Here is a 57,671-nt window from a genome sequence, read left to right on the forward strand (position 1 = left end):
TCTGAGAAATGTTCAGTAAAAATATCAAAGCACATGGTTTTTGCTCTCAAAAAGAGAGTATGAGATCATAACTATTACCGTCGGTCAAATCTGATTTTTTTAACAAAATATTCACGATCTTGCCCTGATGTAACAAGTTATTGTCTAAACGAAATATACAAAAAATTGCTAGGTATGATTGAATGATAAAAGAAAAGATAGTTAAAGATTATCTGAAACAGATAAAACCTGTTGATCATATGGCTAAAAGAAGAATTATGTTAAAAGAAGCAAAGTCTTTAAAGATATCTGGCAGTCTGGGGATTCTCGACACAATTGCTAAACAGGTTTTATCAATTAAGGAAGAAATAAATCCATATAACTTTAGAAAATCTATTGTTGTTATGGCTGGTGATCATGGGGTTGCTAAAGAGTCCATCTCCGTTTTTAAATCAAGTGTCACAGGAAAGTTATTGCAGAAAATCGGTGAGGGAAAGGCTCCTATTAATGCGATTGCTAATACTGTAGGCGCATTCTTAGTACCTGTAGACATGGGTGTTACTGAGATTGTTAAATCATGTCCGACTGTTCTTAATATGAAGTTGGGATATGTCACGAATAACATATCTAAAGGACCTGCTATGTATAGGGAACAAGTAGTTGAGGGGATTTTGAGGGGAATCCAGCTTGTTTCCTCAGAGTTGCTTATTCACAGTGACATTATTGCAGTAGGGGAGATTGGTATAGGGAATACGACATCAGCCAGTGCAATTACAAGTTTGTTGTGTAGGGTGTCTCCTGAGGAAACTGTAGGACAGGGAACAGGAATCGCCTTGGATGTTCAAGATCGCAAAATAAATATTGTAAAAAAGAGTCTGCTCATTAATATGGCAAATCCTGACGATCCAATTGATATCCTTACTAAATTGGGAGGATTTGAAATAGTTGGTGTAGTTGGTGTGATATTGGGTGCTGCGATTAATAAGATACCTGTTGTTGTTGATGGATTTATTAGCAGTGTAGCTGGGCTCCTTGCCTACAGAATGTCACAAATTGTATCAGAATATATGATTATATCGCATTTATCTGCAGAACCAGGCCATAAATATGTAGTACAAGAGTTAAATAAATCACCTTTGTTAAGTTTAGGAATGAGGTTAGGACAAGCATCAGGGGCTGGACTTACCTTACCGCTGATTGAATCTGCTTGTGCTGTGTATCTGAAATCAGCGACTATTCGTGAGTCTGAAATTACGGCTGAAGATAAAAATATATGATTTTACCCAACAACTGAAGATATAGTTCTATAGGAAACGCTGAAAGTTTACGGTACGGTTTACTGAATGAGTGCTAGGGGTTGTTTGTTATAATAATGCAGTAATGGAAATTTTATCATACGTTAAAAGCGAAGCTGATGCAGGGAAAAATGTTTGTCAGTTGGGAATAGACGATAAATACAATATTTGATTTATATCGAGTGTCATATAATTGCAGTTGTAAATATTCTATTTTTGGTTATCTGTTATCAATAGCTTGTGAAAGACCAATGTAATTAGGTGGGGATGATATCAGGCATAGATCACTTAACAGTGTATCTATTAATGGTCGGTAAGATTATACAAGTTATAAGGTGTATTTAATGGATAATAGGAATGACAAGCCGTGTATTGTATTTGATTTGGACGGAACGTTAGTGAATACGTGGAATATTCATTTGAAGACGTGTTATGAGACTGCACTAGAAGTAACAGGAATACAATATAGGAAATTGGATATCATTCGTGCAAATAAAGTGACCGAAAGGGAGACATTAACTGCTTTATTGGGGAAGATGGACAATGATAAGGGGTTAAAATTCTATACTGCAAAGTTTATCGCTAATCTTGACTTATATAGAGTAGAACGATTTGAGGGAATAGACAGAATATTAGAATTTTTAAACTATAGCGGCAGTCCGGTTGGGTTATTTACAGGCAGGAAGAGAGAAACCGCTATGGCCTTGTTGGAAAAGACAAATCTTACTCGTTATTTTCGAAGTGTTATAACTACTGACGATGTGGTTCGCCCTAAACCATTTGAAGAAGGCCTGATAAAAACCATTGAAGAGTTGAAAGGGAGTAATGAAAGAAGTTTGTATATAGGTGACACATCAACTGACATAGAGATTTCTAATAAGCTAAATGTTTCATCTGTTTTAGTTAGTTGGAATCGAGGGCTGTTACCATCACGGGAAAAAATAAAAACGATCATTATTAATGATCCTGATGATCTTTTTGAACATATCAAGAGGTTTATTGATGAGTGAAAAAAGTAAGATGTATGAATATTTTTTGAAAGTTGCTAATGTTAGATCTAATAGAACTGCTATTAATAGCAAAAAAGAGTCTATGACATATGGTCAATTAAACGAATACGTAAATAAATTGGCGAGATACTTAAATCATCATGGAATTGTTCGTGATACATCTGTGGGCATTGTTCTAGTAAATAGCATATTGAACGTAATTAGTGTGCTTGCATTATCAAAGATAAAGGCAAAAATGATGTTTTTTCATCCAAAAATGACTGCTCAAGAATGTCAGAAGATAGGTTTATTTTCACCAGAATATATTATTTTTGATGAAAATGAGTTTTTTAAAACGGATGATATTTTTTCTTTAGCTGATTATGAGGGTCGTTTTGGCATGTATTTAACTGACTTTCGTGAATCTACGATATTTCAAATGGGTTATAAACACGATATAAAAGGAAGTATGATATTTTTTTCTTCGGGTTCAGCTGGTAGCCCAAAGGGAATTGTGAGAACTGAAGAGCAGATATTGGTGGAAGCAGAACAAATAGTTTCTACATTAGAAATCAAAGAATGTGACCGTATTGTTTGTTCTGCCCAATTATGTCATTCGTATGGTTTCATGTTTGGAATGATGATACCGTTGCTGAATGGTTGTGAAATAACTTATACAGATCCAATTATATTAGTCTCAAAGTTAGAGAGTTTGTTGAAAAGCAATACGATTTTTATTGGGTTGCCTATCCACTATCGATTGCTATGTGAGTATAGTAATCAAAAATTTGGCAATATTAGAATTGCGTTGTCAGGTGGTTCAGTCATGTCATTAGAGGAGAAAAGTAAAATTGAATTGCTTGATATTCAAATAAGCAATGTCTATGGTATGTCTGAAACAGGTGCTCTCATGATTGAGAATAATAAATACAATGATAGGAATTTATTTACGTATCCCTATCGTCTTATTACAGGAGTAGAAATGAAACTAGACTATAGTGAATCATATGATTTTCGAGGACAATTTGCTTATGAGCTCCTAGTTAAAACAAGTGCTCTATGTGTTTGTATAATAGATGATGGGAAAGTTAAAGAAAACCATTTTGATCAATGGTTTCCGACTGGAGATTTGGCAGTTACAAATGAAGAAGGGTTCCATATTGTAGGAAGAAAGGATTTAACAATCAATGTTGGAGGAAAAAAAGTCAATCCATTTGAAATTGAGTTTGTACTGAAAGAACATCCTAGTGTGAATGAAGTGATCGTATATGGTATATCGGATGTAAAGAGAGGTCAGGCCCCTATTGCACTTGTAACGGTTAAGCAAGAGGTTGATAAAAAAGAATTATTTGCTTTATGTCGTGAAAAATTATCAGTACATAAGATACCCCAAAATATAGAAGTAAGAAGTTCATTACCAACTTCTTCAATGGGAAAAATTTTAAGAAAAATTAAATGAATATAGGTGATTATTATGATAACAAAAGATTATATTAAATTGAAACTTGCTCAAATGCTTAAAGAAATTCTTGAACTAGAAAGTGTTCCTGAGATAAAAATAGATAATGTAATGGAGCAATTTAATATTGATTCTATTGCAGCATTGGAATTATTGGTTAGAATAGAGCAAGAATTTCATATCCAGATTCCAGATGAGGAGTTAAGTGTTAATTTGATTAACTCTTTTCATGGTCTAGTTGTTTATATTGAAAGAAAATATAATAAAAATTAGAAAAATGCGTATATCAATACATCAGCCACATTATCTCCCTTGGTTGCCATTGATTTATAAGATTATAACTAGTGAGGTATTTGTTTTTTTAGACCATATCAATTACTCCAAGAATGATTGGGTAAATAGAAATAAATTAAAGAATGCTAATGGATCTTTTATTCTGACGATTCCTATAAAGAAAAAAAGTAGTAAGGTAATTAAAGAAATATCTATTTATGGAGATGGGTGGAGAGACAAACATCTAAAGGGGTTTTATTATAACTATAATTCAGCAATGTATTTTGATGATATATTCCCATTTTTAGAGGAAGTATACCGAAGAGAGTGGATACACGTATCTGAAATAAATTATTTTATGCTAAAATGGGTTATTAATTTTTTGAAGTCAGATGTAATGGTCATAAAGTCTTCAGAGCTGGGATTATGTAGCATGAAAAACGATTTGTTAATTGATATTTGTAAGATCATAGGAGCAACAGAGTATATTGCTGGTAAATATGGATATGAAAATTATTTAGATCGTCAACTTTTTAAAAAGAACGATATAAGTATAAGGCCAATAGAATGGAATTGTCCTATTTATACACAATGTTATGAAAATAAAGGTTTTATTCCTAATCTATCGATATTCGATTTACTTATGAATTATGGCTCGGATTCAAAAAGCATCTTGCTCCAAGGTGGTACATTGGAATATGCTACACGGTGCGACACCGATGATTCAGGGTAATTGTCTTACGTAGTATCTGTTACAGTCGCCCAGCGCGGTTACCTCACAGGCGAATATACTGGCTGATAAATCAATTCTAAATCTGCTTAGGGTGATGTATTTCTGTTGTCCATTCAACTGTTAGTTAGCACCGATTTGGGGGAAGAGCAATGTCTACTTCATCTTTATAAAAAACCAGATATTCTGTACTGCGTTGGTACAGGACATCATCATGATGTTTATCCCATGTTTTGTGAGTCGTTTTCTGCATCATTTCCGGTTAGAGATTTGTTTTGATTTGGTAATTAATCAGATCGCTCAATTCAGACTGAGTTCCTTTCATGTGATTTATTATTTTGAATAGCTATTTAGCCCGTTTTGCTAACAGAGGACTCTTGTTTTATCGATATAATCTGCGATAGCTTACAATATTGGGGCTTGTTGGGGTATTATATTCAATAATTAATTGGAGAGGAGTAAAGCTATTGTGTGTTAGCGAATGAATGACGGAATTTAGAGAATGTGAATCAATCAGTGTTACTATTAGTGTAGTGAGGATGGTTAATAAGTTGGGGTGGATAATATGGAGGATCCTGCCCATAACTCTAGATGTACCAGAAAGATTACGCCAGTGTCAGACTCTTTTAATCTGATATCAGGTAAACATTAACGCTTAATAAAGGGTGAATGTAGAAAAGTTTCATGAGCAGCAGTAAATGATGTTAAACATAGGTAAGAACGGGGTTTGCTTCTGATCGGCTTAAAATTCGTCAGACAAATAAAGGTGTGAGTCAGCGGATTTCATCAAGGTTCGTGAAAGGTCGTACCATAGATGATAAAGTTGTAATCTACCCGTCAATGTCAACATTAACTGAAGCTTTGTAAACGGAAGGCATTCATTATAAAAGTCATGCAAATAATAGATGTAAAAAATTTAACTAAAATGTATCAGTATCATAAAAAAGAACCCGGTTTTATGGGTTCAATTAAATCATTAATTAATAGGAAATATGAATATAATAATGCTGTTAATAATATTTCTTTAAAAATTAATAATGGCGAATTCGTAGGGTTAATTGGTCTCAATGGTGCTGGAAAAACAACAACACTTAAAATGTTGAGTGGATTACTTACACCAACGAGTGGAACGGCTACAGTTTGGGGAGAAATACCTTGGGAGCGTTCTTTGAAATACCGGAATAGAATCTCTATGGTGATGGGGAATAAAATTCAATTGATATGGGATTTGCCACCTATGGACTATTTTGGCCTGCTTAAAGATATCTATAATATTTCCACAAATGATTTTAATAACAGAGTAAATAAACTTTCAGAATTGTTGGATGTTACAGATTTGTTGAAAGTGCAAACGAGAAAACTATCATTAGGAGAAAGAATGAAAATGGAATTAATTGGTGCAACATTGCATAATCCGGAAATCTTGTTTATGGACGAGCCAACGATTGGTTTGGATATTTTTGCGCAAAAAAATATTAGATCTTTTTTGCGGGAGTATAATAAGTCCTATCAAGCAACGATCTTGTTAACGAGTCACTATCTTGAAGATATAAAAGAATTGTGTGATCGATTGATCATTCTTCATCAGGGAGTTATTATCTATGATGGGAAAACTATTGATATCATTAATGTATTTAGTCGCTATAAATATATAAAGATGAAGTTAAAGAGTGCGGTTACTAATGGAGAGCTTGAACTATTTGGTGAAATTACGCATCAGGAGGATTTGGACGTTACATTGAGAATTGACCGTGAAAGAATACCGCAAACAGTAGCAAATATTCTAGAAAAGTTCTTAGTCGAAGATCTAAATGTGGAAGAGTTATCAATGGAGGATATCATTTCTAAGGTGTATTCGAAAGAATAATAAAAATAAAAAAACCTCAAGAACTGAGATGGAGGTCTATATGGATAATAAGTTGTCAATAAAAAAATATTTACATGTTTTTTATATCACTTGGCAAAAGGGTATTGAATATCGTTTTAGTGTATTTTATATGATTATTGAAGCATTAATTCCAGCGATCGCAATGATTTTTTTGTGGAAAGCCATTTATGCAAATGGTGATACGTTGGAAGGATATACATTTTCTGAGTTGGTTATGTATTTTATCGGTGCCAGGCTTATTAACTATTTTGTATGGTATGCAATTGATTGGAAGCTGCATGAGCAAGTTCACGAAGGAAACCTTAGTACGCTATTACTAAAGCCTATAGATGTGCAAATCTACTATTTTTGGGAAATGATTGGAGATCGATTGGTCAACATTATTTTAGGTGTTATTCCGCTCGTATTATTGATGGTTATATTTGGAAGTTATTTTGATTTCAAAGTATCTATTTATAATCTATTTTCGGGTTTCTTATCTATTATCTTGTCTTGTATCTTGTGGTTCTTAGTATCTTGGACGATAGGTTGCTATGTCTTTTGGACCCAAAAAGCGGATATGATTTTATTTGTGAAGGAAGTAGTTATTATGAGTCTGGCTGGAATATTTTTTCCAATAGATATTCTTCCCTCACACTTTGTTGAAATCATTGATAAAACTCCTTTCCCATATCTTGCATACTTCCCATTAAGAGTATTACTTACTGATATAGATGAAATCAATGTGATATCTGGATTAATTACACAGGCTATTTGGTGTCTTATATTTCTCTTTTTGGGGAGGATAGTTTGGAGACAAGGATTGAAAAAGTATGTAGAGGTAGGAGGGTAACATGTTTCGATATCTAAAGCTTATGAAAAAGATTCTTATGTTAAGTCTGCAACAAGATATGGAATTTCGTCCTAATTTTATCGCGGCAGTTTTTTCGTCATTATTATGGATTTCGGTTCCTATTATTCTTTTTAAAGCCATTTATGGACATGTTGATAGTATTGCAGGCTGGGCATGGGAAGATATAATTATATTACTGGGTACTTACGTCATTATTGATTCTGTGATGATGGGATTATTGATAAACAATATGGGGGAGCTTCAAGATGATATTATGGAAGGAAGGCTTGATACTTATTTGACCAAACCAATCGATTCCCAATTTTATGCATCTTTTAAGAGAATTGACTTCCCACAATTAACAAATACAATCAGCGGTGTATTTATTGTTATGTATGGATATTATTCTGCTTCATTGAGCTTTCATTTTATCAATTTACTTCTGTATATTTTTCTGTTGTTGACTGGAATGATAACGTACTACAGTATTTGGTTTATTTGGACTGTTACTTCGTTTTGGTGGCCTAGCAATGAACACAGAGATTCTTTGTTTTTAAATAATATTATTATTGCGCGTTTTCCTATTGATATCTTTAATGGAGGATTCGGTTTTATTTTTAAGATGATGGTTCCTCTGGCATTAATTGCTAATCCTGCTGCTATGGCGTTAATTGGAAATATTGGATGGGAATTAGGGATAATGTCGGTTTTCATTTCGATTTTTTTCTTAACTCTATCAAGAATAATTTGGCAATTGGGATTAAAATCATATTCCAGCACTGGTAGTTGAGAGAAGGTTGAAAAAGGAGGGATGTATAATGTATCAGGTATATGCAAGTGTTCTTATCATTACGAGGAATAAGCCAGAACGTCTCGATATTACGTTACAATCCCTTGTAAATCAAGAGGCAACGGAAGCTCCATTTGAGGTAGTTATTATTGATGATGGTTCTGATATTGACTTATGCGTAATAACAGATAAATTTGCAAATCATCTGGCAATTCAATATATAAAAACGGTACATCAAGGAATTGCTGTTGCGAGAAATATTGGTATCCATGCTGCAAAAGGTGAAGTTATTATTCTTACAGATGATGATGTAATAGTAAATTCTACATTTGTTAGAGCTCATATTTCTGAACATCGTAAAGAAGAGAGTTTAGTTGTTGTAGGCGACCGTTATAACGTGTATTGCTCTAATCTTATGAGAGATTCTGTAAAGAGTTCGCTTGTTAGGGCATTACATGGAGATATGGAAGGATTATTGAAACAAATTCGCAGAGATTTCTATGGAAAACAAACGTTACGATTATTTGATAGCGAATATCAAAAGAATGATCAGGCTAGATGGATTTGCTTTGTAGCACGTAATGTTTCAGCACGGAAAAATGATCTGATAGAAGTAGGTGGATTTGATGAAGGCTTCATAGGATGGGGGATAGAAGATATTGAGTTAGGATATCGTTTAGCTTTACATGGTAATCGTTACAAATACAGATCTGACGCAATAGTTTATCACCTAGAGCATACAGTTGGAAATGACAGGGTAAGAGATATTAATAAAAATTTTGAATATTTTATACAAAAGCATCCAACAATCGCTCCTGTCATCTATAAGGAATTTACGTTTGGAGAAATTAGTTTGGAAGGATTTTGTTTATCTTTAGAAAATGGTTTTCGGACAGAAGTGGAAGAGTCTAAGAGAACTTATTATAAGATGATTAGATAAAAAGGTGAATTATAATGGAAGAAGGAAAAAATTTCTTATCTAAGAAACTAAAAGTACTACATTTAATACAACATATGAAGGTTGGAGGGGCTCAACGGGCTCTAATTAATATCATGATCTCCACATCGTTATGTTTTGAACATATAGTGGTGAGTACTTTAAATCAATATGAATCTGAGCTTAAGGAGTTACAGATTATATTCATAGATTATGCACAAAAAAATATTATAAAAATAATCATGGAGGAGGTACCTGATATTATTCACTATCATTGGTGGCCTGGATTTAAAATGATACCTAAGAGCCGAATGCCTCATAATTGTAGTGTCATAGTAACAATGCAAGATCCTGCTCCAGTTGAAGATATTCAAGCAGATGTTTATGTTTCAGGAAGCGATTTTATTGATAGCTTTCAAGAGCATATTGGAATTAATAAAAGAATTGTGATTAAAAGTTATATTGATATACAACAATTTATTTTAAATAGAGAAAAAATGGAGAGAGTTATTATTGGGAGACATAGTACTATTTATGAAAATAAGATACCAAAAAACTATATAGCTAATTTGGTCGATTTCAAACTAGACGCAAAATTTATTATAGTTGGTGATGGAGATCCTATTCTTATCGATAAATTAAATGAAGAAATAACTATATATCAAGCGCAAAATATGATTGAAATTTGGCCTGGAAGTAAAATAAGAGAAATGCTTTCTATATGTGATATATTCCTTTATCTTACACCTGATGATAGCTTGGAAGGATTTGCTAATGTAATTTCTGAAGCGATGGTTGCGGGTATTCCAGTTATTGCAGAAAAAAAAGGGGGGAATCCAGAACAGATTATTCATGGAAAAACCGGTTTTTTGTGTACTGGATATCAACAAGCAAGAGATTTTTGTCAGCTTCTTATTCAAGATGAGATTCTGCGTATGAAAATGGGAGAGAATGCCAAAAAGCGCGGAGTAACGTTTGATCGCCATATAATGGGGAGATTATATGATCAAGTGTATGTTAATTTAGCAGAATTAAATGAATATTCAAGGTGAATAGATGAGTAAACATATTGATTTTATAGGTAATTATTTTGAACATTTAGGCCCATACGATTGTTTCTTTAATGCACTTGTTTATTGGATGGAATATCATAATATATGTACTAATGAGCTTCATACGTTTAACTTGGATATTTCTTATCATTCGCCAACAGGAATTTTTTCTGGAAGTGCTGAACCACATATATTTTTCATGTTTTTACGAGAATTTTTTCATATAGAAACAAATGTATATTATCTACAAGAGTTAAATGAAATTCCATTAAATGAACTTTTCATTTTAGAATCTAATTCATATTTTTTTCCAAATGAATTGGACTATCATCAGAAAGCAGATCATACAAAATATGTTGTTTCTAAACGAGTTGAGCCAAATAAATTGTTAATGTGGGATCCTTATGATAATGAAACTATTTTCTCATTTATTTCGGACTTGCGTAACAGAGATAATTTCAAAATCAACGGTTTTTATTTATCTAGAACGAGATACAAACCAAATACTGCAATGATAATTCCTTATCTGTTGAGTAAGGATTATATGAAAGAATATATTATTGTTTTTAATCATGCGAGGAAGCAGATTTTATATATGAAGGAAAATAACTTTGATAAATTTCTTTTGAAGAATCATTACGTATTTAGAAAATTCTATGGTTGCTTTCGGGGTATTTTTATGGCAAGAGAACGTCATTTCAGGAGCAAAACAACGTCGGAGAATGGAGTCGAAATTTTAACTGGATGGAATCGAGTACAGAAAAATATGACTAAATTTGGGTTGCAGTTTGAAGATAGTGTTAGTGAACTCATGATTTCTTTGGAACATGTTTTTGATAAAGAAATAAAATATTTGGATTCCTATAAATAACTTGTTAATGTGATATAGTTTTATCTAGTAAAATCTTGCTATTTCCTACATCTGTGATCCGAAAAATATACTATTGAGATATTCTTATCTGTATAAGTTGGAATTTAAATCTTGCTTTTATGCAGTTTTTTAATGCTGTTTTTATCATATAGGATCTATTTGAATATAAATATATATACTGTATAGGTCATGATATAAATTGGATTAATACAATATTAATTTCTTCTCAAGACGAGTTAGAACTGATTAATCGGTAATAAAAGAAAACTTATTAATTCTTAAATATTACCATCCAAACTACCCAAGGAATTGTTTCTGTGAAATTAGTAAATAAAAACGCTAGAGTACTTGTTATTGCAGCACACCCTGATGATGAGATTCTAGGATGCGGAGGAACAGTTGCTCTATATCGTAAAATGGGTATTTCAGTAACAAGTGTGATCTTTTGTGAAGGAGTATCTTTGCGTTACACTAATCAGAATATTGATATGTATTCTTTTGCACAAAGCGCAGCTAATAAATTGGGAGTAACAGATATTCGTTATTTGAATTTTCCTGATCAACGGTTAGATCAATTTAATCTTGTTGAAATTATCCGACCATTGGAGGAAATAATCAGAGAAATACGCCCGACAATCATTTATTGTCAATATGGTGGTGATATAAATTATGATCATGAGCTTCTATTTAAAGCCACTTTGGTTGCTGTAAGGCCTATTGAGAAGTATATAAAAGCGGTTTTTGCCTTTGATACTGCAAGTAGTACGGAATGGGCTTATCCCCGAACGTTTATTCCCGATACATGGGTGGATATCACATCCACTTTAGAAATAAAACTTCAAGCAATAGCTTGCTATATTACGGAGATTCGTGACTACCCACATCCGAGATCATTAGAAGCATTACGAAATAGAGCTTATTCCTGGGGAAATCAAGTATGTTCACCTGCCTCAGAGGTTTTTATGACGGTCAGAAGTATTTGCCGTGATGGTATAGTTCCTCTATAGAGTATCAAGGTTTATTGTTTTAATGTTTTTTCCACCTTAAAGTGTGACTTTTTAGGCTTCGATTGACAGCTTTATGCATGTTTAACAGGTGTTAGTTGAGGTTAATATGAACAAGAAAGAAGAACAGGAAGTTAGAAAAAAGTTCAAAATATTGGTTCATGCTCAAGAAGGCAATAGTGTCAGCAAAACTTGTCGTTATTGGGGAATATCTCAGGATATTTTTTCCGCTGGAAAAAAGACTATGCCGTCAAAGGAAAAAAGGGTTAATTAATAGCAAACCGTGCTCGAAAAATCCTACTATTCGTGTTGCTCCTATCATTGAAGAGAAAATTTTATATCTGCGCAAAAATTACCATTTTTGGTGGCGCTAAAATAGGTCTGGTGTTTGGTTCGATATCATGACTTGAAAATCTCCCTGCTAGGAGTCTTAGTGCTTTATGTCGTCATGGCCTTAACTGGCTCTCTCAAAACCTCAGAAAACGCCAAGTCAAATCGATTAAACGTGATCGAGTAGAAAATACTAGGGTATCACGTTCAAGTGGATGCTAAATTCCTAAACTTCAAAGATGAGAATAGAAATAAGGTACGCAGACTCCAATACACAGCCATTGATGATGTAACGTGTATTTAGGGCACTGAAAGTCTATGAAAAACATAACCAAGCATGTGCCATTGATTTTATTAATTATGTCGTTGAAGAATTCCCTTTCAGGATCAAAATGATCCGCACAGATAACGGTCATAAATTTCAATCCAAATTCCATTGGCATTGTGAAGACTTGGGATTTGAATATGTGTATATCAGACCTGCCAGTCCTAATCTGAATGGGAGGAGTTTTACAACTATTACAGACCACGCGGTGGCTTGAAAGGTAAAACTCTTTATGAGATTTTTTTTGGAAAAATGAGAACGTAAAAATGTTCTATCCTCCGTCAGTGAGTATGTACACTATCCTATGCTACTCCCTAACAATAGGATTATTTGCTTTTTTTATTGTCGGCAGCAATACGAGCTTGTATCCCCTTCTGGGATAATTGGGTTGTAGTGGGTGATATTCGTGGTGTAATATCAAAAATATTCATATCATAGAATTCTGGATTATTAATAAATGGAAAATATCCGGCAGGGACAATGATATTGTATTTATTAACCACATCTCTTAATTTTCGGTTCGTTGGTACTCTATCTAAAATAGCCATTAGCCTTGATATTGCTAACTCTAGCTTATCTAGTGGTGAAAGAGTGACTATTGTTACCTCATCTTCTCCACTTAAATGGGCATAATCATCCTTTTTACTTATTGAATAGAAAAATGAGTCATCTGCCATTTTATTATAAATAGTTATTTAATTGAGTATTTAATTCCCTATTCCTTTCTCAATAGTATTCCTTTCTCAATAAATAGCGAGCAAAAATTCTCTGTCGGCATTTAAAAAACCTTGGTTAATGCAAGGCGTTTTTCTTCAACAAAGAATATTCAGAGTTGAGCACTGTTGTATGCCCCATTTTTACGAAAATGTGATCTGTGACAGGCTCAGTACAACAGTAAGTCTTAACAACAATCTAATTTTATATATAAATAATTCTTATTTATTGTCATTTGCTGCTAATTGACAGAATGAAATCCATTGACTTTTTAATGAGCTGTATCATTAGTTTTAATCGATACTTTCGATCTAAATTAATAAATTAGATAGTTTTTATCGATCGATTGTGTGATTTTTGAACGATTTAAACAATTTTATTTTCTAAATGATAACTTATAGTATTAATTTCATAACGAAATATTGAAATTTTATAAATACTTTTATCAATTAAATCATAACGCAAATATTTTATTTCTTTTGTAAGTATATGAGTGATTAGCAAATAACAGTTCTTAAGTACGAGTTGTAACACATCTATATTTCGATTTTGGAGTTATCAGCATGAATAAGAAAGTCAATGTATTGCGTGGCGCCAGGTATCAATTAGGTTTTACGCTGATTGAAGCATTAGTTGTGATGATTGTTGGGATTGTGATATTAGCCGCCGCCGCCGCGGGGATTGGTAAGTTGTTTCGGGCTTCGGAAATTTCAACCGAATCGTCGAATATTACTCAGATGGCCGCAAATTTGAAATCAATTAAAAATGGCGCCAAAGGTTATGACAGTTTGGATAACAAGATTGCCATCCATTATAAGGTTGTTCCGGCCAATATGACTCAGGATGGTAAGTCCGGGATTATTTTTAATAGTTGGAATGGCAAGGTAATCATTTCTCCGGGAGATACCACCGCTCAGACCTTTAAGATTGAGTATCAAAATGTGCCTGATGAGGCTTGCCAGCAACTTTCGTTGAAATTGCGAGTGGCGGGTTGGTCGAAAATGACCGTGGGTGGTGGAGGTGGGAAAGGACAGCAGTCAGCCACGGAAATTAAACCAGATTCGACTTTGGCGCAAATTGAAGCGGCGTGTAATGCCAATGATGCGAATACCGTGACGCTTGTTTCTGCCAGTTAGAGTTTGATTGATGTTTTGATGTGGATGTGTGGCTTGGCAGGCTCGGTGAAGGCTTCTCAAGCTGCATTTTCTTGGTGAGGGAAGTTGCCGGTTTCTCTGGTTCTGTTGTTGTTTCCCTTATCTAATCGTTGTGTGCTGAATCTGCCGGGAGATCATCATGATGATAGGGTGGTTGCAATCTTCTACCGGGTGTTTGGTCCTGGCATCCGGGTTGCTAGGGCTGTGTGTCGGAAGTTTTCTTAATGTGGTGATCTGTCGCCTGCCGATGATGATTTTCTCTGAAATCAATAATGAGTCTGTCAGCTTTAATCTCTGTTTTCCTGGTTCCCATTGTCCACGTTGCAGCCACGTGTTAGCGGCCCGCGATAACATTCCCCTGTTGAGCTATTTGTGCCAGAAAGGACTCTGTCGATACTGTAAGGGTGCGATTTCTATACGTTATCCACTGGTTGAAGGCACGGTAGCGGTGCTCTTTTCCTTACTGGCTTTGGACTTGGGTTGGAGTTACTCGTTGTTGGGGTTTTTAGTGTTCAGCTCGATGTTGGTCGTACTGGCGGTAGTCGATTTCGAATATATGCTGCTGCCCGATCAACTGACACTTTCTTTGTTATGGCTAGGGTTGCTGTTTAATTTGTCATCCGCCGGTTTTGTCGCGTTGCCTTTGGCTGTCATTGGCGCAGTTTGGGGATATCTGTTTTTCCGGCTGGTTGAGTGGATCGCCCGGCGATTGACTCGACGCGATGCATTAGGCATGGGAGATGCCAAGTTTCTGGCGGCGCTCGGTGCCTGGTTAGGGTTGGAAGCGCTGCCAGTAGTGATTTTGCTGGCGGTGGAACTCACGCTGGTAAGTTATCTGGCAATGCGGTGGTTACGCAGAATTAAAACACCGCAGATACCTTTCGGGCCAGGTCTGGCAGTAGCTGGATTGATTGTCGCGCTTTGTCATCGGTAGCTAGCCGTGGTGCAGTTTTATAATAGAAGGGCTGTTTATGCATGATGGTAAGTCTGTATCCATATTGATGATACGTCGTCGTAATGCCGGTTTCACTCTGTTGGAAGTGACGATTGCACTTATGGTACTGGCGTCAATGATGGTGGTTGGTGTGATTTATCTGAATAGGCAGAGTGATATGTTGGTGAATCAGGTGGTAGCCGGGCAAATCCAGCACCTCGGCGATGCCGTAGTGGATTATGTGAATAATAATTACACCGCTTTAAGTCAAGGACCCACGTCAGCACCAATCCATTGGGCGGAGATGCGTCCTTATTTGCCCCCCGGATTGGATCAAAATACAGTCAATCCGCTTGGTCAGAAATATGATGGCGTATTACGTGTCGTTGTGCTGCCTAATGGCAAAAAACGCATCGATCCGCTGATTTACACCGTTCCAGCAATAGAAGGCGGAAAACAGCCGGATGTGGCGGAACATGCAATGAAAATCGTGCAATTGATTGGCGTTGGCGGCCTCTATCTCGATTACCGGGATCGTGACAGTAACAATCCAGTCACTTATTGGAACAGTTACGGTCAGGTCGATTCCCTCGAATCTTTTGCTGGTTTTTTCAATGAACAACCTACTGAAATTGGACGCATTTTTTACGCTCCATTTGTGCGGGATGCATCAACTTATGGTCCCGGTACCTTGGCCGGTGATTTGCTTCATCGGCAAAAAATAGATGGGCATCCAGAGTGGAATAAGATGGAAACCAGCATCAACATGGGGGGCAATCACCTTGATCAGGTCGATACGCTGTCGATGCAAGGGAGCGGTGTGGTTGATGGGGTGAATAAGGTCGCTTTCTCTTCCCGTTTTCAGCAAAAACAATCTTATATCGCGCAAGGTAATGATGGCGCGATGGTTGTTAATCCAACACATGGCACGCTATTTATTTTGGATGGTAATGCTAATCCCGCTAGGAAAGGCACTTTGGCTGCCGGTGATGTTCATGCAGATCAGAACGTGGTTGTTGGTAATAACCTGGTGATAAATACGAAAACGGGCAGTTTTGCCGGTAGGGGATGTCCAGCGTTAGGGAGCGTATCCATGAGTAAACAGGGAGAGTTGTTGATTTGCCAGCATGTGGGTTTTGGTATCCCGATTTTGCAATGGAAAGATGTCGCAGGGAATAAACGATTGTTTGAAAATCAAATGGTTATGGGAAGTGGTGACGGGCCTGCGTCAGGGATGTCGTCTGCTGTGGCGGGGAGGAGAGATACCGATTATCTCAGTCGTGGCGGTAAGGAAAGCAGCCAGCCCTTTTTGAACAATTCAGATTCTCCTGTGTTGGTGACGGCTTCCATACCATCCCTTTCTCATGGTTATCACCGGCGTTGTGTGTTGGCGGTGTATGAAATGAATGTGCATGGTAACGACCAACAATATAACTTTCCGCTGGTTTCTCAGGGAGCGGGGTTGATGGATAATTCCGGCGCTAATGCTCGTGTCACTCTACGAGAGGCAGCGCCTTGTGCCGTGACATTCATCGCCAAGCCGCATAGGAAATATAATATTATCAGTATGTTACACGCTGCGTACAGAGTACGGAAAACGGAGGACAGAAAACAGAGTATAGGGAGCGGATGATTGGCTGTATCCAATGTTGATTTTTCTGGTGGGTGGATTTTTACGTTTTTAATTTGCGGAGAACGAAAATGTGGCCATTAGCGATTGTTAGCGTTGTCGTTGTGTTTTTCATGCAACTGATTTTTGGTCAGTTGTTACATGAAGTGCGTGTGCAGTCAGTGCGTGCCAGGACAGATGTCGCAGCGTTGTTTCGTAGTTATGCTTCAGCCGGTGTGCAATTACTTAATCATCATTCTCAAGGAAAGATCAGGCGCCGGAATATGCAGCAGGCATTAACTGCTTTGCATATGGAGTGGGTAAACACCGGTGCCTGGTGTGACAACTTTTCCAGTCAGTGTCTTTGGGGGGGATTTATTTCAGGGGCCCATGTCTATATTTTCCGCAAAAATATCAGTGCTAGTGACAATGTGTTGTTGCACGGGGCTTTCGCGGAATTGCTGAGATGGGGAGCAGAACCCGATCAGATAGGTTTCAAGCGTGGCTCTTGGCTTATCGATGGCAAGGGAAAACGCATAGAAAGCCAACTTGCCAGACGATTACCGGGTGATGTTCGGGAATTTGTTTCTGACGGAGCGCTGGTGGAAATATTGTAGTTGCTATTCCGCAAGCGGGCTTTCTTCGGGTAACTGACCCATTAATGGGTTGTTTGGCGACTTATTTTCCTTTGGAGAAAGATCGATGAATAAAATAATCGCATCTGTTTTTATGGCGCTTGTCTCTCTGTCAAATGTCGCCGTTTACGCTACACCTGTGCCAACATCGGTTCCTCTGGCGGCAGTGTGGACAGCAACGTCGGGGCAAACGCTGCGTGATGTTATACAAGCGTGGGCCAGTAGGTCCGGTTATGAGGTGGTGTGGGATGCTTCCTATGATTTTCCGATTCGGGCTAATCTGCGTTTCAGTGGCACGTTCATTCAAGCGGTGAGTGCGTTGTTCGACGCCTACACAATGGCGAATCGCCCTTTCAACGTCGATATTTATCAGGAACAGCGGCTTGTCCATGTTCAGGCTCAGGGGTAATAACATGTCTATTCAGTTTTTGACGTTTTACAGAGGGTTATTGTTGCCCTGTGTAGCCGTTGGACTGTCAGGTTGTGCGGCAATCGCTAAGGTCGATCAGCAGGCAGATACCGAGATGGCGCAGGCGACTAAGGTTATTCAAGGATTACGTGATAGTGCCGCCGCAATGTCGGTACATGTGCATGAACATGGTTATTGGGTGTCAACTAAGGAGATCCCTTCGAAGAAGGAGAGTGAAACCGTCTCTTGTCGGTTGACCCTTGAGGAAGCTGAGCCGATTACCTTGGGTGAGTTCGCGGATAAGATCAAACGTATTTGCGGTGTACCGGTGGTGATCAGCGCCGATGCCCGGCTTGCTGTCTATCCCGGTTCGATATCGGGTGAAAAAGGGAGTGAGCAGGGAGTTGTGGTGGTCAATTCAGGCACACAGCCGGTATCTGGAGAGGGGGAGCCGGAAGTGTTGAAAATTCATGTGAATTGGCATGGATCGCTAGTGGGGTTGCTCGATTCGGTTGTTTCGTCGTCCGGTTTGCATTGGAAAGTACATAATGGCGCAGTGCATATTTTCAAGACAGAGACGCGGGTGTTTCAAATATATGCATTGCCGGGTACGGATGCATTGTCTTCCAGCGTGACTGCGACGACGAGTGCGACGTTCGGCAGTGGAGTCAGTGAGGGGGATAGTGGTAATAGCGGTAGTACTCAAACCCTTGCAACTTCTTTGACACGTTCGGTGATGGATGAGATCCAAAAAACGGTATCAGCCATGCTGACGCCGGGGGAAGGTAAGCTAACTCTATCGATGGCGACAGCATCGTTGGCGGTAACCGATTCACCCGAAGTACTCGATAGGATTAAGGATTACATTGATCAACAGAATAAATTGCTGACCACCCAGGTGGTGCTTAATGTCAAGATCCTGAATCTGACTTTCGATCGCACTGATCAGTATGGTGTCGATTGGTCGCTAGCTTATAAAAGTGCTCGTATAGGATTGAGTAATGAGAGCAGGAATAGTGTTAGTGATGACGGCGGAATCAGTACCAATATTCACATCCTCAAAGGGCCATTCAGTGACAGCGCTTTGCTAATTAAGGCGTTATCAGCGCAAGGTAAAGTATCCATAGTGACTCAACCCTCTGTGACTACGTTGAATTTGCAGGCAGTACCAATGCAGGTGGCAACTCAGACCGGTTATGTTGCATCCATTTCCAATACTTCAACGCCACAAGTCGGTACTTCGGTGGGGATTGAGCCTGCAACAGTGACGACGGGTTTTAATATGTTGATGCTGCCTTATGCTATGGCTGACAAGCAAATATTGTTGCAGTACAACATTAGTTTGAGCGATTTAAAGAAGCTGGAGAAATTTGGCAAGGAAGAGACCGGTCAGGTGCAGTTGCCGACGATAGATTTACGCGCATTCAGTCAGAAGGTGCGGCTGCATTCTGGTGAAACGCTGGTGTTATCAGGGTTCGAGCAACAGTCGGATACCAGTGATCGCAGTGGTTTAGGTAGCCCGGATAATCAGCTCTTGGGAGGGAGCCGTCAGGGTAAAAGGAATCATAATGTGATCGTAGTCATGATTACGCCTATAGTGGTAGATTAAAAGATGACCGAGATAGGCGTGGAGCATGTCATGCAAATCAAGTTATGTGGTAAGACTCTGGTGGCTGGCATCATCTGGCGGCCGCCGGTAGCTGTACTGGCGCGGGCTAACATGCGCAGAAATGGGATTGCAGCGGGGTTTACCCTAGCCGTTCGCCATCGTGTTGGACGAGGTGTTCAGGTCGGTTATGCGCCAAAGGAGGCAGGAGAACCCGGTTATTATTCATTGGCTGCTGTCTTGGCTAAAGTGGTGGATAAATCTAACTGGATCGGTGCGTTTCGTTTGTCTGATGCGTGTTATGCGTTAGTGGCAGTACATCAGGGTGCAATCATGGCTGGACGTGATTTGATCGGAACTCGCGAAGAGATCGAGACGAAGTTGCGTGAGACGGTACAGCTAGTCGAGGATGCTAATGGGGTGTGGCATGCCATCTATGCGCCGAAGGAGTTTGAATCGCTGTGGCCGGAGATGCCATTAGAGCAGCTATTATCGAAATCGATATTGAAAAAGTCTGTCGGTCAGCTAGAAAGTTTAACCGGTGAAATGTCGAAGTATCAAATTAAGGTCTTTGTCATGACCGCCGGTTTAACACTTTTGTTGGGGGGCGGTTGGTGGATGTGGCATACCTATAAGCAGAATAGGGTGGTGGAACTACCTGATTTACCCCGTGAGGTAGTGGAAGCCCTACCACCGCATCCGTGGCTTGCACAACCGCAAATGGCATGGCAATTCTCTACATGGAAGAGGGTGTTAGCCAGAGTGCCCTTGTCGCTGGCAGGTTGGCAGGTTGAATCGATTAGCTTGGATACTGATACGGTTTCCGTGAGCTATCAACGTCATGAAGGCATGCCGATCAATATCTTTCAGGTCGCTGCCATCAATATTTTCCGAGCTGGTCCGGTTATCTCCAATGGGGGAGAACAAGCACAGGTATTGATACCGATTGAGCAGCAGAGTGAGGATCAGGCAGGTAATGATGATGTATTGCAGTCATCCGATCAGGCGTTGGTTGAATTGATCTCTTATTTTCAGGCGCTAAATTTGCCCCCTCCGGTTTTGACTGAGAGTGCTTCCGTCTTGCCCCCACCACCGCCTCCCAGAGCAGAGGGAGACACACAGGTGTGGGCCAATCCTGATTGGCAGACTTATAGTTGGACGCTCTCTTCTCAGTTACCTCCAGATGCTTTGTTTTCAGGTAAGCCTTTCCCTGGACTGAGGGTCACTAGTGCCAAAGTGGTGTTAGCTGATGGTTTCCCTCAGTGGGAACTCAATGGAGTTTTCTATGCAAAAAATTAGTCAGTTTATGATCAGTCTGTTGATGGTGTCGGTATTTTCGTTGGCATATGCACAAGTATCATCCACTGAGCGTTCAGCAATTCAGGCGAAACCTGTTGCACAGAAACCGGTATTGTCAGAGGTGACGGCGAACAATAGCGTTGCTGCGCAATTGGAGAAATTACAGACGGATGTGATGTTACTTAAAGCCGAAACTGCAAGGGCAAATGCGCAGGCTGAACTCGATAAAATTTCCAGAATCGTGAATAGAGGCAGTGTTGTTAATAACGATTTGCCTTTAGTCAAGTCAATCTTTGGACGTAACGGTGTGTTGATTGCCACGCTCCGGTTTCGTTTGGGTGGCATTATGGATGTGAAAGCGGGTGATTGGTTACCGAATGGTTATAAGGTGATCCGCATTAATTCCGGGGTGGTGACTTTCGCTAAACAAGGACGATGCTATGACGTGGGCCTTACCGCAACCAATGATGCATCGTTGTTAGATAGTCTTGATTTAATGGTAGCGCCACCGTTGCCGTTAAGTCGTTAATTGCTGAGTAGGCGGTTTCCTATGGAAATAACAAGCTCCGATCTGCTGTGTATGGTCAGGCAGGGCGCAAAAGTTTTATCCGCCCTGAGCGGTGCACTTGAAATCGAGTCAGCGAACCGTAGTTTGATCTGTCTGATTGAGTTGCCTCAGCAAAAGGGGCAGTGTGTGCTGGCGGTATCTGCTTCCCATCGCCTTGATCCCCATGTGCTGGCCTATGAGGAAACCGTTAAAAGACACGGTCTTACCTATCAGATTGTCACCTGTGGAATGGGGAGCATATTGGAGTTGTACCGTCTTAACAAAAGCCATAATCATAGTCATGGGTTAGGCGGAACGGAATCCGATGTTCAGCGTTATATCATTCGCTTAATTGGTGAAGCCACTGAGGAGCGCGCGTCGGATTTACATATCATCGCTCGTCATAATTATTGTGAGGTTCGTTGCCGTATCGATGGTTATTTACGGCCAGTGGGACAGTTGCGCCCAGAGGAAGGATTGCGGCTGTGTGCGACGATTTACCAAAGTATGTGTGATGTGGCGGAGCCGACTTTTAAGCCGATGCAAGCACAGCGTGCGCGAATGAAGGATGAATTTCTTGCCGAGTGCGGGCTTTCTGGGGCACGAATTAATACACGTCCTCTTGATCGTGGCATGTTAATGGTGTTGCGATTGCTGTACGCGGATAGCCCCGGAACCGTGCGCACCTTAAGCGATCTTGGCTATTTGCCGGAACAGTGTCAGATATTGGAAGCGCTGATGGACCATCGGGCCGGTGTGGTGCTGCTATCCGGCGCGACGGGTAGCGGCAAGAGCACCACTTTGAAAGTCGTGATGCAGAAGATGATAACCGAGCAAGCTGGCATTCATCTGCTGACACTTGAAGACCCTCCTGAATATGAGATTGAAGGGGCTAATCAATCGCCCATCACCGGTGATCGTGGTGATAGCGTGGTTATCGAACAAGAATGGGCAATGGCAATCGCTGATGCAATGCGACTCGATCCTGATGTAATTATGGTCGGTGAGATACGCGATGCAGTGACGGCAAAGATGACTTTCCGGGCAGCCATGACCGGCCATCTTATTTGGACCACGATACATGCAAACGATGCGTTAGCGATTTTGCCCCGCTTGCAGGATGAGGCGGTAATGGAATCACTGTTAATGGATTCGCGGTTGGTCATCGGCTTAGTCAGTCAATCGCTGATTCAGGTGTTATGCCCTCATTGCAAAATTCCTTTGCAAGGGCATGAGCAAGAACTCTCCGAGCGTTTGTTGAAACGGCTAAATCTTTATTGTCAGCCGGAATCGGTTTGTCTACAGGGGAAGGGTTGTGACTATTGCAAACAGTGCGGTACCGTGGGCCGAACCGTCGTGGCGGAAGTGGTTCAGACTTCTCCTGGCTTAATGCAAGCTTATCGAACCGGTCATCATCATGAGGCAACCCGATATTGGATTACGGAGATGGGCGGTATCAGTAAGATCGACGCACTTATTCGCAAAATAAATGACGGAATGATTGATCCCCGTGCCGGAGAGCGTGTGATGGGGCCGATTGTCCCGGTGGGCTATCAAATCGAGTAAAACGATATGTCAATGACCGATTTTGTTGCAAGACTGAACTATCGAATGGCGAAGATACAGTTCAGTAAGAAAGTGCGGGCCCGTTTCTATGAGCATCTTATTATGATGCTAGAGAATCGTGTCATGCTGATTGATGCATTACGTGAAATGTACAATGTTGCCAGCAATGAAGGCCATAAGCCTAACGGTGGTTATGCGTTGGTGTTGAGTAGTTGTTATGAATCTGTGAGTCAGGGCAGCACCTTGTCAGAGAGTTTGCAACAATGGATTGGTCCTAATGAAGTGGCGGTGATTGCCGCGGGTGAGCGCTCCGGTGATATACGTAGTGCTTTCACGGATGCGATCGCCATGATCGAAGCGGGTAGTAAAATTCGTCGTGCGGTTATTGGTGCATCTATTTATCCTGCGGTACTCATTGGGATGATATGTGTATTGTTGCACATTGTAGCAGGCAGTCTGGTACCGAAATTGGCTGCGGTTTCCAAGCCAGAAACTTGGGATGGTGCGGCTTATACCCTATATTTGATGGGAACATTTGTTAATGACTATGGGCTGTATTCACTGATATTCCTGGTGATATTGTTCATGTTAGTAGCATTATCGTTACCTTTTCTTGGGGGACGATTGCGAACGGGACTTGACCGGTTTCCACCGTGGTCACTGTACCGAACCATTCATGGCAGTATGTTTATACTGAATGTATCGTTGTTGATCCGTTCAGGGATGATGTTGCAATCGGCACTAGAATTGCTGCTGGAACAGGCGGGTTCACGCTGGCTGTATGTGCGTATCGCTGCCACGCTTGAACACATCTCAATAGGGACCGGTTTTGGTGAGGCGTTGCGCGATACCGGTTACCGTTTTCCTGATAATGAGGCGATCAGTTATCTGCGGTTGTTGTCACGGTTACAGGGATTTGATCAGTCAATGGCAAAGTTCGCACGGCACTGGCTGGATGAAACGATCATTAAAGTCCAGATCGTGACGCGTGGGTTCCTGTTCGTTTCGATCCTCATGATCGGTGGTATGTTGATGCTGGTGGTTACCGCGGTGTCTGGCATTGAGAATGCCATTGAGCAGTCGCTCTCTCTGCCCTCTGTTTAATGTCGAGGCTAACTGATGAAAATTCGCCAAGACATGGAAACTGAAACTCGTGCATGTCGCGAGAAAGTGCTGGATGAGCTGAGAAGAGCTTGCGGACCGATTATCCTCCAAGCGCTTGATGACAAGGATGTGGTGGAAATAATGATTAATCCTGATGGAAAATTGTGGATTGAATCGTATAACCAAGGCATGAGTGAAGCGCAATCTGATTTTCCGGTAGAGGCGTCAGAGCGGATTTTACTGATTTCGGCAGCACTGCAAAAATCGGATATTGGGACTGATATGGGCCTCATTGAAGGGGAATTTCCGTTGGGGAGTGCGCGTATTGCCGGTGTCTTGCCTCCGCTGGCAAATGCGCCGACTATTGCCATTCGTAAACACTCTCCGGTGGTATTATCGCTGTCTGATTACCGCAAAAGCGGCATTATTAAACCGATAGGCATTACCGCCATGCGGTTGGTATCCGGGATAGCGAGCTATAAACGCAGTTTTGAACATCCCATTGAAGCAATTCGCGAAGCCGTGGTTATGCGTAAGAATATTCTAATCGTTGGGGGTACCGGCAGTGGGAAGACGACGCTAGCTAATACTATTTTGTACGAGATTAGTCTGCAATGCCCGCATGACCGTATCGTGGCGATTGAGGATACGATGGAATTACAGCTTAACAATGCTAACCGAGCGCTGTTACGCACTAGTCAAGATGTGGATATGCGTCGTTTGTTGCGGACTACGATGCGTTTGCGTCCAGATCGTATTGTAGTGGGGGAGATTCGCGGCGGTGAAGCTTATACTTTGCTCAAGAGCTGGAATTCCGGCCACCCTGGAGGGGTAACAACAATGCATGCTAATTCATCTGAAGAGGGGCTACAAAAACTGGCGCATTACATTTATGAAGATGAGACTGCACAGGGTTTTACTCCTGATACTATCGGTTGGATGATCGCCAAAAGTGTGAATCTGGTGGTGGTAATAGAAAAGATCGCAATGGAACCGGGAAGAATGGTGACAGAAATTTGTGAAGTTTCCGGGTTTATGAATGGTCGTTACAATATGAATGTTTTGTGCTTACAAAGTAATGGGTATTGTGAATTCAAACCACGTATTTAAAGGTGTGATGTTATGGTATGGTATATTATGTGAATCTACCATTTAAAAATATATAATTTCATAAGTTTTTGTAGCCCGGATAATATAGAATTAAGCCATTGTAAATTTGGCAAAAACCTATCAAGTAATCCGGGCATGGATTTTTTATTATTTTTTTAGACAAAAATCTTACGGTCGATTCGATAGAAAATAATCGTATCTCCCTGATTAAGTCTTTATTTTTCAAAAAGAAGTTCTCACCGGTTTACCAAAACCAGACTCTATTCTTGAGCCGACGCAATATTACCGCAAATTCTTTGCTAATCGTTCATTTAAATTATCTGGAGGTAAAGTGAAAGCCTCTTTATTGCGTACTACTAAAAGAATGTGTAGTACCTAATTTTATTTTTCCCGGGTGTTGCGCAGATTTTGTTATCGGGAATAACACTCGCTTTATTGGCGGTAAAGTTTGTGCAACCCGAAGTACAGTTCGAAACAGTATTCGCTTGATCATTGAGCGATCGGCTGCATTTAGCGCGGTACGTAACGAAATCTCAACGGCCTCATTAGCATATGTCCGCATTTGTTGTTCATAATCTGAAATCGCCTTGATTAAGTCTTCATGACCAGATGCTACGCGAGTTAGCGTCTGTGTGAGTAAAAGTGCGTCTCGAAGCGCTATGTTTGCTCCCATTCCTACCATTGGCGTCATGTTGTGAATAGCGTCGCCAAGTAGAGTGACAGCGCTGGAACGCCAGGGTAAGAGATGCTCCATACTGCGTAACGGAATCACAGAGATGTTTTCCATATCACTCTGCTTAATCAGGGTATGCAGGTTCGGGTCCCATGCAGCAATACGGGTACAGATCAGATCACACAGAGATTCCGCGGGAAAATCGGTAATCGTATTCGGATAGCTATTCGTTGCTGCTGCGTAGGCCCACATGACAAAATCACCAATTTCTGTCGATGTGGCCTTTACCTGGGTATTGATTGGAGCACGCCATAGAGAGACAAACAATCCACCAGAGCTTTTAGGCACGATATTGTTGGGCGACCCATCCAGCAAATATGGAGGCAATGAGGCAGCAAGAGCTTGGGTAAGGCGCACACGTCCAACGGTGAGCGTGACGCCAATATCAAGCCTTTTTATCGCGGGGAGGTACTGCTTGCGTACTTTTGAATTGCTTCCATCTGCACCGATAAGAACATCAACATCTTCGTGACTTCCATCGGTGAAAAAAAGCCTGACTTTACCGTTTTGCATGTGTTCATAACGCTCGAACGTTTTGTTCCATTGAACGGTATCTGAGAGCCCATCGTTTAGTACTTCTATAAGTTCAGATCTGCTGATTGACATCCGATCTTCGGTAATGATCTGTCCATCCTCCTGATGGATATCTCTCTGAGCTGCGAGAAGAAGACGTAGATGTTCATCATAGAATCTTGTCTGTCCACCAACAGGCTTTGAAATCTTTTTAAAGGTTAGCCAGTTGGTTTCTGGGAGGCATTCCTGCATTGCTTGCTGGCCGAATGTATCGACGTAAATTCCATAACCGGGAAGTATGGATGATGTGGCAGAGCCTCGTTCATAGACTTTTACTTTTATTCCGTTTTTGCGCAAGCCATGTGCCAGGCATGCTCCACCAATCCCTGAGCCAATTATTCCAACGTTCATTTCTTTTTTCTCCATAAGTAGTACGATGTGATTCTGAAAGAATCATGGTGACTGTAGCTGGCCAGGACCATTTGATCACAGCCATCGGTTGTGTTACTGCTATAGTCTTAATAATAGTATACCGTACCGTTCGGTACCAATAAAAATTTAGGTTTTTTACATGACAAATACACCTAAAGCCCAAACAGATCACAAAAGAACCCGTTCGTACTCTAGAATTTCAGGAGAACGAGTTAACGAGCTGTTAAAGATTGCTGCTCAGGTATTTGCAGAACGGGGTTTTGATGGTGCCAGTATCAATGAGATGGCGAAACGTGCTAATGCTTCGAAGGGAACCTATTATAGTCGATTTCCTTCTAAAGAAGAGCTGTTAGTCGCTGTTGTTAAGCAGAGAATAGAAGAAGTTGAGGGCGGTCTGGACAAGACCATGAACCCCGAGCCAGATATTGGGAAAGCATTAACCATTTTTGCAGAGGAAATTTTCACGGTAATTCTTTCAGAAACAATGATTGCAAATTACCGGGTGGTCACTCTGGAGGCCCAACGTTTTCCGCAATTAGGTAAAATCTATTATGAAAAGGGTGTCAAAAAGATAGTAGATTTTCTTGTCGAATATCTGGTACGAAAGATGAAGGAGGGAAAATTGAACATAGTAGACCCAAAAATCTCCGCAGAGGTGTTTATCGATGGCATCATTGGAACGCCAAGGCTTAAGGCTACTTTGGGCATTGGTTTACCTACTCCAGAGGAGCAATCTCAGCGAATTGCCATTGCTGTTCAGTCATTTCTCGCTACATATGGTACTTCCTCATGTGATAGCACTTCTTCATCATGATAGTCGCGCTGTAGTAAACCAGATGTAGTAAATCAGAAATTATCGTTCAGAAATTATCATAGGAATAGCGTTGAATTAAGGGCCTGCCTGTTATCAGGTAGGTCTTTCTGTTGAATTAAGGAAGCGGTTTGAATGCCTTGGATATATACCCGTCATCTTTCAAGTTGCCTCTTTGTTGGCTGCACTCGCTCACCCCGGTCACATCGTTATCTATGCTCACTCCCTTGCCGTCGCGATCCATCTTGAAATCCATAGGGTATAGACGAAACGCTTTGGCGTCTTTTTGGCTTGGTTGGTGATGGCTTATTATATTTCCTTTGTAAGTAAATAGTTTACAATGTAAATAACTTGTTGTTTTTCTTTGATTAGAGTTTGAATTTGTCATAATTAAAATTAACTCATGAGAATGTTATGAAGGTGGGGATGTTGATATGGTAAAAAGAGCGATAAAGCCACTGTGTATTTCGGTTATTTGTAGCACATCGGTAATAGCTGGATATGCTTTAGCTAATCATCAGAATAGGCTTATTGAAGGTGATATTCAAAATCTGCCAAAAATGCAGATTGAAAAGATATCTGAGACAACAACACCTGAACAAGTACAAATTCAAACTGCTACAATTTCAGAAACAGAACGCCGTAAGATGCTGCGAAGTTGGATACCAGCACAAATTAAGCCCGTTTTCTTTGACCGATTGGTTAGTTTGTACTCCTCTAACCAGATGCAACCTTTGTGGCAAGATAAACTCGCGGTTCAATGCTTTGAACAGCAACTTTCAGAACTGGCCTTGGCTGGGTTTCAGCCGCAATTTGGTCAATGGCTGATTGAACTCAATGATGCTCAATTGAGTCAGATGGGACGTGATCTCATCTTATCGGATGCTATGCTAGGTTATTTACAATTTGTCTCAGATGTCGGCCATCAGGGCCAACGCTGGCTCTATCGCACTATACCATACAAAATACCATACAAAATTGTATTACCTTCACCAGTCGTTATAGATCAGTGGCAGCAAGCTATTATCAATCACAATGTGGCCGCTTATATCGCAGCATTGGCACCACAACATCCTCAATATGAAAATATGCGCAAGGAGATGATGAAACAACTGGCTGATAGTAAACCGTGGCCACAGCTTTCTGACAAAAATGCGCTAAAACCGGGACAGAATAGCGCTGATGTCGCTGTGTTGAAGGAAATACTTATTCGTCTTGGTATGTTGAGCGAACTGACAACTCAATCAGATAATATCTACGATCCTGAACTGGTGACTGCGGTGAGAAATTTCCAGCATTGGCAAGGGTTGGCACCGGATGGTGTAATCGGTAAACGCACAAGAGATTGGCTAAATACTTCTCCTCAAACCAGAGCAGGATTGATGGCGCTTAATATCCAGCGTTTACGTATTATCCCAGGATATGTGTCCACAGGAATTATGGTCAATATTCCCGATTATTCATTGCATTATTATCTTAATGATCAGGAAGTATTGGACTCGAAAGTGATCGTTGGTCGCCCAAGCCGTAAGACACCCATTATGAGTAGTGTGTTGAATAATGTGGTGATTAATCCTCCCTGGAGTGTGCCAACTAGCCTGGCAAGAAAAGATATCGCACCACGGGCGGTTGATGATCCCGGATATTTTCAACGGCGAGGATACGTTATCTTTTCAAATTGGCGTGCTGATGCCAGTGTAATCGACCCTTACACTATTGATTGGAACGTGATTACGCCTGCTAACTTTCCTTATCGAATATGGCAAGCTCCGGGGCCGACTAACTCATTAGGCCGTTATAAATTTAATATGCCAAATTCTGATGCTATCTATTTGCATGATACGCCGAACCATAACCTGTTTAACAAAGACATTAGAGCGATCAGCTCTGGTTGTGTGCGGGTTAACAAGGCTTCAGAATTAGCAAGTATGTTATTGGAAGATGTAGGTTGGCATCAGAGTAAAGTGAATAATACCCTGAAACAGGGTAATACCGTTTATGTTAACATCCCACAGCGTATTCCAGTTTATTTGCATTATTTAACTGCTTGGGTAGATGAGCAGGGGGTACCTCAGTACCGTACCGATATTTATGACTACGACAATAGTGTGAGACAAGGTACCCAGTTTTTGTCAAAGTTGTTACCTTTACAAAACTAAATGCAACTAATTTTTGTTATTAATTGTCATAGTGACCAGTTGGCCTATTGTTTCTATAATTTGGGTATGATGTTTCTTCATGGATATAATCGATCATAATCGCCGCAAGTGGCTTAGTGCGGGAGCCGCTGCTTTAGGCTTGAGTTTGTTGCCGGGGTATACTTTTGCGACTCTGGCCACTCCACGTCCACGAATTTTACGTTTTGACAACTTACATACGGGTGAAACGATTAAAGCTGAATTTTTTGACGGCTATCGTTACAACAAAGAAGAGCTGGCCCGTTTGGATCATCTGTTTCGAGATTACCGTCAAAATAGAGTTAAGACTATTGATCCTAAATTATTTGATCAGATTTATTTGCTGCAAATGATGATAGGGATTAATAAGCCTGTACAACTCATTTCTGGTTATCGTTCACTGGTAACCAACAATCAGTTGCGCAAGCAAAGTAAAGGCGTGGCTAAACAGAGTTACCATATTCACGGGCGGGCGATGGATTTTCATATTGAAGGTATTGAACTTAGTCGTATCTGCAAGGCTGCTCTGAAAATGAAAGCGGGAGGGGTAGGATACTATCCACAGAGTAATTTCGTTCATATTGATACAGGTCCCGTCAGGACGTGGTAATCTGGTGAGTAACTATTTTGTTTTGACTATGGAGTAAATGAAATAATGAAATACCAAATTATTCCTGTTACTGCTTTTATGCAGAATTGTACCCTTATTTGGAATGAAGAGAGTAAGGAAGCGGCAATTGTTGATCCGGGTGGTGAAGCAGAAAAACTGATCGCCGAGATAGAACGTCGTGGTCTGAAATTGACTCAGATTTTATTGACCCATGGTCATTTTGACCATGTTGGTGCAACAGCGGAAGTCGCTGAACATTTTAATGTGCCGGTCTACGGGCCACAGCAGGAAGATGCTTTCTGGATCGAAGGCTTGCAAGCTCAAAGCCGGATGTTTGGCATTGAAGAATGTCCATCATTTGAACCTGATCGCTGGTTAAATGAAGGTGATGAGCTGCGGGTGGGGGGCGTTGATTTATCTGTATTGCACTGTCCGGGACATACACCAGGGCATGTTGTGTTTGTGAATCATGTAGATAAGCTGATTTATATGGGAGATGTTTTATTTAAAGGAGGGGTTGGGCGTAGTGATTTTCCACGCGGTAATCACCGGCAGTTAATTAACTCAATTAAAGATAAACTTCTGCCACTTGGTGATGATTATGAATTTATTCCGGGGCACGGGCCAATGTCGACGCTAGGTCATGAGCGGCAGACTAATCCATTTTTACAGGATGAAGTATCAGGTTGGTGATGTGGCGTAGCGTTTATATTCAATATACCCATCATCTTTCAAGTTGCCTCTTTGTTGGCTGCACTCACTCACCCCGGTCACATAGTTATCTATGCTCCCGGGGATTCGTTCCCTTGCCGTCGCGATGCATCTTGAAATCCATAGGGTATAAGTGTCAATTTGAGGGCTGGCTGATAGTTGTTTGATGGCAACTATAACTGGTTGGAGACTTCAGTCAGATTTTGATCCAGATCACGAAAATAAACGGACATAATGACTCCGTTTGCTCCGGTACGTTTAATCGGCCCTTCAAGGATTTCAACTTCATTCTGATGTACTCAATAAGATTAATATCACAATTGTGTCGGACATCGAATCTTCTGAATGATAAAAGCCGCTGAATTTCAGCGACTTTTCATCGTGAGGTAAATGTTAATTTAGAGTACTGCAACAATGGCTTCACATAGTGGAGCCATGTTTTCTAACGTCAAGCCAGCGACGTTAATACGACCGGAACTGACAGCGTATATGCCAAACTCCTCACGCAGACGTTCTACTTGTTCTTTTGTCAGGCCACTGAATGAGAACATACCATTTTGGCTAATAATAAAGCTGAAATCCTGTTTTGCCCCTTTTTCCTGCAAGGTATTGACAAACAGTTGACGCATACGCTGAATACGTTCGCGCATGGTGGTCAGTTCCTGTTCCCAAGCTGCTTTCAGATCTTCATTTGATAAAATGGTAGTGACAACAGATGCACCATGAGCGGGTGGGTTGGAATAGTTAGCACGGATAATCGCTTTAGCTTGGCTAAATGCTTTTTCTGCTGTATCACTGTCACTAGCAACAATAGTACAGGCACCGACACGTTCATTGTATAGGCCAAAGTTTTTGGAGTAAGAGCTGGCAACAATCAGTTCATTATGATTTTTCGCAAAAATACGTAGGCCTTCTGCGTCTTCGTTCAGGCCCTTGGCAAATCCTTGATAAGCGAAATCAAAAATAGGCAACCAGCCTTTCTCCGCAGACATTTCTGCCAGCTTAGCCCATTGTGCCGGGGTTGGATCGATGCCCGTCGGATTGTGGCAGCAACCGTGGAACAGAACAACATCACCTGGCTGAGCTTCAGACAGGCTTGCTAGCATGTCTTCGAAATTCAGCGCGTGTTTTTCAGCGTCATAGTATTTATATTCACAGACTTCCAAACCGGCGGCGGAAAAAACGTTTTTATGGTTTGGCCAGGTTGGGTTGCTAATCCAAATGCGTTTAGCATTAGTCTGTTTGGCAATGAAATCCGCAGCAATACGTAAAGCACCTGTACCGCCTGGGCTTTGTGCTGTGCGGGCGCGTTTATCTGTGACGACTGGGTGATCTTTGCCAAACAGTAATTCTTGAGTTACGCGGCCAAATTCAGCTAAACCGCTAATCGGCAGATAATTCTTTGTTGTTTCGTTTTCCAGCAAATATTGTTCAGCTTTTTTAACACTACTCAGAACAGGAGTTTTTCCTGTTTCATCTTTATAGACACCGATACCAAGGTTGATTTTATTTGTACGAGGATCAGAACGGAAACTATCGGCTAAGCCAAGAATAGGGTCGGCAGGCGCTGCGGTAATTTTCTCAAACATGTTTGTAATTCCAAAGCTCAGAGTTAAGCCCAAAAGGGTAGTCAGGTTAACGCCGCTAAAACGGTTTGCCAACTATTTGTCGTAAAAAGAAGATAATCTTGTGAGGCAGTTTGCGGAGTGAGAAAAAGTTGGAATAGTAGAGAGAAAACATAAGACTAAAAAAGCAGCACCTAAGCGCTGCTTTCTCTTCATGATGCTTAACTTGTTCAGCTAAATCTAATTTACCAACGGTAATTAGAATTGGTAAACCATACCTACGCCAACAACGTTATTAGTGTTGATACCACTCTCTCTGGTGAATTCATTGCTATCCAGCAGGTTGATTTTGTAATCAATATAGGTAGTCAAGTTTTTGTTGAAGTAGTAGAAAGTACCGACCGAGATATATTTTACGAGATCGCGGCTGTTGGATTCTTTCCCGTCATGATCGAGGTCACCAAGCAGATTTTTACCTTTGGACTGAACGTATGCCAGAGATGGACGTAAACCGAAATCGAACTGATATTGAGCAGTCAATTCGATGTTCTGGGTTTTGTTAGCGATATTTTCCATATTATCTTCACCAACTTTTCCACCGAAGCGGGTCATGTTACGGGTTTCACCGTACATGGCAGCCAGGTAGATGTTGTTGGCATCGTATTTGGCACCAATGTTCCATGACTCAGCGCGATCACCCAAGGCAGTAGAACCTTTATTGGTATCAATATCATAGGCAGTTTTTTGCGCAGAAGTACGGGCAGAGTTAGAGTATGCACCACCGACGCTAATACCATAACCTACGTCATAGGTTGCAGCGAAACCGTAACCATCACCGTTGTCTTTACGGTTGATACGGCTATTAGCCGTGTTTTCACTATTTTCACCCTGATATTGCAGGGCAAAATTCAGGCCATCAACCAGACCGAAGAAATCGGTATTGCGGTAAGTCAACAGACCAGTAGAACGGCCGGTCATGAAGTTATCAGTCTGCGCCATTGAGTCGCCACCAAATACTGGCAACACATCGGTCCAAGCGTTGACATCATAAACCACACCGTAGTTACGGCCGTAGTTCAGTGAACCGTAGTCAGAGAGTTTCAAACCAGCGAAAGCTAAACGCGTTTTGGTTTCTTCGTCAGTACCTTCTGCGCGGTTACCTTTGATATTGTATTCCCAACGGCCAAAACCGGTCAGTTGGTCATTAACTTGAGTTTCACCTTTGAAACCCAGACGGGCGAAGGAGTTATCGCCATCTTCGCCACTTTTGTTGTTAGCGAATTTGTGCTGGACTTCAACTTTACCGTATAGGTCCAGTTTGTTGCCGTCTTTATTATAAACTTCAGCTGCATTTGCTGCCCCAGCAGCTAACAGAGCTGGGATTACTACTGCAAGAACATTGCGTTTCATCATTATTATTACCCTCATTGGTGTTATTCGGACACCTGCCACTGCCAAAAATAATTCTTTAAAAATCTACGGAACTATTTGTGAGAGTTTAGTGTCGTCTGTTTCGCTGTCAAGTGTTTCATTGGTTGTTATTTTTATCCACTCACAAAATGCTATAAAAAAGAAAATTTAGTAAAAATGTGAAATAAAGTGTTTCAAAATGTAAATGAGAGATTATTTTTTAATCTCTGGTTGGTCCAGTTGATCAAAAAAGTGAAAAATGACTCGAAGTTAGTGGCGGAAGAAAATTACCTGTTGATCTTAATAAAAAGAGTAAAATGTGGTGTTTATTTCATCAATCATATTTCTTATATGTAACTTACTGATATGCTTGTCGATGTGTTGCATATCATTTTTTAACAGATACCTGATAATGATTCTTCTTGGAAGAAGTAGTGCTCACTTTAAGTGAGCACCATACACATGTTAATTGGATTTTCTATTAATCTACCTAATTCATTTCAGATTGTTAGAATTGATATACCAAACCTATACCCACAGCGTTATTCGTATTGACATCGAGATATTTGGTGAAGGGGGTGTCATGGACTAAGTTGATTTTGTAATCAACATAGGCAGACAAATTTTTGTTAAAGTTATAATAAGAGCCAATAGAGAGATATTTTACCCAGTCTTGATGAGTGAAAAAAGTTGTTCCCCTGGATTGAACATATGCCAGAGATGGGCGCAGACCAGAATCCAACTGATATTGGGCAGTTAATTCGATATTACGAGTTTTTGCAGAGACAATATCTTGGTAGCCGAAAGAGGTCATATTGTGAGTTTCGCCATACATGGCAGCCAGATATAGGTTGTTTGCATCATATTTGGCCCCAACGTTCCACGCCTCAGCCCTTTCACCACGAGCGACAGAGGTAACGAGTCTTTCATGTGTAATAGGGCGGTCAGAATTGGAGTAGGCTCCTCCTACGCTGATACCATTACCGATATCATAAGTAACGGAGAGGCCGAAACCGTCACCGTTACTACCACCGTTGGGCTTACTACGACTACCGTATTTACTGTGTGAATTGCGGCTGTTTTTGCTGTCTTCGTCGTTCTTACCTTGGTATTGCAGGGCGAAGTTCAGACCATCAACCAGGCCAAAGAAATCCGTATTGCGATAAGTCAAGACACCGGTAGCACGATTAGTCATGTAGGTGTCAGCTTGCGACATGGAATCAGCGCCGAATACTGGCAGTACATCAGTCCAGGCATTGACGTCATAGAGAACACCGTAATTACGACCATAGTCTAGAGAACCATATTTAGCCAATTTTAGACCCGCGAAACCTAGACGGGTTTGATTACCTTCGGAATCATTTGCCTCAGCTTTGTTGGCCTGAATATTGTATTCCCAACGACCATAACCGGTCAGTTGGTTATTGATTTGGGTTTCACCTCTGAAACCCAGACGAACATAGCTTGCATCACCATCTTCACTATATATAGGATATGTATCTGATTTTTGGGTAATTTTAGCGAATTGATGACGTACATCAACTTTGCCATAAAAATCCAGTTTATTACCGTTTTTGTTATAAATTTCAGCGGCATTTGCTACACCAGCAGTCAACATCACTGGGATGACCACGGAAAAGATACTACCCTTCATTATTGTTACCTTCATTTAATTACTATTGTTAATGACCATCATTGGCGTTATTCGGACATCTGTTACTGACAGAAATAATTCCTTTAAGAAACTCGTTGAAATTATTTATGAAAATATCGTGCTGTCCGAGTCGGGGCACAGTTTTTCATTAGCTGTGGATTTTATCTATCATTTAATTGATACAAAGTGACGATTTTTGTAATAAAGTGAAAATAATATATTGCAAAATGTAAATGAAATAGGATTTTTGATCGTGTCTTGAATTGGAAGCATAAAAAAAGCCAGCTTTTGCTGGCTTTATACATAATGATTTTTTAATGTTTGTTTTACGCAATCATTAGAAGTTTGCGCTTCTTGGTGTGCGTGGGAATGGGATGACATCACGTACATTTGGTACACCAGTCACGTAAGCAACCAGGCGTTCAAAGCCCAGCCCGAACCCGGCGTGAGGTACGGTGCCATAACGACGCAGATCACGGTACCACCAGTAATCTTCTTTATTAAGCCCCATCTCTTCCATACGCTTATCCAGCATATCCAGACGCTCTTCACGCTGTGAGCCACCGATAATTTCGCCAATGCCTGGTGCAAGTACGTCCATTGCCGCGACAGTTTTACCGTCGTCGTTCATTCGCATATAGAAGGCTTTAATATCTTTTGGATAGTTTTTCACGACAACCGGAGCTTGGAAATGTTTCTCTGCCAGATAACGTTCATGTTCCGAAGAAAGGTCAACTCCCCAGAAGACTGGATTTTCAAATTTCTGGCCGCAGTTTTGCAGAATTTCAATGGCACTGGTGTAATCAATCTGAGCAAAGTCAGAATTGATAAATTTTTCCAGGCGGGTGATAACATCTTTATCTACGCGTTCAGCGAAGAATTGCAGATCATCAGCACGCTCTGCCAATGCGGCTTTGAAAACATATTTCAGCATATTTTCAGCTAATGTGGCGGCATCATTGAGGTTAGCGAAGGCGATTTCTGGTTCAAGCATCCAGAATTCTGCCAGATGGCGGCTGGTATTAGAGTTTTCAGCACGAAAAGTCGGGCCGAATGTGTAAACTTTGCTTAATGCACAAGCGTATGCCTCACCGTTCAATTGTCCGGATACGGTCAGAAAAGCTTCGCGGCCGAAAAAATCTTGGTTGAAATCCACTTCACCTTTGTCAGTTAAAGGCAGATTTTGTAGATCCAGCGTAGAAACGCGGAACATTTCGCCAGCACCTTCTGTATCAGCAGCTGTTATCAATGGGGTGGAAACCCAGAAGTAACCATTTTCATGGAAGAAACGGTGTAGCGCTTGAGCAAGGGTATGGCGCATACGAGCAACGGCACCAATCAGGTTGGTACGTGGACGCAGGTGAGCCACTTCGCGCAGGTATTCAATGCTGTGGCGTTTAGCGGCCATGGGATAGGTATCAGGATCTTCAACCATACCGATCACGACGATTTTCGTCGCTTGCAGTTCAAAATTCTGCCCTTGACCAAGGGAAGCAACGACTGTTCCTGTCACTTCGACAGAACAACCGGTAGTTAAATGCAGAACTTCATCCTGATAATTGGGCAAATTATTATTAACGACGGCCTGTAATGGATTAAAGCAGGAACCGTCATAGACGGCGAGGAAAGAGATGCCAGCTTTAGAATCTCTCCTTGTACGTATCCAGCCGCGAACGGTGACTTCACTATCAACCGCAACCCGGCCTTGCAGTACGTCGACTACAGGCGCTACGCTCATAGATTTCTCTCTTCTTTATCAGTTCAAGTTTATGAAAATGAATATCCCCACAAGGGGCAACTTATTCTATGTTACTTGCCCTGTTTCAGGAAACAAGGGGAAATCATCAATTTAAACGGTGAAATAGAGGGGAAAGCGCACTTTTCAGATGTGCTGCTGCCTTATTTGCCAGCAGCACAGTGGTATTTTTTAATGAAACTTGAGTTAACAAGCTTGTTTAACCTGGGGTATATCAAAAGCGGCGCGTAGCCTGTTAACAAACTCGTTATCTTCGCAAATGGTTTTGCCAGGGCTGTCTGAAAGCTTTGCGACTGGTTTGCCATTACACTCGATAAGTTTGATGACGATATTCAGTGGCTTAACCCCTGGGATATTGCAGGTAAGCTGTGTACCGATACCGAAAATCAGGTTTATTCTGTTGTGGAAATGACGATAGAGCGCTAGCGCTTTTTGGAAGTCCAGGCTGTCAGAGAACACGAGGGTCTTCGTCATTGGGTCGATACCCAGTTTTTGGTAGTGAGCGATCGCTTTTTCACCCCATTGAACGGGATCACCCGAATCATGGCGTAAGCCTTGATAATTTTTGGCAAACTGGGCATCAAAGTCCCGCAGAAACGCGTCCATTGTAATGCAGTCAGTCAAGGCAATACCTAATTGGTTAGGATATTCTTTCAGCCAACTCTGTAATGCTTCTCGTTGACTGCTAGCCAGATCCGGGCTGATTTGCTGATGAGCTTGAAACCACTCATGCGCTTGTGTTCCAACAGGAGGGAGTCCAAGCTGTTGTGCAAGTTGGTAATTGCTAGTGCCAATCAGATAAGGGAAATGCTGTTGCAGCTCACTGACGATAGCGTGTTGAACATGGTGTGAGAAACGACGGCGTGTACCGAAATCCATCAGTTTAAAACTGGAGAGATCGATTCCTTTATTTTCAGCATGTTGATAGAACAGTTTGATCAATTTGCGTAGCTGGTTGACTGCATTTTCCACTGCGTTATCGGGTAAGTGATGACGATGAATTAATTCACTGATTAACGCCAGTAATGGGACTTCCCACATAATCACTTCATGCCATAATCCTGAAATATGGATAGCTAATTGACCGCCATTTGTAACAGAAATATTGACTTGCTGTGGATTAAAACGAAAGGTTTTTAACCAGCCCAGATAATCAGCCTTGAAAAAAGGCAGACTGGAAAGGTAATTAAATTCAGCATCGGTTAATGCCAGATCAGCCATCATATTAACTTGATGACGTAATTCTGTGGCATATTCACCTAGCAGTTCATCGCCGCGGCAGCGAAACTCCGCAACAACAGGAATGTGGCTGTAGCGGTGGTACACTGCTTGTTGCATATGAAGTTTATAAGCATCAGTATCAAGCAGTGATTTAATAATTGGGGTAGCGTCTAGTGTCATAGCGCGTTATGCATCCTCACGGAGCGTATTCGTATTAGCTAAATCGATAAAGTTGGAAGAGTATACCGGGATTATTTTGTTATTGAAGTCACATAACGTCATATAGTTCACCAAAATATCGAAGCTAAAAAGGGTCTTTGGTTAAATGCTATCATGTTATTTGATCATTAAGTGATAACAAGCACCAAAGAGTAAACATATTCCTTACATAACATCATACTCGTTCTTAATGAATGTTAAATGCCAGAAGGTGCGTTGTTCACTCTTGAAATTCAACCTCTTTCTATGGCAGCGTAAGGTCTAGTATTGAATTAATTCCATCAGGTATGAAACAAAAAGGTTTCTTATGACACAACAGCGACAAGCTAAGTACCGCCGGGATTATCGCGCTCCCGACTATACGATTTCTGATATTGAACTCGATTTTAATCTTGATGCCGATAACACGGAAATCACTGCAATCAGCCAGATAAAACGTTTGAGTCACGAAATAACGCCATTAGTGTTGGATGGTGAAGATTTGATATTGAAAAGTCTTCATGTGAATGGTCAACCGTGGGCGCATTACCGTGAACAGGAGGGGGCGTTAGTCATTGAGCAGTTGCCGGCTCAGTTCACTTTGAAAATTGTCAATGAGATCCATCCATCGAAAAATACGGCGCTGGAAGGCTTGTATGTTTCTGGTGATGCACTTTGTACTCAGTGTGAAGCAGAAGGGTTTCGCCACATTACTTATTATCTCGATCGGCCTGATGTATTGGCTCGTTTTACAACACGTATCACAGCCGATAAAGCCAAGTATCCGTATCTGCTTTCAAACGGTAACCGGGTTGAGCGGGGAGAAACCGATGATGGACGTCATTGGGTGAAATGGCAAGATCCATTCCCAAAACCATGTTATCTGTTTGCTCTGGTCGCAGGTGATTTTGATGTGTTGCGCGATATTTTTACGACGCGTAGTGGCCGTGAAGTTGCATTGGAGCTGTTTGTTGATCGTGGCAATCTCGATCGGGCTGATTGGGCAATGATCTCCCTGAAAAATGCTATGAAGTGGGATGAAACCCGTTTTGGCCTTGAGTATGACCTCGATATTTATATGATTGTTGCGGTGGATTTCTTTAATATGGGCGCTATGGAGAATAAAGGGCTGAATGTCTTTAACTCCAAATATGTGCTGGCAAAATCTGAAACTGCGACTGATAAAGATTACCTTAATATAGAAGCTGTGATCGGCCACGAATATTTCCATAACTGGACCGGGAATCGCATTACTTGTCGCGATTGGTTCCAACTGAGTTTAAAAGAGGGATTGACGGTATTCCGTGATCAGGAATTTAGCTCTGATCTTGGCTTTCGTTCTGTTAATCGTATTAATAATGTGCGTGTTATGCGTTCGGCACAGTTTGCGGAAGATGCCAGTCCAATGGCCCATCCAATTCGCCCGGATAAAGTGATTGAGATGAATAATTTCTATACCCTGACTGTGTATGAGAAGGGCGCGGAAGTTATTCGTATGATTCATACCCTGCTAGGTGAAGAGCAATTCCAGGCAGGGATGCAGCTTTATATCCATCGTCATGATGGTAGTGCTGCAACATGTGATGATTTTGTTCAGGCAATGGAAGATGCATCAAATGTGGATTTGTCACTTTTCCGTCGCTGGTATAGCCAGTCTGGTACACCAGTATTAACAGTCCGCGATGAATATAATACAGAAAAGCAGCAATATAAGTTGCATGTCAGCCAGATGACACCCACTACCGCCGATCAAAAAGAGAAGCAGCCTCTGCATATTCCCCTGGATATTGAGCTTTATGACAGCAAGGGTCATGTGATTCCGTTACGTTATGATGGTCAACCGGTTCACAATGTATTGAATGTGACTAATGCAGAACAGACGTTTGTATTTGATGATGTGCCATCACTGCCGGTTCCCTCTTTATTGCGGGAATTCTCAGCACCAGTGAAACTGGATTACACATTCAGTGATCAGCAATTGGCATTCTTGATGAAACATGCTCGCAATGCGTTTTCACGTTGGGATGCGGCTCAGTCGTTGATGGCAAACTATATCAAATTGAATATTATCCGTTACCAGCAGAAGCAGCCGATCGAACTGCCAATGCATGTGGTGGATGCTTTCCGCGCGGTGTTATTGGATAAAGAGATTGATCCGGCTCTGGCTGCTCATATTCTGGCTTTACCATCAGAGAGTGAGATAGCAGAACTGTTTACGATTATTGATCCTAAAGCGATTCATGAAGTTTTGGATACCATCACCCGTACTTTGGCTCAGGAAATGGCTGATGAATTTGCGGTGGTTTATAACGCTATCAAGATCGGTGCATATCGCGTCGCTCATCAGGATATTGCTAAGCGCTCTCTGCGTAATATCTGTCTATATTATTTGGCTTTTGGTCATCAAGAGCAGGCTGATAAAGTGGTATCAAATCAATATCATCAATCTGACAATATGACTGATGCACTGGCGGCATTATCTAGCGCGGTGCTGGCAGAGTTGCCTTGCTGTGATCAACTCATGGCGGAATTTGATGGTAGATGGTATCAGGACGGCCTGGTGATGGATAAATGGTTCAGCTTACAGGCAAGTAGCCCGGCGGTAGATGTTTTGGCTAATGTACGCCATCTTCTGAATCATCGTTCATTTAGTATGAGTAACCCAAACCGGGTGCGTGCTCTGATTGGGACATTTGTTAACAATCCGGTTGCATTCCATGCTGAAGATGGCAGTGGTTATCAATTCTTGATGGAAATTTTGACTGATCTTAACAGCCGTAACCCACAGGTTGCTTCCCGTTTAATTGAACCGCTGATTCGTCTGAAACGTTATGATGAAAAACGTCAAAACATGATGCGTAGTGCGTTGGAGCAGTTAAAAGGATTGGAAAATCTGTCTGGTGATCTGTTTGAAAAAATTACCAAGGCATTAGAAAGCTGATAGCTATTTATTTATCGGGCTTATGGTTATTTAGCCCGATATTTTTTCCAATTTATCTTCTGGATAATAAATTTCTTCTTGCAAGCATTGGGTTGGAAGTAAAATGCAGTGGTCAGTATCTTATGGTAAAACTGATATGTGGTTAATTTTTATGTCTCTATGGTATTATCGTTAATTTAAGGGTGGTCAACCAGTAACTTTAGAGGATAAAAGAATGGCTTTACTTACAATGGATACACATACAGCAGTTAAGGCACTCAAAGCGTCTGGTTTTAACGATGAGCAGTCTGAAAAAATCGTTGAAGTTATTACAGAACTGCAAAACATAAGCGTTGTCACCAAAGCAGATCTAACAGTTGCTACTGAGAGCATTAAAACCGATATTGGTACTATAAAAACAGATTTAGATTGGATTAAGAAACTGACATTAGCAGTTGGTATTGCTGTTGTTATTGCGGCATTGAAATACATTTTTATTGGTTGATGCTTGATACTTATAGTATGAAAATTGCTCAAGATATTAAAGAACATCCATTGGTTTGCTCTCCTTTGAGTTGTTCGAGGGAAGCAAAGTATCTTGAGCAAAGACGTCAACGATTGTCGTCACTAGTGTATTCTTGTTATACCAATGCATTTTCCCGACTCTCACGCGCAACATCTGGGAGAGATTTGCTTCTAATTAGCATATTTCTGTAGATTCAGCCCATGTCATTCGGTTACTCTACTTGCCGAAATATTTTTGGGGATTAAAAATGAGTGTTTTTTAGCTCAAAAATCTTCAAATGGTATCTGAGTGTGTATAGAGACATGTGTAGTTTAATGTTTATAAATTAATTAATGGGTTTAGAATTATGTGCTACCCACTAGTCAGGAAAGCGTTGTTCCAGCTTGATCCGGAACGAGCACACGAATTAACCTTCCGCCAGCTCAAGCGTATTACCGGTACTCCTTTCGAGTTTCTGATCCGCCAGTCAGTTGCGACGAAGCCTGTTACTTGTATGGGCCTGTCATTTAAAAATCCCCTCGGTCTGGCCGCGGGCCTTGATAAAGATGGCGATTGTATTGATGCATTTGGTGCAATGGGATTTGGTTTTATTGAAATTGGCACCGTAACCCCACGCGCTCAGGCAGGAAATGATAAGCCGAGATTATTCCGTATCGTTGAAGCAGAAGGGTTAATTAACCGTATGGGCTTCAATAATCTTGGTGTTGATAACCTGGTAGAGAATGTCAAAAAGGCAAAATATGGTGGAGTTATTGGGATCAATATTGGCAAAAATAAAGATACACCAGTAGAGCATGGAAAAGATGATTATTTAATCTGTATGGATAAAGTTTATCCTCACGCTGGTTATATCACAATTAATATCTCTTCGCCCAACACTCCGGGCTTAAGAACACTGCAATATGGCGAAGCGTTGGATGATCTATTATCTGCGATTAAAAATAAACAGGGTGAACTTCAGCAAAAATACCAAAAATATGTCCCTGTTGCGGTGAAAATCGCACCGGATCTTTCTGAAGAAGAGTTGATTCAAATTGCAGATAGTTTAATTCGTCATAATATCGATGGTGCTATTGCCACTAATACAACGTTAGATAAGAGCTTAGTTGAAGGGCTTAACTATTGCCAACAAGCTGGTGGGTTAAGTGGTCGGCCGGTTCAGTTACGTAGTACAGAAGTTATTCGTCAGCTCTCTCAAGAATTAAGAGGTAAAATTCCTGTTATCGGTGTTGGTGGAATAGATTCACTTATCTCTGCCAGAGAAAAAATAGCGGCGGGGGCTTCTTTAATACAGATTTTCTCTGGATTTATCTATTATGGTCCAAAATTAATCAAAGATATCGTCAATCATATCTAGATCTTTCTGTTAATTTATCATTGGGGGTTTATTTTTACCCCCAACTCGTCTATATTCATTCTGATCGCCTAAATTTTATCTGTATCTTCGCATATCTTTTAATTATGGCAGGACTTATTTTACTGAATAGCGGGCAAGTTATTTACAATCTGTTTGGCGATGTAAACTTTCCTGGTATATACCCTATGGATTTCAAGGTGCATCGTGACGACAAGGGAGCGAATCCCCGGGAGCATAGGTAACTATGTGACCGGGGTGAGTGAGTGCAGCCAACAAAGAGGCAACTTGAAAGATAACGGGTATAAAAGGATAATTCATGAATATTAAACCCGATGACCAATGGCGCTGGTATTTTGATGCTGACCATGACCGTGTGATGCTCGATCTGTCTAATGGTATGGTTTTTCGTTCCTGTTTTCCTGCTAAGATGCTGATACCCTATGCAATGGGAGAAACTTCATTTTCTGTAGAAGATGCGACGCTTTATTATTGTTTTGAAGAGCAGACACGCCGAATTAATATTTCAGATGAGTCCAGGGCTGAATTAGTTCTTAATGCGTTAGTGGCGTTCCGCTTTATTAAGCCACAAATGCCAAGAAGCTGGTATTTTTCTCGTTTTGCCATGATAGAGAAGCCGGTACAAGGAGAGCTGATTCAGGTACGGCTCCAGGATTGCGGGACAGATGCTATATTCTTAGTAGTAGAGGTCGGGGATAGTGCGAGCCTTTGTCTGCTAGCTCAATCGCAATTAAAGTTATCCGATCGGGTAATGAATTTTTGTGATCCAATTAAGATTATGAATGATCGATTGATGCCATTTGTGGAACCTATTTATACGCCAATTTATGGCACTGCGATTTGATTTGGGTTTAAGATCCCATTGTTCTGTGATTTCCAAGAGTAAAGACACTTTTTGAAAATAGAGCGACAAGTCAGAAGATAATCACTGTTTTTAATTAAGAAAATTGTTCTTTATCATTTGAGGAAATTTTATCGCATTCACATCTTCCCATCTGATTATGAGTAAGTCACTCTTTTCTTGTGTTCTAAAATCTCCTGTTGGCTATTATCACAGAAATTTGCCTATTATACCCTATGGATTTCAAGATGCATCGCGACGGCAAGGGAGTGAATCCCCGGGAGCATAGATAACTATGTGACCGGGGTGAGCGAGTGCAGCCAACAAAGAGGCAACTTGAAAGATGACGGGTATATATGTAATAGCTACAGCTCACTCATTTGAAGCAGGCATGAAAAATAGATAAGAAGCGCTTTTATAATTTCCTCCCCTCTGGATAACATTAGTTCCGAGATGGGGAGGAGAGATAATGAAGTTAATTAGCACGATTTTCGAAGATTAATTGTTCTGCGTGATGGGATATTGCCGCTAATGCGTCGTGACTGGAGTAATCGTCTTGGACGATTTGTGCGCGTTGTTTAAACAAGTTTGTACGTAGCATATTTTCCACTGTTTGCTTAAGCTGAGATTCAGTAGGTTGTGCTGTATCCAGATTAATACCGCATCCAGCCCATACGACGCGAAACGCTGTTTCCTGTTTGCCTTCTCCTGTATCGGCAATGAGCACTGGTGTACCGTGGTTAAGGGCATAATTAATGGTTCCGTAACCCCCGTTGGATATTAGCAATGAAGCTTTTGGTAGCCAGTGCTCAAATGAGATAAATTCTTCGATACGTGCGTTGTCGGGGATGTTCTCTGGCTGTATTTCTACTGATCTACCACCGGTAGTTGCTAATACACGCACAGGTAATGTAGCCAGTGCACGCAATGTGGGGAAAACTAACTGGTTTAGATCGGTATTAGACATAGTACCTTGAGTGACTATAACCAATGGGCGTGGATCACCTTCTTCCCATAATTGAGGTGATTCTGTTATCGGTGCGGGGTTGGGGAGTGGGCCAATAAAATGGACTGTATTAGGTAATCCTTCTCGTGGGTATTCAAATGCCAGGGTTGAAAGTTGCAAAAAGCGGTCAGAGCCCAAAATGACTTCATCGTTGAAAAATCTAGTTAACGTAGCGCATCCTGACTGCGCTAACGCATCGTTGAAGCTATCCTGTACTTCGGTTATTAGTTGTCGGGTTTCCTCATCTACGAGTTGTTCATGTGTCAATTCTGATGGTAATAATGCGGGTGGGATACGTGGCCCCCAGAAAATTGAATCTTTCGAAGAGTAAGCCAGAGGCGTTATGCCAATTATGATCACGGGAAGGCGATGAGCTTTTTCTTTTTGCAGTAGTGGCAATATGCCATAAAAGCAATTCTCGGCTATCAGTAATTCTGCTTGCTGCTCATGGATGATTTGTTGTAGTTGGCGGTCGAGGAATGGGATTGGGCTACAGAAGAAATCTTTAAACGCTAGTGCCATTTGCAGATTTCCTGGCGGCAGGTGCGCTCGGTCAGGAAAACGTTGCTTTAAGTGGCGGTAATCAAAGTCTATCTGCTCATCAAAAGGGATAAATTGTGCGTTTAAAGCTTCTACTTGTTGGCGAAATAATGCGCCAGTGAAGACAGTTACTTGATGTCCTTGTGTTATCAGTGATTGAGTTACCTTTAACATCGGATAGACATGCCCGGGTGTTGCAACCGCGGCAATGACAATTCGTGCCATAATTTGCTCCTTTGTACTGTTTTGATTTAATTACGCTAGTTAGCTCCTGACTCAGGGGGTGATTATTTTATGACTACTATTATAAATTAATTACAGAAATAATAATTAATTATTACAATAATCACTTTGATTTATTTTTTATGATGTAATGAAATATGCCGATTTCCTCTCCCTGTCGGTCTGTGTTAGCACCAAAACGGAGAGGAAAGAAGAAGGTATCTAGGGTTTAATTAATGTGGTTTTGTTCGAGAATTAATTGTTCTACGTGACGGGATATGGCTGCTAATGCATCATGTTTTGCGTAATCTTTTTGGACAATTTGCGCACGTTGTTTAAACAAGTCTGTACTCAGCATATTTTCCACTGTTTGCTTAAGTTGAGATTCAGTGGGATGTGCTGTATCCAGATTAGTACCGCATCCAGCCCATACAACACGAAACGCTGCTTCCTGCTTGCCTTCTCCTGCATCGGCAATAAGTAATGGTGTTCCGTGGCTGAGAGCATAATTGATGGTTCCGTAGCCCCCGTTGGATATCAGCAATGAAGCTTTCGGCAGCCAGTGCTCAAATGAAATAAATTCTTCGACGCGCACGTTTTCAGGTAGATCTTTACTCAGTGTTTCTACCGATCTGCCACCGGTGGTTGCCAATATACGTACCGGTAATGTAGTCAGTGCACGCAATGTGGGGAGAATCAACTGATTTAAATCGGTATTGGAAATAGTACCCTGAGTAACTATAACTAATGGACGTGGATCATCTTCTTCCCATAATTGAGGTGATGTTGTGGTTGGTGCAGGGTTAGGAAGTGGCCCAATAAAATGGACTGTATCAGGCAATCCTTCTCGTGGATATTCAAATGCCAGAGTTGAGAGTTGCAAAAAGCGATCAGCACCAAAGATGACTTCATCGTTGAAAAGTCTGGTTAATGCAGAGCCTCCTGACTGGACTAATGAATTATTGAAACTATCCTGCACTTCGGCTATGAGTTGTTGGTTGGCTTTATCGACGAGCTGTTCATGTGTCAATTCTGGTGGTAATACCGCAGGTGGGATACGTGGCCCCCAGAAAATTGAATCTTTCGAAGAGTAAGCCAGAGGTGTTATACCAATGACTATCACTGGAAGACGATGGGTTTTTTCTTCTTGCAGCAGGGATAATATGCCATAAAAGCAGTTCTCGGCTATAAGTAGATCTGCTTGTTGTTCACGGATAATTTGCCGTAATTGGCGGTCAAGAACTGGGATTGGGGTGGAGAAGAAATTCTTGAATGCTAGTGCCATTTGTACATTTCCCGGAGGAAGTTGAGCACGGTCGGGAAAATGCTGTTCTAAATGGCGGTAGTCAAAATCTACCTGTTGATCAAAAGGAACAAATTGTGCGCTTAAAGCTTCTACCTGTTGGCGAAATAATGCACCGGTAAACACGGTTACCTGATGTCCTTGTGCTATTAGTGATTGAGCGATCTTTAACATTGGATAGACATGTCCAGGGGTTGCGAGCGCTGCAATGATGATACGTGCCATGACTTACTCCTTTGGTGTTTTGTCTGAGTGACTTAAGTTCCTGATTAGAGTGTAATCATTTTATGACAGTAGTTATAAATTCATTATGGTAATAATTAATTCATTATTGTAATAATAAATTCGTTATAATAATCACCATTGTGATTGATTTATAAAATTTATTGATTTCTTCTCCCTTTTAAGCGGTGTTAGCGCCAAAATGGGAAGGAAGGGGAGAGGAATTGGAGTTCAACGTGCCAACTTATGGCACGTTAGTCTGATTCTAATTTAAAAATCTATTCTTCGCTATTATTAAGAATAAGGTTGCTCTTTGGAACACAACAGCAAACTAAAATATGGCCGTCGTTTTTAATCGCCGTGGCTTTTAAAGGAGAAACCTCACCCTTAATTAAAGAAAGTTTACAGCATCCACATATTCCTGCCCGACATGAATAGGGTACTCTAATTTTTTGTTGTTCCAGTTGTTCTAAAATGATTTGTTGATTATTACCTGTAAAGGTTTTTCCATTATATTCAATAGTGACAGATTGCTCATTTATTTTTGGTAAATCAATATCTTCGACTTTTTCACTACTGCCATATTTACGCGGATCTTTTTTAGCTAATATAGTGACATTATCTCCGATTCTAATAATACCACTTGAACGGGCAATGAGATTCTGACCAAAATCGACATCACCATTTTCTGCTGTACGGAATGATTGCAATGTCGCTAATGGCTCTCCGTTAGGATTTTTAATGCCTTTATCAATGCTGACGGTGGTCAGAATACAGCGACTACACGGTTTGGGTAAATCAAAAATAACATCGCCAATCTGAATTGATTGCCAACTGTCTTCTGCAAATGCTTCTGCACCGGTAATAACAATATTTGGACGAAATTGTTCTAATTTAATACTGGCCGGGCAACGTTGTTGTAATAAATGAAATGAGGCTTCATTAATAAGAAGAAATGGATAACCATCCGCAAATGATAATGGAATTTCGGGGTGTTTTTTTACTCTGCGGGTTAATTCATGGCTTAACCAGCGTAATTGCACCGGAATGTCAAAGAAACTACTTAGCCATCGGTTAACGGTTTCTGGTGCAATGAGAGCCGTAAAATGGTTGCCCCATACTTCCGTAGGTTGCTGTTCAGGTAGGAAATCACTGTAAAGTACGGTGGCATTTTCTCCATTGGGCGCACGCAGATAAATACCGTTATTTAACATAGCCGGAGTAAATAACAACATCTGAGGATATTTACGGGCGGTAATAAAAGTCCCGTCTGTCATTGTGATCATAAAATTGCGATCAAATATAAGGCCGCTTTCACTGACTAATGCATGGGAAAGTTGTAAACCACGCATAGACTTTACCGGGTGGGTATACAGGCGAGACAGAGTGATCATCTGTTAATCTCCATGAAACATTTTTTACATGCGCAACTTTATGACATGTCACTTAGATTAGCTATAATGCGTAACAATTTTCTTTCTTGGTGATATGTAACATGAACTCTCTGTTTGCCAGCACGGCGCGTGGATTAGAAGAATTATTGAAGAACGAACTGGAAATGCTGGGTGCGCAATCATGCAAAATTGTGCAAGGCGGAGTTCATTTTCAAGGTGATGGCAAAGTGATGTATAAAAGTCTGATGTGGAGCAGGCTGGCATCACGTATTTTGCTACCGCTAAACGAATTTAATGTTTATAGCGATTTAGATCTCTATCTTGGCGTTCAGTCTATTGATTGGAGCCAGATTTTTTCTGTAGAAAGTACTTTCTCTGTGCATTTCAGTGGCACAAATGAAGAGATACGGAATACTCAATATGGCGCACTCAAAGTTAAAGACGCCATTGTCGATAGCTTTACTCGTAAGTTGGATCAACGCCCCAATGTGGCAAAGCAACAGCCGGATGTTTGCATTAATGTTTTTTTGAATAAAGAGAAAGCCAGTGTTGCATTGGATTTGAGTGGTGATGGTTTGCATATCCGAGGTTATCGCGATCTTGCTGGTCAAGCCCCACTGAAAGAAAATCTGGCTGCTGCGATTATTCTACGTTCAGGCTGGCAGATTGGTACTCCGATGGTCGATCCTATGTGTGGTTCTGGCACATTATTGATTGAAGCCGCAATGATGGCGGCTGATCGTGCTCCTGGGCTTCATCGTAACCACTGGGGCTTTATTGCTTGGTTGCAACATGATGAAGAAATTTGGCGTGAGGTGACCACAGAAGCGCAGATCCGCTTTCGTAAAGGTCTTCAGGAGACAGCTTCCCGTTTTGTTGGTTCTGATATTGATCGCAGAGTGCTGGATATGGCTCGGTCAAATGCTCGTAGAGCCGGGGTTGCGCAGTTGATAACGTTCCAGCAAGGTGATGCCAGTCGTCTGGAAAATCCGTTGCCAGAAGGCCCTGCTGGAACAGTATTAAGTAATCCACCTTATGGTGAGCGTTTGGAAAGTGAGCCGGCATTGATTGCACTACACAGTTTGTTTGGGCGGATAATGAAAAGCCGTTTCCCTAGCTGGCGTCTGTCTCTATTTAGTGCGTCACCTGAATTGCTGAGCTGCTTGCAATTACGGGCTGAACGTGAGTTTAAAGCTAAAAATGGTCCACTGGATTGCGTACAGAAAAATTATCAGTTGTCAGATAAACCGCACTCATCAGAGGTGAATGTGGCGGAAGATTATGCCAACCGCCTGCGCAAAAATGAAAAGAAATTAACTCACTGGGCAAAACAGCAAGGGATTAATTGTTATCGTCTGTATGATGCTGATTTGCCAGAATACAATGTGGCTGTTGACCGTTATGCGGATAAAGTAGTGATTCAGGAATATGCTCCGCCAAAAAGTGTTGATGCTAATAAAGCGCGTCAGCGTTTATTTGATGCTATCAGTGCAACGATGCAAATTCTTGGACTCTCATCAAATCAATTAGTACTTAAAACTCGTCAGCGTCAGAAAGGCAAAAGCCAGTATGAAAAAATGGCAGAAAAACAGGAATTCTTTCTGGTAAATGAGTATGACGCAAAATTCTGGGTCAATTTAACTGACTATTTGGACACTGGCTTGTTCCTTGATCATCGTATTGCACGAAAAATGCTAGGTGAAATGAGTGAAGGAAAAGATTTTCTGAATCTGTTTGCCTATACCGGAGCAGCGACGGTACATGCTGGATTAGGAGGCGCGCGTTCAACAACGACGGTTGATATGTCTCGCACTTATCTTGAATGGGCTGAACGGAACTTACAGGCTAATGAATTAACCGGGCGTCAGCATCGGTTGATTCAGGCAGATTGTCTCGCTTGGTTGGCACGGGCCAATGAACAGTTTGATTTGATTTTTATTGATCCGCCGACTTTTTCTAATTCTAAACGGATGGAAGATACATTTGATGTACAACGCGACCATATCATGTTGATGAGACAGCTTAAGCGCTTGTTGCGTCGTGGAGGAACGCTGATGTTCTCTAATAATAAACGTGGTTTTAAAATGGATTTTGCTGAGTTGGAAAAAGCTGGCTTGGTGGCAGAAGAAATCACCAGTAAAACCCAGTCGCAGGATTTTGCCCGCAATCGTCAGATTCACAACTGCTGGCTATTACGTCATGCTGGTGAGGAAAAATAATTACTATGTCATTGATAAATGTATCTGGTGCGTGGTTGTCGTTCAGTGATGCACCATTACTTGATAATGCAGAATTGCATATAGAAGAAAATGAAAGAGTTTGTCTGGTTGGCCGTAACGGTGCTGGAAAATCTACTTTGTTACGGGTATTAGCAAAAGAGCAGCCGTTGGATGATGGTCAGGTTATTTACGAACAGGATCTGGTTGTCGCCCGCTTACAACAAGATCCCCCCCGTAATATAGAAGGGACGGTTTTTGATTTTGTTGCCGAAGGCGTTCAGGAGCAGGCCGAATATATTAAATCTTTTCATCTGGTCTCCCGTTTGGTGGAGCAGGACCCAAATGAGAAAAATCTTAACCGCCTGGCAGAATTGCAGGAGGTGCTGGATATTCGTGGGTTATGGTCACTGGATAGCCGCATTAATGACGTATTGAAACAGCTCTCTTTACCTGCGGAAGCGAAGCTCTCTTCTCTTTCAGGTGGTTGGTTGCGTAAGGCCGCATTGGGAAGGGCGTTGGTTAGTTTGCCAAAAGTCTTGCTTCTTGATGAACCAACTAACCACTTGGATATTGATACGATTGAATGGCTAGAGAATTTCCTGAAAGATTTTCAGGGTAGTCTTGTTTTCATTTCTCATGACCGTTCATTTATTCGCAATATGGCAACCCGTATCGTCGATTTGGATCGGGGTAAGCTCGTATCGTGGCCGGGTAATTACGATAAGTTTCTTGAAGGCAAAGAAGACGCGTTGCGTGTGGAAGAGATGCAAAATGCTGAATTTGATCGTAAGTTGGCTCAGGAAGAAGTGTGGATACGTCAGGGGATTAAAGCGCGTCGTACTCGTAATGAAGGGCGTGTCAGGGCATTGAAGGCATTACGTATTGAGCGTTCACAACGCCGTGAAGTAATGGGAACCGCTAAAATGCAGATGGGAGAAGCGAGTCGTTCCGGCAAAATTGTCTTTGAGTTGGAAAATGTTAACTATCAAATTGGTGAAAGGAAACTGGTCAATAATTTCAGTGTGCAAATTCAGCGTGGGGATAAGATTGCACTGGTAGGACCAAATGGTTGTGGCAAAACAACTTTACTGAAACTGATGTTAGGTGAGCTGCAATCTGAGAGTGGCCGTGTTCATTGTGGTACTAAACTAGAAATTGCTTATTTTGATCAGCATCGGATAGCACTTGATCCGGAAAGAACCGTAATGGATAACCTGGCTGGAGGTAAACAGGAAGTGATGGTGAATGGTCGTCCTCGTCATGTTCTGGGTTATTTGCAGGATTTTCTGTTTCATCCCAAACGAGCAATGACACCGGTTAAAGCGCTTTCTGGTGGTGAAAGGAACCGATTGTTACTAGCGCGTCTATTCCTGAAACCCAGTAATCTGTTGGTACTTGATGAGCCAACCAACGATCTGGATGTAGAAACATTAGAGTTGCTGGAGGAGCTGGTAGACAATTATACAGGTACTGTATTGCTGGTGAGTCATGATCGTCAATTTGTTGATAACTCCGTGACAGAATGTTGGATTTTTGAAGGTAATGGTGCGATCAATAATTATGTTGGTGGTTATTACGATGCTCAGCAACAGCGCGAACAGGTTGTATCGTTGCGCCAGCAAAATAAGAAAAAACTTCAAACGGAAGTTAAAGTAGAAAAGATTAAGGAACCGCCAAAAAATTCTCGTAACAAAATGAGTTACCATTTATTACGAGAGTTAGAGCAATTACCATCATTGTTGGAGAAACTGGAAGAAGAGCTTGATCAGTTACAATCTCAAGTGAGTGATCCTGAATTTTTTAATCAGCCTCATGTAATAACCCAAAAAATATTGACTGAACTGTCTCAAAAAGAGCAAGCATTAGAAGCGGCTTTTGATCGCTGGCAGGAATTGGAAACATTGAAAACAGTTAATAGTTAACATAATTAGCAGAATCATACTGCGAAATTGTTCTGAGTATGATTCTGTGGATATTCCCGATTTCCTTAACAGGGAGAAAGATCTTGTGTTCCGGTAACCATCATCATGAAATGGTATTGTGCCCTCAATGTGATTTGCTGGTGACATTGCCAGAATGGGTTCAGGGAACGAAGGCAGTTTGTCCTCGTTGTAAGACGACATTAGTCACATGGTGGAAAGAACCTAAACATCAGCCAACAGGTTATGCAGTCAGTGCATTATTTATGCTGTTAATGGCTTGCCTGTTTCCATTTGTCAGCATGAGTGTGGCGGGAATTGGCAGTGAAATTACCTTATCTCAAATCCCTCAGGTGATGTTTAATGAAAATTACGTCAGTGTGGGAACATTCTTTTTGCTCTGTGTTCAACTGGTGCCTGCGTTTTGTATGGTAGCGGTTATTCTCTTGTGCCAGGGTGTTGTTACTTCTCAGAAGATAAAAGTCTGGTTGGCCAGGGTCTTATTCCAGATGAAAAGCTGGTGTATGGTTGAAATCTTTCTGGCAGGGGTGTTAGTCAGCTTCGTTAAGTTAATGGCTTATGGTGATATTGGGTTAGGTTTAAGTTTTTTGCCATATTGTCTGTTCTGTCTTCTCCAGGTGAGAGCATTTCAATGTCTGGATCGCCACTGGTTATGGAATCAGATAACCCTCGCACCTAGGGTGAATATACCGTTACAGGCAGGAAGATCGGGGTTAGTGCAGGGTGTTCGATTATGCCAGTGTTGTACGGCTATTTTACCGGCAGACCAATTGGTATGTACACGTTGTTATACTCGTGGGCATGCCCGTCGTCGCAACAGTCTACAATGGACAATGGCACTGATAGTGACAGCTTTAATGCTGTATATTCCTGCTAATATTATGCCAATGATGGTGACAGAATCGTTAGGTAATCGGAGTAACTCCACTATTATGGCTGGAGTGATATTACTATGGAGTGTAGGTTCATACCCGGTCGCTTTAGTCATTTTTATTGCTAGTATTATGGTGCCATCCTTGAAAATGCTGGCAATTAGCTGGTTGTGTTGGGATGCCAAAGGTCACGGTAAACGGGATTCCACCCGAATGCATTTTATTTATGAAGTTGTCGAATTTGTTGGCCGTTGGTCAATGATTGATGTATTTGTTATCGCAATATTGTCATCACTGGTACGTATGGGGAAATTGATGAGTGTCTACCCTGCTATGGGGGCAGTTATTTTTACTTTAGTTGTGATCCTGACTATGTTTGCGGCAATGACATTTGATCCGCGTTTAATTTGGGATAGGGCCAACGTTAAACATTCGTTATAAGGCAATGAAGGGGTGTCAAGGTGACGGATAAAGTTGAAGACCAGAGTCAGGCTAAAATCGATAAAATTAAAAGTTGGTCGCCAGTCTGGATTGTACCGATTGTGACAGTGCTTATAGGTGCTTGGATATTGTTTTACCATTTCAACCACCAAGGGCCGGAAGTGACGTTGATTACCTTCAACGCGGAGGGCATTGAAGCTGGAAAAACTAAAATTAAAAGCCGTAGTGTGGATGTCGGCGTGGTTGAGAGGGTCATGCTGAGTGATGATCTTAGTCAAGTTATTATTAAGGCTCGGCTGAATGATGGCATGGAAAATCTATTGCGTAGTGACAGCGCTTTCTGGGTAGTGAAACCGCAGATTGGCCGTGATGGAATATCTGGTCTTGGTACTCTTCTGTCCGGGGCTTTTATTGAGCTTCAACCGGGAACGAATGGTGATGAAGAAGATGAATTTAATTTGTTGGACTCACCACCATTGGCTTCACCTGATGCAAAAGGTATTCGTGTCATCTTGGTCAGTGATAAAGCGGGTCAGCTCAATCCGGGTGATCCGGTGTTGTTTCGTGGTTATCGGGTTGGTTCTGTTGAAACCAGCGAGTTTGAATCGAAATCTCATCTGATGAGATATCAGCTATTTATTAATGCACCTTATGATGGTTTGTTGACAACCAATGTCCGCTTTTGGAAAGAGAGTGGTATTACCTTTGATATGTCTTCTCAGGGGGTACGTGTTGAAATGGCTTCGTTATCAACGCTGTTTGGTGGTGGTGTCAGTTTTGATGTGCCTAAGGGTTGGGAATTGGGTGAGCCAATTAAAGAAAAAGCCACTTACAAACTTTTTGACAACCAAAGAAGCATTCAGGATTCTTTATATACCGAACATAAAGATTATCTGTTGCTCTTCTCTGATTCTGTTCGAGGGCTACAGCCGGGTGCGCCAGTAGAGTTCCGTGGTATCCGTATGGGGACTGTGGCAAAAGTACCATTCTATTCAGAGGGAATGAGACAGCGGTTAGATAACGATTTTCGTATCCCAGTACTTATCTCCATTGAACCGGAGCGCTTTGAGAAGGAGCTGGGAGAAGGGTTTGATGTTGAGAAAGAGCTGAATAGCATAACTAAACGTGGTCTGCGGGCGTCCCTCAAGTCAGGTAACTTGCTGACAGGGGCACTGTTTATTGATTTGGATTTCTATCCAAATGAAAAAGGGTGGGCCGGCCCGTATGAAATTGCAGGTTATCCGCTATTGCCGACAATCAGTGGTGGCCTTGCTCAAATTCAACATAAGGTTATTGCAGCGTTAGACAAAATTAATAATATGCCGGTTGAGCCAATGTTTAATCAGGCTATTCGCACTTTGGAAGAGAGCCAGAAAGCGATCAGAAAAGCACAACAGACCCTTGATGAATTGAATAAGGTGCTGGCGAATCCTGAAACCAAAGATCTGCCAAAAGATATACAGAAAACATTGCAGGAGTTTAGCCGCAGTATGCAAGGTTTCCAGCCTGGTTCACCGGCTTATAACAAGATGTTGGATAATATGCAGCGATTAGATCAAGTGTTGAGTGAACTGCGACCTGTTCTGAGGACGTTGAATAATAAGAGCAATGCGTTAGTTTTTGAGTCTAAGCCAATTGAAGATCCAGAACCGAAAAAGGCTAAAAAATGATGAGAAGATTGGCATTAATTTTAGTGATTTTTATTTCTGCTTGTAGCCGTCAGCCAGAAAAAACTTACTATCAATTGCCGGTAGTAGCAATAGCATCACAAAAGAGTGCTATTGTGCAGCATGATCGCCAATTATGGGTACAACGGGTTATGTTGTCCGATTATCTGTCCTCCTCCGGTGTGGTGTATCAAAGTAGTGATGTTAGTTATGTCAGTGCGGCGAATCACTTGTGGGCAAGTCCACTTGAACAACAGTTACAGCAAGTGCTGGTAGCTGAGTTAACTATGGCATTGCCTCAGCGTTTAGTTTCTGCTCAACCATTGGTTAATAAGCCAGATACACTAGACGTGACAGTCACCAGTTTTCATGGTCGTTATGATGGTAAGGTGATTTTGCAAGGTTACTGGACATTAACGCATCAGGAGAATGTCGTTAAACAGCCCTTTAATCTGGTGCTAAAACAGCAAGAAGATGGTTACGATGATTTAGTCCGCACATTGGCAAAAGGATGGAGTCAGTTGGCGCAAGCTATTGCCAGTCAATTAATTTCCCAACCGTAACCCTCTGTCATTCTCCGAGTGTAAAACTTTTGCACTCGGAGAAAATTGGTATTATCAATAGGATAAAAATTTCTCTTTATTATTAATACGTTATTGTTTTTTTTGTACTGATATAACAAATATTACATTAATATGAATTTCTTGACTTGATTTTCAAAATTTATAGGGGTATTTCTAAATTGTGGTTGGATAAATGGTGACCACTGTTTTCTTTCTACTGATCTAGCTTATGAGGTAAATAAAAGCATGAAGAGACAGAAACGAGATCGTTTAGCACGAGCATTATCGAGAGGGTACCATGCAGGTATTTTGGGGCGTCCAAGGGAGCATTGTCCCTATTATTCATTAGATGCCCGTTCTCATTGGTTAGGAGGATGGCGTCAGGCGA

At 41.1% G+C, this 57,671-nt stretch carries 49 protein-coding genes and 1 pseudogene (1 of these 50 running past the window's edge); 39 read left to right on the forward strand and 11 right to left on the reverse strand.

Features of this window, described 5'->3' with window-relative positions:
• Positions 1–182: 182 nt before the first annotated feature.
• The 13 genes and pseudogenes from cobT to AAC155_RS15505 all read left to right on the forward strand — a co-directional run bounded on the left by cobT (position 183) and on the right by AAC155_RS15505 (position 13,018).
• Positions 183–1,256 (forward strand): nicotinate-nucleotide--dimethylbenzimidazole phosphoribosyltransferase, encoded by a 1,074-nt coding sequence (gene cobT, locus AAC155_RS15445; protein WP_113043200.1) that lies wholly within the window; start codon positions 183–185, stop codon positions 1,254–1,256.
• Between the two features lie 362 nt (positions 1,257–1,618).
• A complete protein-coding gene (locus AAC155_RS15450) occupies positions 1,619–2,284 on the forward strand; it encodes an HAD family hydrolase (protein WP_113043201.1) in 666 nt (221 codons plus the stop codon).
• Positions 2,277–3,722 carry a class I adenylate-forming enzyme family protein gene (locus tag AAC155_RS15455; protein ID WP_158536581.1) on the forward strand — a complete coding sequence of 482 codons (1,446 nt, stop codon included), beginning with the start codon at positions 2,277–2,279 and terminating at the stop codon, positions 3,720–3,722. Before AAC155_RS15450 ends, AAC155_RS15455 begins: the two co-directional genes overlap by 8 nt.
• Positions 3,723–3,737: 15 nt before the next feature.
• A complete protein-coding gene (locus AAC155_RS15460; RefSeq protein ID WP_113043203.1) occupies positions 3,738–3,995 on the forward strand; it encodes an acyl carrier protein in 258 nt (85 codons plus the stop codon).
• Positions 3,970–4,728, forward strand: coding sequence for a WbqC family protein (locus AAC155_RS15465; RefSeq protein WP_146748109.1), 759 nt, complete (start codon positions 3,970–3,972; stop codon positions 4,726–4,728). The genes AAC155_RS15460 and AAC155_RS15465 overlap by 26 nt, the downstream gene beginning before the upstream one ends.
• A gap of 889 nt (positions 4,729–5,617) precedes the next feature.
• Positions 5,618–6,592, forward strand: coding sequence for an ABC transporter ATP-binding protein (locus tag AAC155_RS15470; RefSeq protein WP_113043205.1), 975 nt, complete (start codon positions 5,618–5,620; stop codon positions 6,590–6,592).
• Between the two features lie 40 nt (positions 6,593–6,632).
• Positions 6,633–7,445 (forward strand): ABC transporter permease, encoded by an 813-nt coding sequence (locus AAC155_RS15475; protein ID WP_229015774.1) that lies wholly within the window; start codon positions 6,633–6,635, stop codon positions 7,443–7,445.
• A gap of 1 nt (position 7,446) precedes the next feature.
• A complete protein-coding gene (locus AAC155_RS15480) occupies positions 7,447–8,235 on the forward strand; it encodes an ABC transporter permease (RefSeq protein WP_113043207.1) in 789 nt (262 codons plus the stop codon).
• A 28-nt stretch (positions 8,236–8,263) separates the two neighbouring features.
• Complete coding sequence (locus AAC155_RS15485; RefSeq protein ID WP_113043208.1) at positions 8,264–9,175, forward strand: glycosyltransferase; 912 nt, start codon at positions 8,264–8,266, stop codon at positions 9,173–9,175.
• A gap of 14 nt (positions 9,176–9,189) precedes the next feature.
• Complete coding sequence (locus AAC155_RS15490; RefSeq protein ID WP_113043209.1) at positions 9,190–10,224, forward strand: glycosyltransferase family 4 protein; 1,035 nt, start codon at positions 9,190–9,192, stop codon at positions 10,222–10,224.
• Between the two features lie 4 nt (positions 10,225–10,228).
• The gene (locus AAC155_RS15495; protein WP_113043210.1) at positions 10,229–11,095 is read left to right on the forward strand and encodes a hypothetical protein; all 867 of its coding nucleotides are present in this window, start codon (positions 10,229–10,231) and stop codon (positions 11,093–11,095) included.
• Positions 11,096–11,412: 317 nt separating this feature from the next.
• The gene (locus AAC155_RS15500) at positions 11,413–12,102 is read left to right on the forward strand and encodes a PIG-L deacetylase family protein (RefSeq protein ID WP_113043211.1); all 690 of its coding nucleotides are present in this window, start codon (positions 11,413–11,415) and stop codon (positions 12,100–12,102) included.
• A gap of 106 nt (positions 12,103–12,208) precedes the next feature.
• Positions 12,209–13,018 (forward strand): annotated as a pseudogene (locus tag AAC155_RS15505) (helix-turn-helix domain-containing protein).
• Between the two features lie 62 nt (positions 13,019–13,080).
• Here AAC155_RS15505 and AAC155_RS15510 read toward each other — a convergent pair.
• Complete coding sequence (locus tag AAC155_RS15510; protein WP_113043212.1) at positions 13,081–13,431, reverse strand: hypothetical protein; 351 nt, start codon at positions 13,429–13,431, stop codon at positions 13,081–13,083.
• A gap of 600 nt (positions 13,432–14,031) precedes the next feature.
• On the opposite strand from AAC155_RS15510, the gene AAC155_RS15515 reads away from it, so the two are divergent.
• The 11 genes from AAC155_RS15515 (at position 14,032) to AAC155_RS15565 (ending at position 25,441) form a co-directional block, all read left to right on the forward strand.
• The gene (locus AAC155_RS15515) at positions 14,032–14,604 is read left to right on the forward strand and encodes a type 4 pilus major pilin (RefSeq protein ID WP_113043213.1); all 573 of its coding nucleotides are present in this window, start codon (positions 14,032–14,034) and stop codon (positions 14,602–14,604) included.
• A 157-nt stretch (positions 14,605–14,761) separates the two neighbouring features.
• Complete coding sequence (locus AAC155_RS15520) at positions 14,762–15,556, forward strand: prepilin peptidase (protein ID WP_113043214.1); 795 nt, start codon at positions 14,762–14,764, stop codon at positions 15,554–15,556.
• A gap of 37 nt (positions 15,557–15,593) precedes the next feature.
• On the forward strand, positions 15,594–17,189 hold the full coding sequence (gene pilV / locus AAC155_RS15525; RefSeq protein ID WP_113043215.1) for a shufflon system plasmid conjugative transfer pilus tip adhesin PilV: 1,596 nt from the start codon (positions 15,594–15,596) through the stop codon (positions 17,187–17,189).
• Between the two features lie 68 nt (positions 17,190–17,257).
• Complete coding sequence (locus AAC155_RS15530; RefSeq protein WP_113043216.1) at positions 17,258–17,782, forward strand: hypothetical protein; 525 nt, start codon at positions 17,258–17,260, stop codon at positions 17,780–17,782.
• A gap of 85 nt (positions 17,783–17,867) precedes the next feature.
• Positions 17,868–18,209, forward strand: a complete 342-nt coding sequence (locus AAC155_RS15535; protein ID WP_113043217.1) for a toxin co-regulated pilus biosynthesis Q family protein — start codon at positions 17,868–17,870, stop codon at positions 18,207–18,209.
• Positions 18,210–18,213: 4 nt separating this feature from the next.
• Entirely contained in the window at positions 18,214–19,818 is a 1,605-nt protein-coding gene (gene pilN / locus AAC155_RS15540) for a PilN family type IVB pilus formation outer membrane protein (RefSeq protein ID WP_113043218.1), read from the forward strand.
• 3 nt (positions 19,819–19,821) lie between these two features.
• Positions 19,822–21,114: a type 4b pilus protein PilO2 gene (gene pilO2, locus AAC155_RS15545; RefSeq protein WP_113043219.1), complete on the forward strand. Its 1,293-nt coding sequence runs from the start codon at positions 19,822–19,824 to the stop codon at positions 21,112–21,114.
• Positions 21,101–21,643, forward strand: coding sequence for a type IV pilus biogenesis protein PilP (pilP, locus tag AAC155_RS15550; protein ID WP_113043220.1), 543 nt, complete (start codon positions 21,101–21,103; stop codon positions 21,641–21,643). Before pilO2 ends, pilP begins: the two co-directional genes overlap by 14 nt.
• Before the next feature lie 21 nt (positions 21,644–21,664).
• A complete protein-coding gene (locus tag AAC155_RS15555; protein WP_113043221.1) occupies positions 21,665–23,227 on the forward strand; it encodes a GspE/PulE family protein in 1,563 nt (520 codons plus the stop codon).
• 12 nt (positions 23,228–23,239) lie between these two features.
• A complete protein-coding gene (locus AAC155_RS15560) occupies positions 23,240–24,331 on the forward strand; it encodes a type II secretion system F family protein (protein WP_229015575.1) in 1,092 nt (363 codons plus the stop codon).
• A gap of 15 nt (positions 24,332–24,346) precedes the next feature.
• Positions 24,347–25,441 carry an ATPase, T2SS/T4P/T4SS family gene (locus AAC155_RS15565; protein WP_113043223.1) on the forward strand — a complete coding sequence of 365 codons (1,095 nt, stop codon included), beginning with the start codon at positions 24,347–24,349 and terminating at the stop codon, positions 25,439–25,441.
• Positions 25,442–25,784: 343 nt separating this feature from the next.
• Here the strand turns inward: AAC155_RS15565 and AAC155_RS15570 are convergent, their stop codons facing one another.
• Positions 25,785–27,098: an FAD-dependent oxidoreductase gene (locus AAC155_RS15570; RefSeq protein WP_113043224.1), complete on the reverse strand. Its 1,314-nt coding sequence runs from the start codon at positions 27,096–27,098 to the stop codon at positions 25,785–25,787.
• 160 nt (positions 27,099–27,258) lie between these two features.
• Here AAC155_RS15570 and AAC155_RS15575 point away from each other — a divergent pair, with 160 nt between their 5' ends.
• Entirely contained in the window at positions 27,259–27,933 is a 675-nt protein-coding gene (locus AAC155_RS15575; RefSeq protein WP_113043225.1) for a TetR/AcrR family transcriptional regulator, read from the forward strand.
• A 115-nt stretch (positions 27,934–28,048) separates the two neighbouring features.
• On the opposite strand, the gene AAC155_RS15580 is transcribed toward AAC155_RS15575, so the two are convergent.
• Entirely contained in the window at positions 28,049–28,174 is a 126-nt protein-coding gene (locus AAC155_RS15580) for a hypothetical protein (RefSeq protein ID WP_262405169.1), read from the reverse strand.
• 190 nt (positions 28,175–28,364) lie between these two features.
• On the opposite strand from AAC155_RS15580, the gene ldtD reads away from it, so the two are divergent.
• From ldtD to AAC155_RS15595, 3 genes are all read left to right on the forward strand, one after another.
• On the forward strand, positions 28,365–30,089 hold the full coding sequence (gene ldtD, locus AAC155_RS15585; protein ID WP_113043226.1) for a L,D-transpeptidase: 1,725 nt from the start codon (positions 28,365–28,367) through the stop codon (positions 30,087–30,089).
• 79 nt (positions 30,090–30,168) lie between these two features.
• Positions 30,169–30,717, forward strand: coding sequence for a YcbK family protein (locus tag AAC155_RS15590; protein WP_113043227.1), 549 nt, complete (start codon positions 30,169–30,171; stop codon positions 30,715–30,717).
• A 45-nt stretch (positions 30,718–30,762) separates the two neighbouring features.
• On the forward strand, positions 30,763–31,410 hold the full coding sequence (locus AAC155_RS15595) for an MBL fold metallo-hydrolase (RefSeq protein ID WP_113043228.1): 648 nt from the start codon (positions 30,763–30,765) through the stop codon (positions 31,408–31,410).
• Between the two features lie 416 nt (positions 31,411–31,826).
• Here the strand turns inward: AAC155_RS15595 and AAC155_RS15600 are convergent, their stop codons facing one another.
• The 5 genes from AAC155_RS15600 to pncB form a co-directional block, all read right to left on the reverse strand.
• A complete protein-coding gene (locus AAC155_RS15600) occupies positions 31,827–33,017 on the reverse strand; it encodes an amino acid aminotransferase (protein ID WP_113043229.1) in 1,191 nt (396 codons plus the stop codon).
• Positions 33,018–33,251: 234 nt separating this feature from the next.
• Positions 33,252–34,406: a porin OmpC gene (gene ompC / locus AAC155_RS15605; RefSeq protein ID WP_271859138.1), complete on the reverse strand. Its 1,155-nt coding sequence runs from the start codon at positions 34,404–34,406 to the stop codon at positions 33,252–33,254.
• Between the two features lie 505 nt (positions 34,407–34,911).
• On the reverse strand, positions 34,912–36,057 hold the full coding sequence (locus tag AAC155_RS15610) for a porin (protein ID WP_113043230.1): 1,146 nt from the start codon (positions 36,055–36,057) through the stop codon (positions 34,912–34,914).
• Between the two features lie 337 nt (positions 36,058–36,394).
• Positions 36,395–37,795 (reverse strand): asparagine--tRNA ligase, encoded by a 1,401-nt coding sequence (asnS, locus tag AAC155_RS15615; protein ID WP_113043231.1) that lies wholly within the window; start codon positions 37,793–37,795, stop codon positions 36,395–36,397.
• A gap of 204 nt (positions 37,796–37,999) precedes the next feature.
• Positions 38,000–39,214 (reverse strand): nicotinate phosphoribosyltransferase, encoded by a 1,215-nt coding sequence (gene pncB / locus AAC155_RS15620; RefSeq protein ID WP_113043232.1) that lies wholly within the window; start codon positions 39,212–39,214, stop codon positions 38,000–38,002.
• 346 nt (positions 39,215–39,560) lie between these two features.
• Here pncB and pepN point away from each other — a divergent pair, with 346 nt between their 5' ends.
• The 5 genes from pepN (at position 39,561) to AAC155_RS15645 (ending at position 44,897) form a co-directional block, all read left to right on the forward strand.
• Positions 39,561–42,173, forward strand: a complete 2,613-nt coding sequence (gene pepN, locus AAC155_RS15625; protein WP_113043233.1) for an aminopeptidase N — start codon at positions 39,561–39,563, stop codon at positions 42,171–42,173.
• Between the two features lie 214 nt (positions 42,174–42,387).
• Positions 42,388–42,657, forward strand: a complete 270-nt coding sequence (locus tag AAC155_RS15630; protein ID WP_046396460.1) for a DUF1640 domain-containing protein — start codon at positions 42,388–42,390, stop codon at positions 42,655–42,657.
• Positions 42,658–43,024: 367 nt separating this feature from the next.
• Positions 43,025–44,035 carry a quinone-dependent dihydroorotate dehydrogenase gene (gene pyrD, locus AAC155_RS15635; RefSeq protein WP_113043234.1) on the forward strand — a complete coding sequence of 337 codons (1,011 nt, stop codon included), beginning with the start codon at positions 43,025–43,027 and terminating at the stop codon, positions 44,033–44,035.
• Positions 44,036–44,239: 204 nt separating this feature from the next.
• Entirely contained in the window at positions 44,240–44,362 is a 123-nt protein-coding gene (locus AAC155_RS15640; RefSeq protein WP_262405170.1) for a hypothetical protein, read from the forward strand.
• Positions 44,352–44,897 carry a cell division protein ZapC gene (locus tag AAC155_RS15645; RefSeq protein ID WP_113043235.1) on the forward strand — a complete coding sequence of 182 codons (546 nt, stop codon included), beginning with the start codon at positions 44,352–44,354 and terminating at the stop codon, positions 44,895–44,897. The genes AAC155_RS15640 and AAC155_RS15645 overlap by 11 nt, the downstream gene beginning before the upstream one ends.
• Positions 44,898–45,369: 472 nt before the next feature.
• Here AAC155_RS15645 and AAC155_RS15650 read toward each other — a convergent pair whose 3' ends face one another.
• The 3 genes from AAC155_RS15650 to AAC155_RS15660 all read right to left on the reverse strand — a co-directional run bounded on the left by AAC155_RS15650 (position 45,370) and on the right by AAC155_RS15660 (position 49,581).
• Positions 45,370–46,665 carry a glycosyltransferase gene (locus AAC155_RS15650; protein WP_113043236.1) on the reverse strand — a complete coding sequence of 432 codons (1,296 nt, stop codon included), beginning with the start codon at positions 46,663–46,665 and terminating at the stop codon, positions 45,370–45,372.
• A gap of 226 nt (positions 46,666–46,891) precedes the next feature.
• Positions 46,892–48,190, reverse strand: coding sequence for a glycosyltransferase (locus AAC155_RS15655; RefSeq protein WP_113043237.1), 1,299 nt, complete (start codon positions 48,188–48,190; stop codon positions 46,892–46,894).
• Positions 48,191–48,465: 275 nt separating this feature from the next.
• A complete protein-coding gene (locus AAC155_RS15660; protein ID WP_113043238.1) occupies positions 48,466–49,581 on the reverse strand; it encodes a YcbX family protein in 1,116 nt (371 codons plus the stop codon).
• Between the two features lie 101 nt (positions 49,582–49,682).
• On the opposite strand from AAC155_RS15660, the gene rlmKL reads away from it, so the two are divergent.
• From rlmKL to rmf, 6 genes are all read left to right on the forward strand, one after another.
• Complete coding sequence (gene rlmKL, locus AAC155_RS15665) at positions 49,683–51,800, forward strand: bifunctional 23S rRNA (guanine(2069)-N(7))-methyltransferase RlmK/23S rRNA (guanine(2445)-N(2))-methyltransferase RlmL (RefSeq protein ID WP_113043239.1); 2,118 nt, start codon at positions 49,683–49,685, stop codon at positions 51,798–51,800.
• Positions 51,801–51,805: 5 nt separating this feature from the next.
• Complete coding sequence (locus tag AAC155_RS15670; protein ID WP_113043240.1) at positions 51,806–53,722, forward strand: ABC transporter ATP-binding protein; 1,917 nt, start codon at positions 51,806–51,808, stop codon at positions 53,720–53,722.
• An 83-nt stretch (positions 53,723–53,805) separates the two neighbouring features.
• Complete coding sequence (gene pqiA, locus AAC155_RS15675) at positions 53,806–55,053, forward strand: membrane integrity-associated transporter subunit PqiA (RefSeq protein ID WP_113043241.1); 1,248 nt, start codon at positions 53,806–53,808, stop codon at positions 55,051–55,053.
• A gap of 20 nt (positions 55,054–55,073) precedes the next feature.
• The gene (pqiB, locus tag AAC155_RS15680) at positions 55,074–56,723 is read left to right on the forward strand and encodes an intermembrane transport protein PqiB (RefSeq protein ID WP_113043242.1); all 1,650 of its coding nucleotides are present in this window, start codon (positions 55,074–55,076) and stop codon (positions 56,721–56,723) included.
• Positions 56,720–57,283 (forward strand): membrane integrity-associated transporter subunit PqiC, encoded by a 564-nt coding sequence (gene pqiC, locus AAC155_RS15685; RefSeq protein WP_191214914.1) that lies wholly within the window; start codon positions 56,720–56,722, stop codon positions 57,281–57,283. The genes pqiB and pqiC overlap by 4 nt, the downstream gene beginning before the upstream one ends.
• Positions 57,284–57,529: 246 nt before the next feature.
• On the forward strand, positions 57,530–57,671 hold the 5' portion of the coding sequence (gene rmf, locus AAC155_RS15690) for a ribosome modulation factor (RefSeq protein ID WP_112876661.1). It continues 26 nt past the right edge of the window; only the first 142 of its 168 coding nucleotides appear in the window; its start codon is at positions 57,530–57,532; its stop codon lies beyond the right edge, outside the window.

Origin of the sequence: Photorhabdus sp. HUG-39 (assembly GCF_963878365.1) — a bacterium.
In the GTDB taxonomy this organism is placed as follows: Bacteria; Pseudomonadota; Gammaproteobacteria; order Enterobacterales; family Enterobacteriaceae; genus Photorhabdus; species Photorhabdus kayaii.

Coding starts and splice junctions, on each gene's coding strand:
- cobT (WP_113043200.1), top strand. CDS start 183: ATGATAAAAGAAAAGATAGTTAAAGATTATCTGAAACAGATAAAACCT.
- AAC155_RS15450 (WP_113043201.1), top strand. CDS start 1,619: ATGGATAATAGGAATGACAAGCCGTGTATTGTATTTGATTTGGACGGA.
- AAC155_RS15455 (WP_158536581.1), top strand. CDS start 2,277: ATGAGTGAAAAAAGTAAGATGTATGAATATTTTTTGAAAGTTGCTAAT.
- AAC155_RS15460 (WP_113043203.1), top strand. CDS start 3,738: ATGATAACAAAAGATTATATTAAATTGAAACTTGCTCAAATGCTTAAA.
- AAC155_RS15470 (WP_113043205.1), top strand. CDS start 5,618: ATGCAAATAATAGATGTAAAAAATTTAACTAAAATGTATCAGTATCAT.
- AAC155_RS15475 (WP_229015774.1), top strand. CDS start 6,633: ATGGATAATAAGTTGTCAATAAAAAAATATTTACATGTTTTTTATATC.
- AAC155_RS15480 (WP_113043207.1), top strand. CDS start 7,447: ATGTTTCGATATCTAAAGCTTATGAAAAAGATTCTTATGTTAAGTCTG.
- AAC155_RS15485 (WP_113043208.1), top strand. CDS start 8,264: ATGTATCAGGTATATGCAAGTGTTCTTATCATTACGAGGAATAAGCCA.
- AAC155_RS15490 (WP_113043209.1), top strand. CDS start 9,190: ATGGAAGAAGGAAAAAATTTCTTATCTAAGAAACTAAAAGTACTACAT.
- AAC155_RS15495 (WP_113043210.1), top strand. CDS start 10,229: ATGAGTAAACATATTGATTTTATAGGTAATTATTTTGAACATTTAGGC.
- AAC155_RS15510 (WP_113043212.1), bottom strand. CDS start 13,431: ATGGCAGATGACTCATTTTTCTATTCAATAAGTAAAAAGGATGATTAT.
- AAC155_RS15515 (WP_113043213.1), top strand. CDS start 14,032: ATGAATAAGAAAGTCAATGTATTGCGTGGCGCCAGGTATCAATTAGGT.
- AAC155_RS15520 (WP_113043214.1), top strand. CDS start 14,762: ATGATGATAGGGTGGTTGCAATCTTCTACCGGGTGTTTGGTCCTGGCA.
- pilV (WP_113043215.1), top strand. CDS start 15,594: ATGCATGATGGTAAGTCTGTATCCATATTGATGATACGTCGTCGTAAT.
- AAC155_RS15530 (WP_113043216.1), top strand. CDS start 17,258: ATGTGGCCATTAGCGATTGTTAGCGTTGTCGTTGTGTTTTTCATGCAA.
- AAC155_RS15535 (WP_113043217.1), top strand. CDS start 17,868: ATGAATAAAATAATCGCATCTGTTTTTATGGCGCTTGTCTCTCTGTCA.
- pilN (WP_113043218.1), top strand. CDS start 18,214: ATGTCTATTCAGTTTTTGACGTTTTACAGAGGGTTATTGTTGCCCTGT.
- pilO2 (WP_113043219.1), top strand. CDS start 19,822: ATGACCGAGATAGGCGTGGAGCATGTCATGCAAATCAAGTTATGTGGT.
- pilP (WP_113043220.1), top strand. CDS start 21,101: ATGCAAAAAATTAGTCAGTTTATGATCAGTCTGTTGATGGTGTCGGTA.
- AAC155_RS15555 (WP_113043221.1), top strand. CDS start 21,665: ATGGAAATAACAAGCTCCGATCTGCTGTGTATGGTCAGGCAGGGCGCA.
- AAC155_RS15560 (WP_229015575.1), top strand. CDS start 23,240: ATGACCGATTTTGTTGCAAGACTGAACTATCGAATGGCGAAGATACAG.
- AAC155_RS15565 (WP_113043223.1), top strand. CDS start 24,347: ATGAAAATTCGCCAAGACATGGAAACTGAAACTCGTGCATGTCGCGAG.
- AAC155_RS15570 (WP_113043224.1), bottom strand. CDS start 27,098: ATGAACGTTGGAATAATTGGCTCAGGGATTGGTGGAGCATGCCTGGCA.
- AAC155_RS15575 (WP_113043225.1), top strand. CDS start 27,259: ATGACAAATACACCTAAAGCCCAAACAGATCACAAAAGAACCCGTTCG.
- AAC155_RS15580 (WP_262405169.1), bottom strand. CDS start 28,174: ATGGATCGCGACGGCAAGGGAGTGAGCATAGATAACGATGTGACCGGG.
- ldtD (WP_113043226.1), top strand. CDS start 28,365: ATGGTAAAAAGAGCGATAAAGCCACTGTGTATTTCGGTTATTTGTAGC.
- AAC155_RS15590 (WP_113043227.1), top strand. CDS start 30,169: ATGGATATAATCGATCATAATCGCCGCAAGTGGCTTAGTGCGGGAGCC.
- AAC155_RS15595 (WP_113043228.1), top strand. CDS start 30,763: ATGAAATACCAAATTATTCCTGTTACTGCTTTTATGCAGAATTGTACC.
- AAC155_RS15600 (WP_113043229.1), bottom strand. CDS start 33,017: ATGTTTGAGAAAATTACCGCAGCGCCTGCCGACCCTATTCTTGGCTTA.
- ompC (WP_271859138.1), bottom strand. CDS start 34,406: ATGATGAAACGCAATGTTCTTGCAGTAGTAATCCCAGCTCTGTTAGCT.
- AAC155_RS15610 (WP_113043230.1), bottom strand. CDS start 36,057: ATGAAGGGTAGTATCTTTTCCGTGGTCATCCCAGTGATGTTGACTGCT.
- asnS (WP_113043231.1), bottom strand. CDS start 37,795: ATGAGCGTAGCGCCTGTAGTCGACGTACTGCAAGGCCGGGTTGCGGTT.
- pncB (WP_113043232.1), bottom strand. CDS start 39,214: ATGACACTAGACGCTACCCCAATTATTAAATCACTGCTTGATACTGAT.
- pepN (WP_113043233.1), top strand. CDS start 39,561: ATGACACAACAGCGACAAGCTAAGTACCGCCGGGATTATCGCGCTCCC.
- AAC155_RS15630 (WP_046396460.1), top strand. CDS start 42,388: ATGGCTTTACTTACAATGGATACACATACAGCAGTTAAGGCACTCAAA.
- pyrD (WP_113043234.1), top strand. CDS start 43,025: ATGTGCTACCCACTAGTCAGGAAAGCGTTGTTCCAGCTTGATCCGGAA.
- AAC155_RS15645 (WP_113043235.1), top strand. CDS start 44,352: ATGAATATTAAACCCGATGACCAATGGCGCTGGTATTTTGATGCTGAC.
- AAC155_RS15650 (WP_113043236.1), bottom strand. CDS start 46,665: ATGGCACGAATTGTCATTGCCGCGGTTGCAACACCCGGGCATGTCTAT.
- AAC155_RS15655 (WP_113043237.1), bottom strand. CDS start 48,190: ATGGCACGTATCATCATTGCAGCGCTCGCAACCCCTGGACATGTCTAT.
- AAC155_RS15660 (WP_113043238.1), bottom strand. CDS start 49,581: ATGATCACTCTGTCTCGCCTGTATACCCACCCGGTAAAGTCTATGCGT.
- rlmKL (WP_113043239.1), top strand. CDS start 49,683: ATGAACTCTCTGTTTGCCAGCACGGCGCGTGGATTAGAAGAATTATTG.
- AAC155_RS15670 (WP_113043240.1), top strand. CDS start 51,806: ATGTCATTGATAAATGTATCTGGTGCGTGGTTGTCGTTCAGTGATGCA.
- pqiC (WP_191214914.1), top strand. CDS start 56,720: ATGATGAGAAGATTGGCATTAATTTTAGTGATTTTTATTTCTGCTTGT.